Raw genomic sequence first — 56,579 nt, 5'->3', positions numbered from 1 at the left:
GGGCGAACGTGAATGCGAAAGCGAAACCGGATGCACGTTTCATTGAACAACCTCGAGCCGATGATCGCCGCTCGCCCATATGCGATGACGAGTCTGGGGACCCAGGATAATGCAGCCCTCGGACGCCGTACCTGGATGATTCCGGCTATCGCCATGAATGCGGAAAGCACTTCGTCCGAACGTATTGGTACCGGGCAGCGGCGACAGATTGAGCGTGCCGGGCCCGGTGTGGGGGGACGTGTGAGGCGAGCTTATCTGGTAATTGCCGCGCGGGATGGGGCCGATGTTGGAAATCGCCTGCATGGCGGGATTGTTTTTACCGGTTGCCGCGCCGGAGTAACCACGTTCGACGAGTTCTCCATTAAACGAGAGGTTTCCGGTGCTTTGCTGATAGGACCACGGCATTTTCTGTTTGTCTCCCAAGTGCCAAAAAGATAAGGCTAGTCGAATGGGGGGGCGGTGAATATGGGCCGTGGCCCAAATACGGATGAAAGCGAAAATGCTGCGCGGTGTACCGCTCCCGACTTCGGTGCTTGTAATCATCGGGGCTCTGAAGGAGCAGGGGCAGTACGATGCGCGGGTATTTTCGTCGCCGCGCGTTGATGGATTCCTGAGCGCGGCACGTTTTTTGATGGAACTGATTCGGTTGCAATCAGGTAAAGAGAGGCCCGCATAGCGGGCCTTTGGGCCACTCTTTAGTGTGCTGACTATTCAGTTCCTTCAAGCGTTCGCTATCCCATACGCCAAGCTCGATGGCATGTTGAAGCATGGCGACGGTGAGCGGCTCTCGCTTCGGTTCCTTCTTAATCCTGTGAAATAGAAAACGTACAATTGACGTAAACGGATCAAATACTCCTTCCCCTTCGAAATATCTATTGCAATCAAAATCGCCAGGACCAACATTGAACCGGTCGAAAAATGCTTCCATGAATTCGGGGGAGTCATCTCCGGTCACGCCGAGATGGTCTTCCACGCTGGTCTCTGGGTTTATAGGAAGTCTTTCAGGATATAGAATTTTTTTCCGGATAAATTCAGTAAGCTCAACTGAAGCGTCATGACTGTCCACATTTTTATCGCAGGGAGATATTTAACTGACACTTTTCATGGTTGCATCGCTATAGTGAAGCATCGCTAGAACGGCGATTTTTATCAAATATCACTAGATATCAAATTCGAAGCGTCAGCCGCCGATACGGTACAAGCGCCTCTCAGCGGCCCGTTTGCATACTCCGGATGGACACGCAAACCCGACGTCAATCCTTCACAAAGCCACGGCAATCCGACATCAGACAAAGATGAAAATAAGCCTGCCGGGCACGACCGCCATACCGCTCTACCGCCAACCCGCCCCACATCGCCGCGCACCGCTCGAACACGCCGCTTGCTTTACACTGCACCCCTTGCCGTTTTTCTTTCCCGCTTTCATCACGGATGCCGTCATGTTCGAAGTTTCCGCCACCTCGCATCTGCCCAAAGCCGCGCAATACGAAGAACTCGTCGCGCAGGCGCGCTCGCTGCTCGCCGGCGAAACCGACTGGATCGCCAATGCGGCGAATTTTTCCTCGTTCGTGTTTCATTCGCTGAGCGATCTGAACTGGGCCGGTTTCTACTTTCACGATGGCCGCGAGCTGGTTGTCGGTCCGTTCCAGGGCAAGCCCGCGTGCGTGCGCATTCCGCTCGGCAAGGGCGTCTGCGGCACGGCCGCGCAAACCCGGCAGACTCAGGTCGTGCGCGACGTGCACGAGTTTCCCGGCCATATCGCTTGCGATTCGGCGTCGCAATCGGAAATCGTCGTGCCGCTCGTCGCACCCGACGGCACGCTGATCGGCGTGTGGGACGTGGATAGCCCGCTCGTCGCGCGCTTCGACGAAGAGGACGCGAAGGGCATGGAAGCGCTGTGCGCGGCGTTCATCGAAGCGGCGCTGCCGCGCGGCGTGTAGTTTTTGCACGTTTTTTCCCGCCTGCAATTCGAGGTGCGCCGGCATTTGCCGCGAGGGTTCCCGCCGCAGGCGTTTCATTTATCCGCATGAATGTGTATGACAGGTGCGCCAATGCGGCGCAATACGGCCCGACACGGCGAAGCGCAACGGCCCGCACCGCGCCGACGTATCCGCCGGCATTCGCCCGGCTTCCGTTTTAAACCACGGTCATCGGCTACCCGACGCTACAGGTGTTTATTTCATTCCGGTCTTCGCCAGCGGTGTTTTTCGCCGCGCCGGTCCGCCGGATCGCATGCGAAAGCCGCTATCATGCGCATGGTTGCCGCGCGCGGCGTGGAGCAGGACGCGCCGGCATGACCGTTTGCGCCCCGCGCGTAACGCATACATTCAATCGTCTTGAGGACTCGGGACCATAAGGCCGGCGCAATGCACGACCCCATCAACGTCGAAGCGCGCACGCGCGACGCCGCCCTGGCGTGCGCGCCGTATGGCATGTTCATCTGCACAGCGGACGGCGTCTTCGAGACCGTCAACGCCGCCTTCGAGAAACTGACCGGCTACACGGCGCAGGAACTGATCGGCTGGCGCTCGCTCGAGTCGCTGCACGATCCGGCCGAACTGCTGAAGCGCCGCGCGGAATGGCCGCAGCTCGCGGCGCTCCGTTCGCGCTACGAAGGCGAGTGGACTTATCTGCGTCGCAATGGCTCGCGGGTTCGCGTCGCGTTCGCCCTCGCGCCCCTGAGCGCAGCTCAAGCCGATGCGTCGAATGGTGCGCCGGAGCGCTACGTCGGCATTGCGGTCGACATGACGCGCTATGCGCAATCCGAGGCGCGTCTCTGGTACGTCGCGCATCACGATGGCGTGACCCGTCTGCCGAATCAGACGCTGTTCATCGAACGGCTCGAACTGACGATCGCACGTTGCAAGCTCAACGGTCATGGTTTTACCGTGCTGATCGCCGAACTCGATCACCTGCGCAAGCTGCGCGATGCACTCGGTCTGCATGCGGCCGAACTCGTGCTGCAGATCGTCGGCGAGCGGCTGCGCGGCCTGTTTCCGCACGACGGCACGATCGCGTCGGTCGGCGGCACGCAGTTCGCGCTGCTCATCAACGAAAGCGGCGCGGCCGCCGATGCGTTCGCTGCCGAAGCGCTCGGCCGCCTCGCCGAACCGATCGATTACGCGGGGACCGCGCTGAACATCACCGCGAGCATCGGCATCGCCGCGTATCCGGCCGACGGCGCCGATGCGCCGACGCTGATGCGCCGCGCCGGCGTGGCGTTGTCGGCGGCATCGGCGGTGAGCCGCAATGCCGTGCGGCGTTTTTCGACCGCGCTCGAAGGGCAGGCCGCGCGTCGCTTCGAACTCGAGACGATGCTGCGCGACGCGCTCGAGCGTCAGCAACTGCACCTCGTGTACCAGCCGCAGGTGACGCTCGCGACGGGCCGCATCGCGCAGGTCGAGACGCTGCTGCGCTGGCATCATCCGCAGCGCGGCCTGATCAGCCCGGTCGAGTTCGTGCCGGTCGCGGAAGAGGCGGGGCTGATCGAGCGCATCGGCGAATGGGTGATTCGCACCGCGTGCCGCGACGCCGGTCTTCTGCTACGGCAGACCGGCACGTTGCCGCGTTTTGCGGTGAACGTGTCGCCGCAGCAGTTCCAGCGGCAGAATCTGTTCAACACGATTCGCGAGGCGCTCGAAGACGCGGCGCTCGATCCGTCCTGTCTCGAAGTCGAAATCACCGAAGGCGTGCTGCTCGGCGATACCGATCAGGCCTTGCAGACGCTGCATGCGCTGCGCGAACTGGGCGTCGAGGTCGCGGTGGACGACTTCGGCACCGGCTATTCGAGCCTCGCCTATCTGACGCGTTTTCCGCTCAACCGTATCAAGATCGACCGCTCGTTCGTGCTCGGCATGAGCACCGATCCGCAAAGCGCGGCGCTCGTCGGCGCGATCATCGCGATGGCACATGCGCTCAAGCTGCGCGTGACCGCCGAGGGCGTCGAAACGGCCGACCAGGCCGCGCAACTCGAAGCGCTCGGGTGCGATGAAGCACAGGGGTTCTGGTTCTCGCGTCCGCTGACCATCGCGATGCTGCGCAATGTGCTGAAGCCGTTGGGGACGGTTTGAGGGGCGCGGTGCCCGTTTGCGCATTCGTCAGTTTCGTCAGTCGATCGATGCAGTGCAAAAGCGATCCTTTCTTGCTTTTTCGTCTTCTCGCCTTCTCGCGTTGTCGTTGCCGATTTACCGGCACTCGTCGATCTCGAGCGCGCCATTTGTCGTTCCCACCGATTTCTCCAATTCTTCTGTACCGCCGTTGACGGCGTTCGGGGTGGGTTCGAACGGCCGTGTATCGTCGAACTGTGTGGCAATAAGCATGGCGATGTTCTTGTGCCGGATGTCTTGCAACTCCGTCAGCAAATTGAATCGTCATCCTTAAAGAGTTGCCGACGCCTGGCGGCCTGATGCAGCAACATGCCGCGACACCAGAACAACGCCGTGCCGTTTGCCGGTGCCGCCGAGCCCGGCGGATTCCGCGCCGCCTGCCCGATGAAGGGTTTGTCCTGGGTATCCGTGAAGGGTTTGTCCCGATCCATTGCGAAAAATATCGGTGGGACAATTTGTTCTCCAGACAAGCACATCGTTCTCTACAGTGAAACAACTCGCCTATCTGCTGAATGCGCTGGACGTATTGGAAGCGGTCGCGCGTCCGCGCTCCGGTTCTTCCTTGTCCGCTATTGCGCGCGATCTGGAGTTCTCCAAATCCGGCGTTTTCCGCATACTCGCAACCCTCGAAAGCCGTGGTTACGTTCTCAAGAACGAGAGCGGCAATTTCGAAATCGGCCCCCGTCTGTTCGAATTGGGGGCCAGCATGCCGCAGAAGCAATTGCTGACAATCGCTACACCACTCATGGAAAGGGTGACGGCCAGCACCAACGAAAGTACTTACCTCTCGGTGTTAACCGGTTTTTCGATGGTGACGATTCACACGGTCGAGCCGACGCAGACGATCCGGGTACATATGCCCGTCGGCGCGAGTGCCCCGGCGAATTGCACTGTTAGCGGTCTCGCCATGCTGGCGAATTTGCACGACCACGAGCTTCAGGCGATTCTTCCCGAACACCTGGAAGGAACCGCGCCGGACTCGATCGTCGACAAAGCGAAACTGCTCGCCGAACTCGGACGGATTCGGGCTCGCGGCTATGCCATTTCCGTGGGGAGCTGGAAGCCCGACACCGGCGGGGGCGCGGCACCGATCTTCAACAAGCAGGGACGCGTCATTGCAACCTTCGGCGCGGCGGCCCCGATTTCCCGTCTGTCGCCTGAACGGTTAGAGATGCTTGCGATTGAGTCGCAGAAGGCCGCCACCGAAATATCCGCTGCCATGGGTTTTGTTGCCCATGCTTTATCCGGCAGCCTCGCGGCGAGAGGAAACTCCGAGGAAGAGCCATGACCGCTAGCCAGAACCTGTTGGTATTCATCTCCGACGAACATAACCCGAAGATCATGGGCTGCAGCGGTTCGTCCATTGCCGTGACGCCGCATCTGGACGCATTGGCGGCGCGCGGCACCCGTTTCTCCGCCGCGTATTGCAATTCGCCGGCCTGCGTGCCGGCCCGTGCCGTCCTGGCCACCGGGCGATACGTGCAGGATCTCGGCAACTGGGACAATGCGCAGCCGTTCGACGGTTCGGCGATGAGTTGGCACAGGCGGATTCGCGATAGCGGGTCCGACGTGACCGCGATCGGGAAATTGCACTTCCGCTCCAGCGACGACGACAACGGCTTCACCGAGGAGATCGTCCCGATGCATGTCGTGGATGGCGTCGGCGATCTGGGCGATCTGATTCGCGACGAATTGCCCGTACGCGGGGGCGTCGCCCAGATGGCGATGAGCGCGGGACCGGGGGAGTCGTCCTATACCGCATACGACCGGGACATTGCGGCGCGGGCCCAAGCCTGGCTGAAGAACAAGTCGGCGGAAGTCTCGACGAAGCCGTGGGTGCTTTTCGTCTCGTTCGTCGCCCCGCATTTCCCGCTGACCGCGCCCCCCGAACACTTTTTCCGCTTCTACAACAACCCCGATCTGCCGTGGCCGAAGCTTTACGGCGAGTCCGAGCGCCCGAATCATCCTTATCTGCGGGATTACGCACACAGTCTTCCCTACGACGATTATTTCGACTCGCCAGAAAAGGTGAGGGCGGGGCTGGCCGGATATCTGGGACTCTGCTCGTTTCTGGACGAGCAGATCGGCCAGGTCATGTCATGCCTCGAGCGTTGCGGACTGGCCGACCAGACCCGCATCGTCTATACGAGCGATCATGGCGAAAACCTCGGCGCCCGAGGTTTGTGGGGTAAAACCACGATGTACGAAGAATCGGCGGGCGTGCCATTGATTATTGCCGGCGCAGGCTTTGGCGTCGGCCATGTCTGCACGACACCCGTTTCGCACGTCGATCTTTATCCTACGTTTCTCGAAGCAACGGGCGTGGAGCGTTTGCCGTCCGAAGCGGATCTGCCGGGGCAGTCGCTATTCGACGTGTGGAAGATGGAGAGCGGCAGAACCGCATTCGCCGAATTCCACGGCATGGGCTCTAAAACGGCTGCCTATATGCTGCGGGACGATCAATACAAATACATCTATTACGTCGGTTATCCGGCGCAGCTTTTCGATCTGACGTTCGACCCGGAAGAGAAGCACGACCTTGCCGCGCTACCTGAGCAGCGCGAACGCCTGATCGCGTTCGAAAAGAAGCTCAGAACGTACTGCGATCCCGAAGCCGTCGATGCAAAAGCAAAGGCGGCGCAGAAAGCATTGCTGATCCAGCATGGCGGACGGGAGAAGGTACTCGAGAAAGGCGACTTTTCGTTTTCTCCGGCACCGGGAACAGCAGCGGTTTTCGAAAAGGCCAGTTGATCTTACTGACGTATGAATTAATTAGTACGCTTAATAGAGACGATTTCCGATTGGAGGACTCCGTGTCAGTGAACGAACAGCAGGAAACGTTGATCATCAACGCAAACGTCCTTACGCTGGACGCCAACAATACGATCGCGGAGGCCGTTCTGGTCCGCAATGGGCTCATTGCCGCCGTCGGCACCAACGCCGACGTGGCGGCGCTAAAGCATGACGGCGCCGTGGTAATCGACGCCGGGGGGCAGACCGTTTTGCCGGGATTCGTCGACGCGCATTCCCATGTGATGTTCGGCGGGCTGGTCAGCGAAGCGGTGGATCTGCTGGGCGCCGAATCCATAGACGAGATTGTCGACAAGGTTGCCAAACGCGCGCTTGAAACACCCGAGGGCGAGTGGGTTCGCGCCTCGGGCTATGACCCCGACAAACTTCGCGAAAAGCGTCACCCGGGCATGGCCGATCTCGATCGTGCGTCGACGAGGCACAAGATCTGGATGTCTTCGGATTCGTTTCATTCGAGTACCGCAAACACGCTGGGGTTCGAGGCAATCGGCATCGGGAAGGGAACGCCGGGTCTCGAGGTCGACGCGGCCGGCAATCCGACCGGTGCGTATGCGGGCGACGTGGCCCATGTTCCGGCGCGGCAAAAGGTATTCGGCTTCATTTCGGACTCCGACGCCGAACGGATGATCCGTCTCATGGCCGATCGTGCCATCGAACGCGGCATTACCACCATTCATGCATTCGAAGGCAGCAAGATGGACGGTGACCGGGATATAGACATCATGATGCGAATCAAGGATTCGCTGCCCGTTCATATCGTGCCGTACTACGAGACTTTCGATATCCCGCGCGCGCAGGCGCTCGGGGTACACGGTGTCGGCGGCTGCGGACGGTCCTGTCTCGACGGCATGCCGAATACTTTCGGTGCCGCGCTGCACAGCGGTTATGCCGACTGCTGCTCGAATCATGGCGTTCTGCTGCATGCGCAGGACGACATTAATACCCTGGTGAGCGAAGCCTGCGCTGCGGGGTTGCAAGTGGGCGTACACGCGATGGGCGACGCCGCGATCGACCAGCTGCTCGATGCGTTCGAAAACGCGGAGGGAATCGCGCAGGGCCGCTCACGGCGCCATCGCATCGAGCATTTTCACGTTCCGACCACCGAGCAGATCGAGCGTGCGGCGAATCTCGGCGTCGTGCTCAGCATGCAGCCCGTTTTCACCTACCTGTGGGGCGGCACCGATGGCATCTTTTTCGAGCGCTACGGCGCGGAACGCTATAAACGGATCGACACGTACAAGGATATTCTGAACGCCGGTGTGGTCGTCGCGTGCGGAGCCGATCTGCCTGTCTATCCGGCCGATCCTTTCCTGTGGCTTCAATTGCTGGTCGAGAATCCCGTCGATTCGCGCCAAAGCGTTTCGATAGAGGATGCGCTCAGGATGTGCATCAGCAATGGAGCCTGGGCCGCCTTCGAAGAAGAAAAAAAAGGTTCTCTGGAAGCCGGGAAATTCGCGGACCTGATCGTCATCGATCGAAATCCTCTGACGTGTCCTCCGAAGGACTTGCGACAAATCAACGTCACGACAACGATGAAAAACGGTGAGGTGGTTTACTCGGTGCGGTGAACGCAATATTTGATAGGAGAAAAGCATGAAACGCCATTTCTTCAATCTAGCACTTCTTGCTGTAACGCTGATGGCCGGGACTTTTGCCGGCAGCGCGGTTGCCGCGCCGATTCGCCTCGCCACCGGAGCGGACGGAAGCTTCATGTCCCTGATCGTCGCCGTGGATCAGGGGTTTATGAAAAATCAGGGCCTCGATGCCACGATCAAGCAATTCCCCGCAGGGGGGCTGGCTCTGGAATCGGTCGTGGCGGGCGATTCGGATATCGCGCTCGTCGCCGAACTGCCGGCGATCATCGCGGCGGCAAAAGGCGCCAAAGTCAAGGCCGTCGCCCGCGGCGTCTACAGCAATCACCTGATTGGCCTCGCTGCGATAAACGGCATCAATAACGCGGGCGATCTCGTCGGTAAGAGCGTGGGCTACTCGAAGGGCACGGCCAGCGACTACTACCTGAATCGCTACCTCGACCATTACGGTATCGCCCGGGAGAAACTGAAGCTTGTGAATGTCGCTCCGCCTGAACTGGTCGCGACCATGGCGCGCGGCGACATTCAGGCCATGTTTTCGTGGGACCCGTGGTTCACCCGCCTGAAGGCGGTGATGCCGAACACGAAGGTGATCGGATGGTCGGGCGATAACGGCATCTATACGATGCAGTTCTTCCTGATGTTTTCGGACGAATTGCTGAATCAGCGTCCTGAGGATGCCAGAAAAGCCTTTACCGCCATCAGGAATGCGACGGCCTGGCTGAACGACAGGAAGAACCGTCCGGCTGCGGTGGCCTTGATGTCGAAAACCTTCCGGATTTCCACGGCGGATGCCGAACAGATGATGGATAGCGTGCAGTTCGTCGTCGACATGCCGCCTGCCTTTCCAAAGGACATGGTGAGCATCGCCGAATGGGTGAAACAGCAGGGAACGGTGCAGCCCTTCGATCCGAAGGCGCTGATCGACAAATTGATCACCCCTGTTCTCATCGACCGCTCGAATGCCGACGCGTCGTCAAAGGCGAATTCTCAACCGAAATCGTGACGGAGCAGGTGCAGCCATGAGCAATGCGAGCCTGGTATCGATTCGAGATGTGTCGTTCAAACATGCTTCCTTGCCGGCGGATAGCCCCGACATTCTGCGGGATTTATCGTTGTCGCTGGTGCGCGGCGAGTTCATGTGCATTCTCGGTCCGAGCGGTTGCGGAAAGACGACCGTACTGAATCTGATCGCCGGATTCGAGTCGCCCACGGCGGGCAGCATCCATATGGACGGCCGCCCGATCGACGGCCCGGGTGTGGAGCGCGGCGTCGTATTTCAGGGCGACGATTCTCTCTATCACTGGCTTACCGCGCAGGCCAATGTCGAATTCGGCCTGCGCGTGTCGGGAATGAAAAAAACCGAGCGCGCGGCCAAGGCGCGGCAATATCTGGCACTCGTCGGTCTGCGCGGACAGGAGCACAAATATCCGGCTGAACTGTCGGGCGGCATGAAGCAGCGCGTGAATGTCGCACGAGTACTGGCCTGCGAGTCGAAAGTCCTGCTGATGGACGAACCATTCGGCCAGCTCGATGCGCAGACCCGAATCGTGCTGCAAGACGAACTGGCGACCATCTGGCAAAAGACGCAGCGCACGGTGTTTTTCGTCACGCATGACATTGCCGAGGCGATCACGCTCGCCGACCGGATCGTTGTCTTGAAGCGCGGACCGCGTTCCAACGTCAAGGAGATCGTGAACTGTGATCTCGACCGCCCCCGGGACCGCAGCAACCCCAGGTTCGGCGAGCTTTATTCCCGCATTTCGAGCCTGATTGCCGACGAAGTGCTTGGTGTTCAAACCGATCGCGTGACATCATGAGCCCAGAGACCTCCGGTATTATGCAAACCCCCTTCGGATCACTGAAAAAGAAGCGGGCGTCGAAGCGTCGTTCCACGTTGGCTTCGACCATCATGTTGCTCGCCTCGTTGTCGGCCGGTGTGCTCATCTGGCATCTGGTGAGTACCTATATGTTCTCCTCGATCCTGTTTCCGGGGCCTTTGCAGGTCGGCACCGAGGCCATCGCGGAGATCCAGAGCGGCAGTATCTTCGTCGACATCGGCGCGAGCATGTTCCGTATTCTGGCCGGCTTTTTAATCGGCTCCGTGATCGGCATCGTTCTGGGCCTGCTGGTCGGTTTTTTCCCGATAGTCCGCTCGCTGTTCAATCCGTATCTGCAGTTCTTCCGTTTCATTCCGCCTATCGCCTGGGTCTCGCCCGCGATGATCTGGTTTGGCGTCGGCGAGGAATCGAAGATCTTCATCATCATCTACGGCACGGTTTTTACCGTATCGCTGAGTACCGCGCTTGGCGTAGCCGGTGTTCACACCAACAAGATTCGCGCGGCCCAGATGTTCGGCGCCACGGAATGGCAGATCTTCAGATGGGTGATCGTGCCGGCCGCCGTGACGCCGATTCTGCAGGGGATGCGCATTGCCATGGGCATCGCCTTCATGACGGTCATCGCCGCCGAGATGCTCGCGGCCAATGCGGGGATAGGTTATTCGATTCTCAATGCCCGGCTCTGGATGGCAACCGACAAAATCTTCGTGGGTATTTTCACTCTGGGCATCCTCGGCTATCTGACCGACAAAATTCTGGAAGTGGCGATCCACAGGTTTGGCCGGCGTTTCGATTCCAACGCGAAGAGATAGCAGGTACGAATCTGTTCTGACGGGAGCTGACCTCGATGAAGCTGACGGACGAAGAAATCGCCATGCTCAATGGAGAGCACGGCGAGGTAATGCGCGTAGCGCTGAAGATGCAGGTCGAAGTCGGCGAATACTTCGGCGCCGAAGATATGGTGAAGATCAGCTCGGTGCATGCTTCGGGCGACGTCGAGGAATTGGGTCTGGCCGGCGTCGAATATCTGGAGCAGGTCGCGCGCAGCGGCGCCCGCTGTGCCGTGAAAGCGGTCACCGACCCGCGAGGCTATGCGTTCGAGCCTCGATGCACGTTGAAGCAGTTGGAAACGACGAAGGAAATCGAAACGCGGACCGTCGCCGCATTCGAGAAGATCGGTCTTCTGAATTGCAGTAACTGCATCGTGTATCAAACCACGCTGCAACCGCATTTTGGCGAGCATGTAGCGTGGGGAGATACCGGGTCCGTGATCTATGCCAACTCCGTATTCGGCGCCCGATCGAATTACGAGTCGGGTCCTGCGGCATTGGCCGCGTCGCTGACAGGGCGCGTGCCCCGATACGGTTTTCATCTGGACGAATGCCGGAAAGCCAATGTCGTCGTGCATGTCGAAGATCAGCCGAAGGAATTGGCCGACTGGGGCGCGCTCGGCTGTTGTGTCGGCCGGCAACTGAACGGCTATTGGGATGTGCCGGTATTCGAGGGATTGACGTCGAAACCCGACAGCGACGCGCTCAAACACCTCGGCGCCGCACTCGCGAGCTATGGCTCGGCGGCGATGTTTCACATAGTCGGCGTGACGCCTGAGGCCCGGTCGCTGGAAGCGGCTATGTCGACCCAAAGAGAAATCCGTCATCTTCAGGTGCCCGAAGGCGCACTCGATAGTGTCTACCACGGTTGGAGCGGCGATTTCACGGAGGCCGATCTGGTGGTTTTCAGCGCGCCTCAACTCTCGCTCTTCGAGATCGTTTCCATTGCCGAGGCTCTGGAAGGCAAGAAGGTTCACCCGACAGTCAAGCTGATCGTCACGACGAATTCGCAGATCGCGGCTTCCACCGAGCAACTCGGTATTCGTGCGCGGCTCGAAGCGTCCGGCGCGGAACTGATCGCCGGCGTCTGCTTTTACCTCATGACGCCCCGGCAATTGTCCGAGTTGAATGGCTTCAGCCGGCTCGTCACGAACTCGGCGAAACTCGCGAACATCATGGCGGGGCAGGGCTATCAGGTGAAATTCCGGCGATTCGACGATTGCATCCGGGCGGCGACGCTGGGTACGCTGGCTTAATGAGGACACTATGCTTGAGCGCACTTTTTTCAATGCAAGCCAGAGCATGACAATGAGCCTCGAAGGCGAAGTCATCGTGTCGAATCATGGTTTGAGCGTTCGATACGATATCGACCCCGACCTTGGCGTTATCGCTCGACCCGACCATGATCTCTACGGCATGAGCGTGGTCAATAAGATCATCGTATTCAAATCGACGAAGGGCGGCGTATCGACAGGCTGGGCGCTGCTGAATCTCAGGAAGCGCGGCACCTGTCCCGCCGCCCTGGTTTGCGATATGACCAATCCCGTTTTCGTTCAAGGCGCGGTATTGGCAGGCATTCCGATCATGGACGGGTTTACCGACTCGCCGCGCAAGTACCTCAAATCGGGCGACCGCGTATTGTTCGACGGCGCGCGCCGCATTCTGTCGCTGAAGACACGCGCCTGAGCGGAAAAACAAGCGGAGTCGTTGCCGGCCGAAGGAGGACTGATTGACGTCGCGGTGTCTTGCCCGATGCCGCCGCGCGTGATCGTTGCCGCCATGAAACTTGACACTGCCATCCGGGAGACCGTTCTTCGCAAAGCGGAAGTCGTGGCCGGAAGCGAACAGCTTGGCCGGGACATCACCTGGGTCCATATGGTCGACCACCCGGACATCGTCCACTGGGTCAAGCCCGGCGAACTACTGCTGACTACCGGCTATAACTGGCCCGCGCGCGGCGAGGCATCGCGGCAGCTCGTCCGTGAACTGAGTCACGCGGGGCTTGCCGGCGTCGTGCTGGCCGTGCCGCATTTCCGCGATCACTTTCCGCCGGAGGCCATCGAGGAAGCCGGCGCGGTTGGCCTGCCGTTGCTCGAAATGCCGTGGGCGGTGCCGTTCAGCCAGATCACGCATGAAATCCTCGCGAAGATCATCAACTTCCAGTCCGAGATCATCGCGCGAGCAGACCAGTTGCATCGGGCACTGACGAATGCCGCCGTGTCCGCAAGCAGCCTTTCCGACATTGCCACCACGCTGCAAACGCTGGTGGGCCGCGCGGTCTCGTTCACGAATCCGTCCGGACATATCCTGGGAAGCTCCGCGCCGGCCTCGGACATCACCATGCTGGAGGCGCAGTTTACGCGTTCTCTTTCGGATGCCCCCGTCGATGCCAGTACTGTCCGGCGACCCGCGACAGTACGCTTCAAGCTCGCAAGCGATCGCGTATTGCATCGGATGCAACTGGCCGTTCGCCTGCACGACACGATTGTCGCAATACTTTGGCTCGATCTGGACAACCCGGACATCGACGAACTCGACAGGCGTGCAATGGAGCATGCCAGCGTCGTCGCCGCTTTGCATCTGACGCATCAACAGCAACTCGCGCAGCAGGAGGATCGCCTTGGGTATGCGCTCGTTACCGCGCTGCTCGATGGCGAATTCACCGCGACTGCGAGTGCGCTCGAGCGCGCGCGCGTATGCGGCTGGAGTCAGACCGCGTCGTATCGCATCTGTCTCGTGCTGCTCGGCGAACCCGTTCCTTTGACGACAGAAGCACTCGAACGCAGGGAGCGATGGGTCGAGCTTCTGAAATGCCAATTGAGAGCGCAGAGGCAGTCCGCGTTGATTGCGGTGTGGCTGAATCAGATCAAGTTCATCCTGCCTGCCGAGGCGTCCGTGGAGACCCTGTGGGCGGCAATCGGAGACCGGCACGCGGCGATGGCCGTCAGTCGCGCGCATACGGGCATCGACGGCATGGCGGTCGGCTCGAAAGACGTCGACGCACTGCTTCCGATGCTTCGTCCCGGAAGGCTGCACCGTTTCGAGGAAATTCTTTTTCCGCGGGCATTGCTCGGGGATGCCGATGCGCGCGAGATGCTGATCGAGCGGCTGGTCGTGCCGCTCGTCCATCGTCCGCGCGGCGAATCGCTGCTCGATACGCTCTACACGCTCGCCGACGAAGGTTTCCAGCTTGTACACGCCGCACGTGCCCTGGGTATTCATATCAGCACGCTGCGCTATCGGCTGGAGCGCATCGAGCAGATTCTCGGCGTCACGCTCGACGACCCGAACGTGCGCTTTCAGCTTCAGGTTGCCACAGCGCTCTATCGTCTCCGGGAAAATTAGTGGCCGGTTTTACTACTTTTGATAGGAAGACTGTGCACGAGTGTCGCGGTTTAATGGGTGCAAAGGGGTACAAATGGGTGCAGGCAGTTTCCCTGTTGCTTATCCGATAGAAGCGCTTATCAAGGAGCCCGAAAATGTCGCTCACCTCGCTTATCGAATCAGACCGTCAACATCTTATTCACCCCGTAGTCAGCTATCGCGCCCACGAAGCGCGCGGCGTCACCGTGCTGAAATCCGGTAAGGGCGCGTGGCTTTACGACGCCGACGGCAACGAGCTGCTGGATGCCTTCGCCGGCCTCTGGTGCGTGAACACAGGCTATGGGCACGAGAGCATTGTCAGGGCGGCAGCCGGGCAGATGTCGAAATTGCCTTATGCCACCGGGTACTTCCATTTCGGCTCCGAGCCGGCCATCGAGCTGGCTCAACGCCTCATCGATCTTGCCCCCGCGTCATTGCGCCATGTCTATTTCTCGCTGGGCGGTTCGGACGCAATAGATTCCGCGATCCGCTTTATCACGCACTACTACAACGCCATTGGCAAGCCATCGAAAAAGCAGTTCATCGCACTCGAACGCGGCTATCACGGTTCGTCGTCGATGGGGGCGGGCATGACGGCGATCGCCAGTTTTCATCGCAACTTCGACGTGCCGCTGGCGACGCAGCATCACATTCCCTCGTCATATCCTTACCGTAGCGAAACGCCTGACGATCCCGAGGCAATCATCGCGGCTTCCGTGCGCGCCTTGGAAGCGAAAGTCGAACAACTCGGCGCGGGGAATGTCGCGGCGTTTTTCTGCGAGCCGGTGCAAGGGTCCGGCGGTGTGATCGTTCCGCCGAAAGGCTGGCTGAAGGCGATGTGCGACGCGTGTCGTCGACTGGATATTCTGTTCGTCGCGGATGAAGTCATCACCGGTTTCGGTCGCACGGGCCCGCTGTTCGCCTGCGAGGCGGAACACGTCGAACCCGACCTCATGACGGTAGCCAAGGGACTAACGGCAGGCTATGCGCCGATGGGCGCGCTGCTCCTGTCCGACGAGGTCTATCAGGGAATCGCCGACGGCGCCAAAGCGGGCGAGGCAATCGGCCACGGGCAAACCTATTCGGCACATCCGGTCAGCGCCGCTGTCGCCCTCGAAGTCCTGCGTCTTTATCTCGAAGGCGGACTGCTTGCCAACGGTCAGAAGCAGGGCGCCCGTTTCGCGCGCGGACTCGACAGTCTGCTCGATCATCCGCTCGTCGGCGATTCGCGCCACCGCGGTCTGCTCGGCGCCGTCGAACTGGTTGCGGACAAGAAGACGAAAGCCCGTTTCGATCCGTCGTTGAAACTGCCGGAGCGTATCGCCGATGCCGCATATCGCAACCGGATTATCTTTCGCGCGTTTGGCGACAACATCCTCGGCTTCGCGCCGGCACTCTGCTATTCCGAAGGCGAGATCGACGAGCTGGTGACACGCGTGCGCAAGACGCTCGACGAAATGCTCGAGCACGTCGACGTGCGCAATGCACTGAAGGGCTGACAGAAACTCTGTATGGCCCGGCATGCGTCGATCCGGGCACACCCATTATCAGAGGCACGCATCATGGCTTTAAAGCTCAAGCGCGAAGAACTGGTCAGAACCCGGAACCTGATCGGCGGCGAGTGGAGCGAGGCGGTATCCCGCGCACGCTATCCGGTGACGAATCCGGCCACCGGCGAAATCATTGCGGAAGTGGCGAATAGCGGTCCCGCCGACGCGCGTGCCGCGACAAACGCGGCATACCAGGCCGCCGAAAGCTGGCGCAATCGCCTGCCACGCGAGCGCGCCGCGATACTCCGCCGCTGGCATGCACTTCTCGTGGAGAACAGCGAAGACCTGGCCACGCTGATGTCGATGGAGCAGGGCAAGCCAATGGCCGAAAGCCGGGGCGAAGTCGCCTATGGCGCGTCGTATGTCGCATGGTTCGCGGAAGAAGCCACGCGCACTTACGGCGACCTCATTCCGCAACAGCAGCGTGGCAAACAGATGCGGGCGATGAAAGAGCCCGTGGGTATCGTCGCGGCCATCACGCCATGGAATTTTCCGCTTGCGATGATCGCGCGGAAAATCGCCCCCGCTCTGGCCGCGGGCTGCACGGTAGTCGGCAAACCCGCGGAAGACACGCCGCTTACCGCGCTGGCATTGGCTGCACTCGCCGGGGAAGCCGGCGTGCCGGCCGGTGTGCTGAACATGCTGAGCGCGTCGCGGGAGCAGGGCATCGAAGCCGTGGCGGACTGGCTCGCGGATGACCGGGTACGCAAGGTCACGTTCACCGGATCGACGGCGGTCGGCAAGTATCTGGCGCGCGAATCGGCGGGCACGCTCAAGAAGCTCTCTCTCGAACTGGGCGGCAATGCGCCGTTTATCGTTTTCGACGACGCGGACCTCGACGCCGCAATCGCCGGGTTGATGGCCGCCAAATTCCGCAACGGCGGACAGACCTGTGTTTGTCCGAATCGGATCTATGTGCAGGCGGGCGTATTCGACCGATTCGCCGAACTGCTTGCCGCTCGCGTCGGCGCATTGAAAGTGGCCCCGGCCACCGACCCCGAGGCACAGATCGGCCCCATGATCAACGCGAAGGCGATCGACAAGATTGCCCGCCACGTCGAAGACGCCGTATCGAAAGGCGCGATCGTGCTGACGGGCGGCAAACGGCTGACCGAGTTAGGACCGAACTACTATGCCCCGACCGTTTTCACCCATGCCTCGAACGATATGCTCGTGACGTGCGAGGAGACGTTCGGGCCCGTCGCGCCGCTTTATCGGTTCGATCAGGAAGAAGAAGCAGTGCGCCTGGCCAATGACTCGCCATTCGGGCTCGCCGCCTATTTCTACACTCGCGACATGCGGCGGGCCGAGCGTGTGGCGCGGCGACTCGAAGCTGGCGTTGTCGGCCTGAACGAAGGGGCCGTGTCGAGTGAGGCCGCACCATTCGGCGGCGTCAAGGAGTCCGGTTACGGCCGCGAGGGCTCGAAATATGGTCTCGACGATTACCTGACCATCAAGTACGTCTGTCAGGGCAATCTCGACTGATGTGCGGTGACGGTTAGCTTGAGGAAAAAACAGAGGCAAAAAAACCGCCCGACAGAAAGTCGGACGGTTTTTCACGAGACTCGTACCGCGACGCGGCGGGCAGTGATGGCCCAGGAGTTACTGCCCAGGCGAGCCGATCGACGCCGCTTTAGCCGGCTCGGATTGGCCGCCGTTCACGCCCACCACGGCTTCGACATAGTTGGGCGCCGAGGTGGAAACGGTATCCCACACCGCAGACACCTTCGCATTGCCGCCGACGAAGACGGCACCCGCATGATTGCCGGCGGCAACGAGCGTGGCATCCGTACCCAGGGCCGACGGAATCGCTTTCAGCGTTCCATCGCCCTGCGTGGCCTCGATGGGCGTGCCGTAGTTCATCGCGGCCACGACATTGCCATTCGCGTCATAGACGATCACCGCATCGCCCTTGCCCAGGCCGATAGGATTCGCCGGATCGTTATTGACGTTCAGCATCGCCATGACCGGCACCGTGCCTGCCAGCCCCCAGGTCGTGCGGAACGTATTTTCGTCCGTGCCCGGCACACCCGGAACCACGACCAGATGCTCGCCCGGCGAAAGGATCGTACCGGCCGCAAAGGCCGCGCTATTGTTGGCATCGTTGACGTCGGCATGACTGTCGCCCCACTTCCAGCCGGTCAGATCGATTGCCGTGCTGCCGTAGTTATAGAGCTCGAAGAAGTCCTGGCCGCCGTCGGCATTCGAATTCACTTCCGAGATCAGCACGGTCGGCACGGGCGCACCGGCGGCCGCGGTCGTGAAGCTTTGTGTCAGACCGGCATAGGCGTTGCCATACAGGTCGGTGATCACGCCGCTAGCCAGTTTCACGCTGTAGCGCGAACTATCCTGCAAGGGTGTCGCGAGCGTGACGGTGACCCGGCCGCCGTTGAATTTGACTTGCGTCGTATCGTCGATCGAAACATTGCGCGTATCGGAGCCGTTGCTGATGACGAGGTTGCCCGTACCGGCCTGAACGACCTTGCTGAACGACAGCGTGAGGTGATTGCCGATAATGCCCGTCGCGCCATCGACCGGCGCACTGCTGCTCAAGGTCGGAGCGGTCTTGTCGACGGTGCCGATCGTCTTGAACGAGAATGTGGACGCATCGGACACGGCGGGGAGATTGCTGCCCGTCGCGGTCTTGACCGTACCTGCCGGATACGTGATGTTGTACGCGGTATTGGCGACCATGAAGAACTTCGGATGAATCTTCATCACGCCGCCGCTGAACGTCACCTGCGTGGGGTCGGTGACCGGAATCGTGCGCGTATCGTCGGCGCCGTTGCTGAGAACAATATTGCCGGCTCCGGCCTGCACCGCCTGATCGAACTTCAGGTACAGGTTGCTGCCGATGCCGACGTTGGTCTTGTCGGTGGTGGGCTTGAAGATGGTCAGGCCCGGCAGGCTCGGTCCCGCTGCCTGCTCGCCGACCGCATAAATGATGCCGTCCGAGCCCATGGTGACGCCTTCGTTCTGGGCGGTGGCGCTCATATACAGGCTGCTCAGCAACCGGCCGGTACGATCCATCTTGACGATCTTGCCATCCGGTGCGCCGATGATGATGACGTTGTCGTAGTCCGGCGCGGTGCCCGGGACGATGTTCGAGAGCGAGAACACGTCATTGAATGCGGAGAGGCCGGTCTTGTCCGCATCGAACAACACGGGCGGATTGTCCGTGCTCGGCAGGATGGGCGTACCGTCCGACGCCGTCGCCGAGCCGCCGGCAAAATTGATCGCAGCCTGAAAAATGCTGGTCGGCTGCGACTGGCGCACGGCGATATAACCGCCCGTTTTGGTATCGAAACTCACGCCCTCGATACCGACGTTGCCAACCGTCGTGCCCAGTTTGACGGACTGCACGTCGGCTCTTTTCAGCGTTCCGCCCGCGGTATAAGTGAACATATCGACCTGGCGAAGGCGCTCTTCCACCAGCACGAACTTGCCGCCGCCGACGTAGGTGATGCCTTCCGTGTCCTCGAAATCTCCGGCATTGAGCGTCATGGAATCGAGAACATGGCCGTCGCTCTTCGCGACCTGCACGACCGCGGTGCCGCCGTCGCCGATGACGAACAGCGAATCGGTATCCTTATCGTAGGCCACGCCCGATGCCTCGGCATTCAGCAGATTGGTGCCGCTCGTCGCGTATTGCAGAGGGAAACTATCTGTCTGCGTATAGTTGTTCAGATCGTAGGTGCTTTGCGGATCGGTGAACGTCAGCACGGGAATCTTGCTGTCAACCGTGCCGCCGCCGTTATTGCCGCCTGTGTTGCCGTTGCCACCATTGCTGCCGTTGTTGCCGCCCGCGGCGCCGATGTTGCTGTCACCACCGCCACATGCGCTGAGACTGGCTGCCAGAATTGCGGAAAGCAAGATTGAATAGGTGCGGGTCGAGTTTTTGGTCTTCACGATATTGTTGTAAGTTGGCTGATTGACAGAAACGTCGGGCAGTTGACAGGAACCGCGACACTATCGGTCTTGTATTTCAGCTTCGTGAAAGGATCTGTATTTTTCTTGCAAGCTCGCTTGTTTGAGAAGAGAAACTTATCGTGAACTTCCGCAGGATTCAGACTGGGCCGTGGGTCAATCGCGGGTCGATCGCAAGTCGGCCGATGAGTCCGGCCGTTGCAGGAAAAGCCGGGGCGCTGCGCCTCGCCTGCAACGGCCTGTGGCACGCCAGTCACGCGGACGTGGCATGTATGAACGGGCGCTCTATCGCGTGCCGCCTTGCGCGGCCGCTTTTGCGATGGCTACGACGGCTTGATGCAGCGCGTCGGCGGTATCGAGCGGCGCGTGGCCGATCGCGCCACCTGTTGCGCTCGTCGGCCGCGCGGCCTGATCGGGCGACGACGAGAGCTTCACGACCGTGAGCCGCTCGCGAGGATCGACGATGATCGCCTGGCCGAAGCGGCCGCTCGCCGCGAAGGAACCGTCGCCATCCTTCAACTGATACCAGTAGTCGCGATAGCCGTAGCCCGGCCGGCCCGGCGCGAGATTGCCCTTGGCGAAGGCCGCGCTGTTAGTGGCCGGTTGCAGCGCGAGATGCGTAACGTTCGAAGGAAAACGCGTGCCGTCGCCGGCCGCGCTCATGCGCACGAGTTCGCCGAAGCGTGCCGCGTCGCGCAGCGTGGTGTTGAGACCGCCGCTGGCCATCTCGGTGCCGGTGTGATCGACCACGATGTCGGCATCGTCGTCGGCGAGCTTGCTCCAGATTTCACGCGATGCCAGCTTGCTCCACGATTCGCCGGTTACGTTGCGGATCGCCCACGCCACCGCTTCGGGCGATCCGTTCTGGTAGTACCACAGCCCGTCCGCATGCGCATCCGGCGACGCCAGCGCGACCCGCAGGAAACGATGGATGCTGTCGGGCGCGCCGCTCGCTCGCGGCACGAAGCCGACCGCCGCGAACAGCCCGAGGTCGGGTGGCAGCGCGGCCGGATAGCGCACGGCAACCTCCATGTCGAGGTTCTGCTGGAGCGTCGCGTCGCCAAACGGCGTGCCCGAGAGTTCCGGCACATACCTCGAAAGCGGCGCGTCGGGCGAGAGCTTGCCGGCGACGATCAACTGCGCGGCGAGAAGGCCCGTCACCGATTTCGTCATCGATGCCCACATATGCGTCTGATGCGGACCGAAGCCGTCGAAGTAGCGCTCGAGCACCACGCGTCCATCGCGCACGACAATGAAGCCGTCGGTCTGCGTGCGGCGCAGATAGTCGCTCAGCGTGAGCGTCGTGCCGTCGACCGTGAACGTGATCGCATCGGGATCGAGCGGGCGGCCATCGGGCAGCGCGAGGGGCTCGCGCGAGCGCTCGACGTTCGCGGTCGGGATCATCATGCGCGTATTGCGCAGCTTCCAGCTCAACGTGGTTGCGGTTTGCGAGGCGGCGGGCGTCATGCTGCCGGCCTGGGCGTCGGCGGCGTGTGGGGTGTCTGCGCGCGTGGTGGGTGCAAATGCGCACGCCGCGCCCAGCAGAAACGCGAGCAGCGCGCGTGACGCGCCCTTTGAACGAGGCACGAGGCAATTCATGTCGATGCAGTCTCCGATGTGATTGATTGTTCCGGCGCGCATTGGCAATGTCGACTACGCTGTCGGCGTGCATAACAGGCGTAAAGCGGGGCGTAAAGCAGCGCGTTCCTGACGGAGATTGAAAGACGCGGGCAGTGGCGTCAAGGCTGCGTCAGGCATAAGGTGATAACCGCCTGGCATGCCTGAGCTTGGGAAGGGAGCCAGCAAGGCGAGGCTTGCCTTGCTGGCTGTACGTAGGGCTATGTATGCTCCCCGACGCTTGCATTGCAGCCGTCGTGCAGCACGACGACGGCCCTGATCGAGCTGCGGCACATGTCATGCATCACATCAACACGATATCGTACTGCTCCTGGCTCAAATTCGACTCCACCTGCAGCGACACCGGCTTGCCGATGAAATCGATCAGCATCGCCAGATGCTGCGACTCTTCTTCGAGAAACAGATCGATCACCTGCTGCGACGCCACCACGCGAAACTCGCGCGGATTGAACTGCCGCGACTCGCGCAGAATCTCGCGCAGCACGTCGTAGCAAACGGTGCGCGCCGTTTTCACCTGCCCCTTGCCCTGGCACACCGGACACGGTTCGCACAGCACATGCGCGAGCGATTCACGCGTGCGCTTGCGGGTCATCTCCACGAGCCCGAGTTGCGAGAAGCCATTCACGGTCACGCGCGTGCGATCGCGCGACAACGCCTTCTTCAGTTCCCCCAGCACCTGGTCGCGATGCTCTGCGTTTTCCATATCGATGAAATCGATGATGATCACGCCGCCCAGGTTGCGCAGCCGCAATTGCCGCGCGATCGTATGCGCGGCTTCGAGGTTGGTCTTGAAGATCGTATCGTCGAAATTGCGCGCGCCGACATATCCGCCGGTGTTGACGTCGATCGTCGTCATCGCCTCGGTCTGATCGATCACGAGGTAGCCGCCCGACTTCAGATCCACGCGGCGCGACAGCGCGCGCTGAATTTCGGCCTCGATGTTGTAGAGATCGAAGAGCGGCCGCTCGCCGGTGTAGTGATGCAGTTTCGACGACACCGCCGGCGTAAACTCCGCGGCGAAATCGGCCAGCATCTGATGCGTCTCGCGCGAGTCGACCTGGATGCGCGAGGTCTCGTCGTTGACGAAATCGCGCAGCACGCGCTGCGCGAGGTTCAGGTCCTGGTAGAGCAGGCTCGTGGGTGGCATGCGCTGCGCCTGCGACAGGATCGTCGCCCACGTCTTGCGCAGATAGGCGACGTCGGCAGCAAGCTCCTCGCTCGTCGCATCCTCGGCGATCGTGCGCACGATGTAGCCGCCTTTCTCGTCGGCGGGCAGCACGGCGGTCAGGCGCGCACGCACGGCCTCGCGCTCGGCTTCGCTTTCGATCTTCTGCGAGATGCCGATATGCGGCTCCTGCGGCAGATACACGAGCGTGCGCCCGGCAATGCTTACTTGCGTGGACAGCCGCGCGCCTTTCGTGCCGATCGGGTCCTTGACGACCTGCACCATCAGCGTTTGACCTTCGAAGACGATCTTTTCGATCGGCTGATGCGGTGCTTGATGTTGCGCTTCGCCGGCCATGCGCGGATGCCAGATGTCGGCGACATGAAGAAACGCGGCGCGTTCGAGGCCGATGTCGATGAACGCCGATTGCATGCCCGGCAGCACGCGCACGACCTTGCCGAGATAGACATTGCCGACGCGCCCGCGCGACAGCGTTCGTTCGACATGAAGTTCCTGGACGGCGCCTTGTTGAACGAGCGCGACGCGCGTTTCCTGCGGCGTGACATTGATCAGGATTTCTTCATTCATAGTGTTGTTCTAGAAGTCGATGCGCGCTGCGCGCAGGAGGGCAGCAGTTTCAAAAAGCGGCAAACCCATGATACCCGAATAGGACCCGTCGATATGCTCGATAAACTCCGCCGCGCGTCCCTGCACGCCATAAGCGCCGGCCTTGCCGAGCGGCTCGCCGCTGGCCGCGTAGCGGCGGATCGCGTCGGCGTGCGGCGCAGCAAAGCGCACCTTCGACACCGACAGCGCCGCGGGCAGCAAGGCACCGTCGGCGTCGATCACCGCGACGGCGGTCAGCACGTCGTGCGTGCGGCCCGCGAGGCGCGTGAGCATCGCGACCGCGTCGTCGGCATCGGCGGGCTTGCCGAGAATCGAGTCGTCGATCGTGACGGTCGTGTCCGCCACGAGGATCGGCCGCCTCGCATGACCGCCGGCCACGAGCCGGGCACGCGCGGCATGCGCTTTCGCGACGCACACGCGCTGCACGTAGTCGCGCGCGTGCTCGCCGGGCAACTCGGCTTCGAGCGCTTCGGCATCTTCGTCGGGCCGCGGCAGCAGCAGTTCGAAACGCACGCCGAGCTGTTGCAGCAGCTCCTGGCGGCGTGGACTTTGCGAGGCGAGGTAGACGAACGGATGCAGCGAAGCGGCGGGCGTGGGCATGAACGGGTCTCGAAGGAGGGGATTCGGATGGCGTGGAGGCGGTGGGCGCGGTGACGGTAGCAGAGGGAGATGAGCGGGCAGGGTGAGCGGGTAGACTGAGCGTTGCATCGGCGCGCCGCAACGAGCCGCGCAGCGATCATTACATCAAGCGGGGCGCGGAGCAAATGTCTGGACACGCTACGTCGAAACGCATCGTTCGGCGCATCGACGAGTATCGGTGGCCGGTGCCCCGTGAGTCGTCGCCCGGCAATGCCTGATCTGCAATACGCAGGGACACGGGCACGGACATCGCGCATCGCCGCGCATCAGCACGCGGCACACGCCTTATGCGCTCACACGCTCACGCGCGATGATACGGGTGATTCTGCGTGATGGTCCACGCGCGGTAAAGCTGTTCGGCAAGCAGCACGCGCACCATCGCATGCGGCAAGGTGAGGCTCGATACGCGCAGCATCATGTCGGCGCGCGCCTTCAGTTCGGGATCGAGCCCGTCCGCGCCGCCGATCAGAAAGGCCACGTCGCGCCCGTCCTGCTGCCAGCCGGGCAGTGCGCCCGCCAGCTGCATCGTGGTCCAGTCCTTGCCGCGCTCGTCGAGCGCGACGATGCGCGCGTTCTTCGGCAACGCGGCTTCGATCTTCTGCCGCTCGGCGGCCATCACGCTCTCGGCCGAACGTCCCGACGAACGCTGCTCGGGCTTGATCTCGCGCAGCTCGATGCGTAGCTCGGGCGGCATGCGTTTCGCGTATTCGTCAAAGCCGGTGGCGATCCAGTCCGGCATCTTGTGGCCGACGGCGAGGATATGCAGTTTCATCGCGAGGAAGGTAGCGGTGTTTCCGGTGTGCCGGATCAGGCCGGCTTACTTGCGACGCGCCGCCGTCTTGCGCGCGGGTTTCGCGGCCGGCGCTTCCTCGTCTTCGTCCTCCTCGTCGGACTCGCTCGCGCGCGCGCCGCCGAACGGATTCGGCGTCGACAGCTTGATGCGCACCGGCTTGTCGCCCCAGATCTCTTCGAGGTTGTAGTACTGGCGCAGCGCCGGTTGCAGGATGTGGACGATCGCGTCGCCGCAATCGACCAGCACCCATTCGCCGATATCCTCGCCCTCGGTGCTGACGATCTCGCCGCCGGCTTCCTTCACGCCTTCGCGCACGCTCGAGGCGAGCGCCTTGGTTTGCCGGTTCGAGGTGCCGCTCGCGACGATCACGCGATCGAACAGCGAGGTCAGGTGGGTGGTGTTGAACACCCTGATGTCTTGCGCCTTGACGTCTTCGAGAGCGTCGACGATCACGCGTTGCAGTTTGCGAATATCCATGGAGTTACCGGTGGTACAGATGATGTTGAAGAATATAGTCCCACACCGCGGCCGGGACATGACTCGCGGCCTTGTCGTGGGTTGCGCCGTGGGCCTCGTTTTGCGCCTGGTGACCCGCTTTCCTGTCCGCGTTGCCGCCCGTCGGGTCGTCCGCCAGCGCGAGTTCGCGGCTCACCTGGTCGCGCAGATGCGCGCGAATGTCGGTGGCCGAGACGTCGAACGCGAGCGTCGTGTCGATCAGCAGATGCCCGCACGGCGTCGCCTGCAGCACGTCGGCGCCGGCTTCGCGTGCGGCGATTTCCTGTGCGACCGCGGGCGGTATCGACGCGAGGTCGAAGCCGGGCCGCGTGGCCGCGCAGATGTGCGCGAAGTCGAACAACTGCCGCCAGCCGTGCCACGTATCGAGATGCACGAGCTGGTCGGCGCCCATCAGCAGCGTGATCGACGCATCCTCGCCTTCGCGCTCGCGCCAGCGGCGCAGCGTGTCGACCGTGTAGGTCGGGCCGTCGTGATCGATCTCGTCGGTCGCGACGCGCACGCTCGCGCCGGGCAGCGCGAGCGAGGCGGCCGCCGCGCGCGTCATCGCGAGCCGGTGCACGGCCGGCGAGACGTCCGCCTTCTGCCACGGCTGGCCGGCCGGCAGCAGCACCAGCTCGGTGAGCCGCAGCACGTCGGCGAACCGTCGCGCGAGCGCGAGGTGGCCGTCGTGGATCGGATCGAAAGTGCCGCCCAGCAGACCGATCCGGCGGGGCAGGGCGACAGGGTGAGCGTTCGGCTTCAGGTGAAAATCCTTATCGTGACCGGGAGCGTGTCGAGTGTGATCGTGCGCAGCGCGGACGCCGCCTCACACCCACTCGCGCGGCACGAGAAAATCGCTGTAAAGACGCGCTTCCGGCGTGCCCGGCTCGGGCTGCCAGTCGTAGCGCCAGTTCACCACGGGCGGCATCGACATCAGGATCGATTCGGTGCGTCCGCCGCTCTGCAGTCCAAACAGTGTGCCACGGTCGAAGACCAGATTGAACTCGACGTAGCGGCCGCGCCGGTACGCCTGGAAGTCGCGCTCGGCCGCGCCGTACGGCGTGTCGCGGCGCTTCTCGACGATCGGCAGGTAGGCCTGGAGAAAACCCTCGCCGACGCTTTTGAGCATCGCGAACGACGGGTCGAAGCCCGGCTCCGAGAAATCGTCGAAGAAAATCCCGCCGATGCCGCGTGCTTCGTTGCGGTGCTTGAGGAAAAAATATTCGTCGCACCCGCGCTTGAAGCGCGGGTAGAGGTCCGCGCCGTAGGGCGCGAGCGCGTCGCGGCAGACGCGGTGAAAATGCCGCGCGTCCTCTTCGTAGCCGTAGTACGGCGTCAGGTCCATGCCGCCGCCGAACCAGAACACTGGCGCTTCGCCTGCCTTCGTCGCGATGAGCAGGCGCACGTTCATGTGCACGGTCGGGCAGTGCGGATTGCGCGGGTGCAGCACGAGCGACACGCCCATCGCCTCGAAGCCGCGCCCGGCCAGTTGCGGACGCGCGGCGCTTGCCGAGCCCGGCAACGCGTCGCCCGCGACGTCCGAGAAGCCGATGCCCGCGCGCTCGAAGAACTGGCCACCTTCGAGAATCCGCGTGATGCCGCCGCCGCGCAGCTTCTCGCCGGGCGCGCGTTGCCATGCGTCGGTTGCGAACGGCGTGCCGTCGAAGGCGCCGAGCGTGTCCGCGATATGCGATTGCAGGCCTTGCAGCCAGCTGCGCACGGCCTGTGCGTCGTAGCTCGAATCGGTCATGAATGCAGATTGCTGAGGGCGGCACGCTCGTCGTGCCGCGGGTTCTTCGAAGAGGGCGCCGGCCGCGCCGGTTTCTGGACTACGCTTGCGCGGGCGGGCCGTGGGTTCGGTCCGCTCCGCGGGGCGGGTGAAACGGCGGCTTGCCGCATCGGTCGAACCGCGGACTCCGTGCCCGTTTGCCGCGACGAGCGCGGCAAACCCAGTGTAGCGTGCGGCGTGCCCGTGCCGGGCTGCCCGAGGCGCGGCAGTTCGCCGCCCGCGCCCCCGGCGGCGCGCGCTGTCGCCGCTCGCGCGGCGCCCGGCGCCCGGTGCAAACGCCGCTTAGCGGCTTTCGGGCTTGCCGTCGGCGCGCGCGTCGTGCTTGCGGTTCACCGCGCGATAGCCGATGTCGCGGCGATACTGCATGCCGTCGAAGGCGATCTGGTTGATCGTTTCGTAGGCGGCCGCCTGCGCGGTGCGCACCGAATCCGCGAGACCGACGACGCACAGCACGCGGCCGCCCGAGGTGGTCAGCTTGCCGTCGGCGAGCGTGGTGCCGGCGTGGAACGTGACCGAATCCGCGGTTTCGGCGGGAATGCCGTTGATGCGGTCGCCCTTTCTCGGCGTATCCGGATAGTTGTGCGCGGCGAGCACGACGCCGAGCGCGGTGCGGCGGTCCCATTCGAGCTCGACCGTATCGAGCGTGCCGGCGATCGCCTGTTCGACCACCTTCGAGTAGTCGCCCTTCAGACGCGCCATGATCGGCTGCGTTTCGGGGTCGCCCATGCGGCAGTTGAATTCGAGCGTCTTCGGGTTGCCTTGCGCGTCGATCATCAGGCCCGCGTACAGGAAACCGGTGTAGCGGATGCCTTCCTTCTCCATGCCGCGCACGGTCGGCAGAATGATTTCGCGCATCACGCGCGCATGCAGTTGCGGCGTGACGATCGGCGCGGGCGAGTAGGCGCCCATGCCGCCCGTGTTCGGGCCCTGGTCGCCGTCGAGCAGACGCTTGTGGTCCTGGCTCGACGCGAGCGGCAGCACATGCTTGCCGTCGACCATCACGATGAAGCTCGCTTCCTCGCCGGCGAGGAATTCCTCGATCACGACGCGCGCGCCGGCATCGCCGAGCTTGTTGTCCGACAGCATCATGTCGACCGCGGTATGCGCCTCTTCGAGCGTCATCGCGACCACCACGCCCTTGCCGGCGGCGAGGCCGTCGGCCTTGATGACGATCGGCGCGCCCTTCGCATCGAGGTAGGCATGCGCGGCGGCGACGTCGGCGAAGGTTTCGTATTCGGCGGTCGGAATGCCGTGGCGCTTCATGAACGCCTTCGCGAAGTCCTTCGAGCTTTCGAGCTGCGCGGCTTCCTTGGTCGGCCCGAAAATCTTCAGGCCGCGCGCACGGAACAGGTTGACGATGCCGGCCGCGAGCGGTGCTTCCGGCCCGACCAGCGTGAAGGCGATCTGCTCCTGCTCGACGAAATCCGCGAGCGCGGCCGGCTCGGTGATGTCGAGGTTGCGCAGCCGCTCGTCCTGAGCGGTGCCGCCGTTGCCCGGCGCGACGTAGACGAGCTGGACCCGCGGCGATTGCGCGAGCTTCCATGCGAGCGCATGTTCGCGACCGCCGGAACCGACGACGAGTAACTTCATGTGAATCCCCGAGACTTGAAAACCATAAACGGCCGGGCGACAGGCCCAGCCGTGCAATGAACCCTCGACAGCGGGCTGCGTGCCGGCTGTCCGTTTAGCCTTCGCGCGCCCGAAGGCGCTGCGCGCGGCGAAACGTGTGACGCAACAAAACGTGCGGCGAAGCGCGTGGGCGACGTGTGCCCCGACTCAAGGATCGTTCGACGAATGGTGCGACGAAACGGCCGGCGCGCGGCGGCCGGTAACGGGCCGCCTGTGCACGATGCTGCGCGCGACGCGTGGCCGGCACGCGCTTATTCGTCGGCGATCGATGCGTTTGTATAGACTTCCTGCACGTCGTCCAGATTTTCCAGCGCGTCGAGCAGCTTCTGCATTTTCACGGCGTCGTCGCCGGTGAATTCGACTTCCGTTTGCGGCTTCATGGTGACTTCGGCCAGTTCGGCCTTGAAGCCCGCCGCCTCGAGCGCCGTCTTCACCTTCGAAAAATCGTTCGGTGGGCACAGCACTTCGATGCTGCCGTCCTCGTTTGTGACGACGTCGTCGGCGCCGGCTTCGAGCGCGGCTTCCATCAGCGTGTCCTCGGCCGTGCCGGGGGCGAACAGGAACTGGCCGACGTGATCGAACATGAACGACACCGAGCCGTCGGTGCCCATGTTGCCGCCGTTCTTCGAGAACGCGTGACGCACTTCCGCGACCGTGCGCGTGCGGTTGTCGGTCATCGTGTCGACGATCACCGCCGCGCCGCCGATGCCGTAGCCTTCGTAGCGGATTTCCTCGTAGTTCGCGCCGTCTGCGCCGCCGACACCGCGCTGGATCGCGCGGTTGATGTTGTCCTTCGGCATGTTGGCGTCGTACGCCTTGTCGACTGCGAGCCGCAGACGCGGGTTCGAGTCGATCTCGCCACCGCCGAGGCGCGCTGCTACCTGGATTTCCTTGATGAGCCGCGTCCAGACCTTGCCGCGCTTGGCATCGGCCGCTGCTTTCTTATGCTTGATGTTGGCCCATTTCGAATGACCCGCCATACTTTTCTCCGTCGCACGCGCCAGCAGGGCGCACGCATAGTGCAATTGTCGTTGCGATGTCGGGCGCTTCGCTGATCGCGCCTCGATGTCAAACCGTCCGCCAGCCACGCTGCCGGCGTTAAAGCGGATAACCGGGTTGCCGGGCCGGGCGCCTGACCGGCCGATCACCCGATCACCGCGGCTCGGCCGTGGCTTTAATGCCCGCGCCGCGACTGAAGCCCGCGTGAGGCGTCTTCAGTCTGCTTGCCCGTGTATCTCCGCTCGTGGCCGCCTGCGCCCCGGCTTGCCGCTTTACCCTCGTGCTGTTGCCTTTGCGCGCGCTGGTTCGCCGTGACCTTGAATCCGGGCCTGGCTGGCCCATACAAGCGGGGCGCAGTCCGGCGGCGCGGTTGGGGCGGGCGGATGACGTGCGGCCAATGCGGTGTAACCCGATACGGCACAACCCGAAGCCGCGCGACCCGGACAGACGCCGCGTGACTCCACAAGGCGGCGCGATGCGCCAGTCGGTGCGACAGGCCGAAGCAGCCGTGGCGAAGTTACAGCGGCGCAGTGACAGCCGTTGTGCCGGCGAGGTTGCAGGTCAAGCCGTGCGTCGAGCGGATTCGAATTTTATCACGCCGCGACGGTGCGGCAGAGGGAGCCGTAGCGCGAAACCGCGTGGCAATGCAATGAAAATGAAGCGCAAACGCAATGCAGCTGAAATGAACGCACAGTCCGAAGGGCCGCCGCATGCGTTGCGCCGATGAGGCGGGCACGGCCCGAGCCGGCCCGCCCCGCGCGTCAGTTCTTGGTGCCGAACAGCCGGTCGCCCGCGTCGCCGAGACCCGGCACGATGTACGCGTGCTCGTTCAGATGCGAGTCGAGCGACGCGACGAACAGCTTCACGTCCGGATGCGCGTCCTGGAACACCTGCACGCCTTCGGGCGCGGCGACGAGCGCGAGGAACAGGATGTTCTCGCCGGACACGTTGCGGCGCTTGAGCACGTCGACTGCGTGCACGGCCGAGTAGCCGGTCGCGACCATCGGGTCGCACAGGATGAACACGCGGTCCTCGAGGTCCGGCAGCCGCACGAGGTATTCGACCGGGCGATGGTCGTCGGCGCGGTACACGCCGATGTGGCCCACGCGCGCCGACGGCACCAGTTCGAGCAGGCCGTCCGACATGCCGACGCCGGCGCGCAGCACCGGCACGATCGCGAGCTTCTTGCCGGCGATCACCGGCGCGTCGATTTCCATCAGCGGCGTGTTGATGCGGCGCGTGGTCATCGGCAGATTGCGGGTGATCTCGTAGCCCATCAGCAGCGTGATCTCGCGCAGCAGTTCGCGGAACGTGCGCGTCGAGGTGTCCCGGTCGCGCATGTGCGACAGCTTGTGCTGGATCAGCGGGTGATCGAGGATGAAAAGATTGGGAAAACGGCTGTCCTGGGTCATGGGGGGGCACACGCGGCGGCAAGAGGGATCGGTTCGGCGCGCGCTTTCGTCTGTTTAGTCCGTTTCGTCCGCACGCTCGGCAAGCGGAATAGGGACGGGCGGATGGGGGACGGGCGCGCCACGCCGCAAGTTTACCGAAAGAGTGCCGCCCGACGATACCGGAGATTGCAGCGAGCCGGCACAGTCGGGCACCGATTCTTCTAGAATCGGGGAAACTTCGCCATGCCCGCGCGTTTCGCGCCGGCTTCACGCCACGAGGACACACAGATGGATATGGGAATCGCAGGACGTACCGCGCTCGTTTGCGCGGCCAGCAAGGGGTTGGGGCGCGGCTGCGCCGAAGCGCTCGCCGCCGAGGGCGTCAATCTGACGATCGTCGCGCGCACGGCCGAAACGCTCGAAGCGACCGCGGCCGAAATCCGCAAGCAGAGCGGCGTCGAGGTCAGGACGGTCGCGTGCGATATCACCACGCCGGAAGGCCGCGCCGCCGCGCTCGCCGCCTGTCCGCAGCCGGACATCCTCGTCAACAACGCGGGCGGGCCGCCGCCGGGCGACTTCCGCAATTTCACGCACGACGACTGGATTCGCGCGCTCGAAGCCAACATGCTCACGCCGATCGAGCTGATCCGTCAGACCGTCGACACGATGAGCGCGCGCGGCTTCGGGCGCATCGTCAATATCACGAGCTCGGCGGTGAAGGCGCCGATCGACGTGCTGGGCCTGTCGAACGGCGCGCGCTCGGGGCTGACCGGCTTCGTCGCGGGACTCGCGCGCAAGGTCGCGCCGACCGGCGTGACGATCAACAATCTGCTGCCGGGCATCTTCGACACGGACCGCATCGCGGTCACGTTCGATGCGCAGGCGAAGGCGCAGAACATTTCCGTCGACGAGGCGCGCAAGCAGCGCATGAAGACGATTCCGGCCGGGCGCTTCGGCAACCGCGACGAGTTCGGCCGCGCGTGCGCGTTCCTGTGCAGCGTGCACGGCGGGTTCATCACCGGGCAGAACTGGCTGATCGACGGCGGCGCTTATCCGGGGACTTATTGAGCGGGTACGTAGCCGGTACATAGCAGGTACGTACTGGGCGGCCTGCACCTGGCGGGTATTCGCCGAACAGGTGCATATCGGGCCAGTGCCGGCCAGGCCAGGCGCGGCGCGTACGCCATACTGGCGTGCCGTCGTACCGGGCAGGCACGCACCACGGCAGGTTCACGCGGAGCCGGGCATCGTCGCCGGGCCCGTGCGGCATCATCGGCAACATCGGCGGCAACGATACATAACGACAGTGACCCCTAACGGTTTGAGGAGCTTTACGTCATGACCACCCGCATTGCGCTGATCGCGCACGATCACAAGAAGGACGACATCGTCAAACTGGCCGGCGAATACGTCGATACGCTCGCGCACTGCGAGATCGTCGCGACCGGCACGACCGGCGGGCGCATCAGCGACGCGCACGGCCTCAAGGTCGAGCGCATGCTGTCCGGCCCGCACGGCGGCGACCTGCAGATCGGCGCGCAACTGGCCGAAGGACGCGTGGACATGGTGATCTTCCTGCGCGATCCGATGACGCCGCAGCCGCACGAGCCCGACATCAACGCGCTCGTGCGCGCTTGCGACGTGCACAACATTCCGTGCGCGACGAACATCTCGACCGCGCGCATGGTGCTCGACGTACTGGCGTTGCGGATGAAGGGCCAGGCCTGACGGCGCGGGCGCGGCGGGCGCCTGGCGCTCGCGGAACAAGCGCTGCGCGCCACGCGCAAGCCGCACGCGCGACGCGACAATCCAGAATCCAGATCAAGGAGACATGATGGCCAAGGCAATCCGATTCGATAAAACCGGCGGCCCCGAAGTGATGAAATGGGTCGACGTGGAAGTGGGTGAGCCCGGCGCGGGCGAGATCCGCATCCGTCAGACGGCGGTCGGTCTCAACTATATCGACGTGTATTTCCGCACCGGCCTGTATCCGCTGCCGCTGCCGGGCGGCCTCGGTATGGAGGCGGCCGGCGAGATCAGCGCGGTAGGCGCGGGCGTCGGCGGCCTGAAGGTGGGCGATCGCGTCGCCTACGTCGCGCGGCCGCCCGGCGCGTATGCGCAGGAGCGCGTGCTGCCGGCCGCGCAGGTCGTCAGGCTGCCCGATGCGGTGAGCGACGAGCAGGCCGCCTCGGTGATGCTGCAAGGGCTAACCGCGCAGTATCTGCTGCGCCGCACGTATCGGGTCAAGGCCGGCGACACGATCCTGATCCAGGCCGCGGCCGGCGGCGTTGGCCTGCTCGTGTGCCAGTGGGCGAAGGCGCTCGGCGCGACCGTGATCGGCACGGTCGGCTCCGACGAGAAAGCCGAGATTGCCAAGGCGCACGGCTGCGATCACGCGATCGTCTACACGCGCGAGAACTTCACGAAGCGCGTGCGCGAGATCACCAACGGCGCGGGCGTGCCCGTCGTGTACGACTCGATCGGCGAGGACACCTTCGAGAAGTCGCTCGACTGCCTCGCGCCGCTCGGATTTTTCGTGAGCTTCGGCAATGCGTCGGGTCCGCTGCCGCCGATCGATTCCTCGGAATTCGCCGGACGCGGCTCGCTGTTCTTTACGCGTCCGACGCTCTTTACCCATATCGCCAAACGCGCCGATTACGAGGCGATGTCGGCGGAACTGTTCGACGTGCTCGTGTCGGGCAAAGTCAAGACCAGCATCAATCAGCGCTATGCGTTGCCGGACGTCGGCCAGGCGCATGCCGATCTCGAAGGCCGCCGCACGACGGGGTCGACGATTCTGCTGCCGTAAGGGCGAAAGGCGAACGCGGAAGTAAAGGGCGAAACAAGCGCTGAAACAAGCGCCAAACCCAACCCAAAGACGAAGGCGGCGAATCGCGCCGCCCACACACTGCCTCGTTTCACCTCGCCTGACTGAGGGCCGCTCCGTCGCAAGACCGGGCGGCCCTTTTGCGTTTACACGATTTTTACGCGCATCCCCGCATCTTTGACTAGGCCTTTAGACGGATCGGCATACCGTTGCATCCATCCGGAATCCGTCAATGGAGAACAAAAATGGATGTGCTGTATGTCGGGGGGCTCGTGCTGTTCGCCGTGCTGACCTTCGGATTGATCGACGGCTGCGAGAAGCTCGCGCAGTTCCGCCGCGGACAGGGAGCGCGCTCATGACCTGGATGCTCTGGCTGGCCGGCGCGTCGACCGCGCTGCTGTTCGCGTATCTCGTGTATGCGCTGCTGCGCGCGGAGGACATCGAATGAACGCGAACAATGTCCTGCAGGCGAGCCTTTTTATCGTCGTGCTGCTGGCTGCCGCGGTGCCGGTGGCGAGCTATATCGGCGCGGTGATGGACGGCAGTTCGCGCGTGGTGCGCCTCGGCGCGCCGCTCGAACGGCTGCTTTACCGTATCGCGGGTGTCGATGCGTCACGGGAGATGGGCTGGAAGCATTACGCGATCGCGACGATCGCGTTCAACGTGCTCGGCGCACTGTTCCTGTACGTGCTGCTGCGCGTGCAGGGCGGGTTGCCTGGCAATCCGCAGCAATTCGGCGCGATGTCGGTCGACAGCGCCTTCAACACGGCCGTCAGCTTCGTGACCAACACGAACTGGCAGGACTACACGCCCGAGCAGAGCGTCGGCTATCTGACGCAGATGCTCGGCTTGACCGTGCAGAACTTCCTGTCGGCGGCGACCGCCATCGTCGTCGTGATGGCGCTGATTCGCGGTTTCGCGCGCCATACCGCGCAGACCATCGGCAACTTCTGGGTCGACGTCACGCGCGTGACGCTGTACGTGCTGCTGCCGATGGCGGCTCTCGTCGCGGCCTTGCTGATGAGCCAGGGCGTGATCCAGAACTTCAAGGCGTATCAGGACGTGCCGACGCTGCAAACCACCACCTACGCCGCGCCGAAGCTCGACGCGCAAGGCAACCCGGTGAAGGACGCGAAGGGCAATCCGGTCACGGTCGACACGCCCGTGAAGACGCAGACCCTCGCGATGGGCCCGGTCGCCTCGCAGGAAGCGATCAAGATGCTCGGCACCAACGGCGGCGGTTTCTTCAACGCCAATTCGGCGCACCCGTACGAAAACCCGACGCCGTTCTCGAACTTCGTGCAGATCTTCTCGATCCTCATCATCCCGGCCGCGCTCACGCTCGTGTTCGGCCGTGCGATCGGCGACCGCAGGCAGGGCGTGGCCGTGCTCGCGGCAATGACGATCGCGTTCGGCGTTTGCGTGTTCGGCGAAATGAGCGCGGAGCAGCGCGGCAATCCGGCCTTTGCGGCGCTGCATGTCGATCAGTCGGCCAGCGCGCTGCAAGCGGGCGGTAACGCCGAGGGCAAGGAAACGCGCTTCGGCATCGCGCAGTCGGGCATCTTCACGGTCGCGACCACGGCGGCGTCGTGCGGCGCGGTCGTCAATACGCACGACTCGCTGACGCCGATCGGCGGCCTCTACCCGATGCTGCTGATGCAGCTCGGCGAGGTGATCTTCGGCGGCGTCGGCTCCGGCATGTACGGCATGCTCGTGTTCGCGCTGCTCGCGGTGTTCGTCGCGGGTCTGATGATCGGCCGTACTCCTGAATACGTCGGCAAGAAGATCGAGGCGTACGAGATGAAGATGGTGTCGATCGTCGTGCTGCTCACGCCGCTGCTCGTGCTGGTGGGCACCTCGATCGCGGTGCTCAGCGACGCGGGCCGCGCCGGCATCGCGAACCCGGGCGCGCACGGCTTCTCCGAAATCCTCTACGCGTTCAGCTCGGCCGCGAACAACAACGGCAGCGCGTTCGCGGGCTTGTCGGTGAATACGCCGTTCTACAACTGGCTCACCGCGATTGCGATGTGGTTCGGCCGCTTCGGCACGATCGTGCCGGTGCTCGCGATTGCCGGCTCGCTCGCCGCGAAGAAGCGCATCGGCGTGACGGGCGGCACGCTGCCGACGCATGGGCCGCTCTTCGTCGTGCTGCTGCTCGGCACCGTGCTGCTGGTCGGCGCGCTGACCTACGTGCCGGCGCTCGCGCTCGGCCCCGGTGTCGAGCATCTGATGATGATGGGCGCGCAGTGAGGCGGCGCAGGCAAACCCGCAACTGAACAGCTCAAAAGCGCGCGCCGGCGGCAGCGGGTTGCAAGACCCAGGCAAGACCCGGGCGAGCCCCGGCCCGCGCAACGCGATATTCGAGGATTCAATGACTGAACATAACGCTACGAAGTCCATGTTCGATCCGGTGCTGTTGCGCCCGGCGATCGTGGACTCCTTCAAGAAGCTCACGCCGCGCACGCAGTTCCGCAACCCGGTGATGTTCTGCGTGTACGTCGGCAGCATGCTGACCACGATACTGTGGATCGCCGCGCTCGGCGGCCAGGCCGAGGCACCCGCGGGCTTCATTCTCGCGGTCTCGTTATGGCTGTGGTTCACGGTGCTGTTCGCGAACTTCGCGGAAGCGCTCGCCGAGGGCCGCTCGAAGGCCCAGGCCGCGTCGCTGCGCAGCGCGAAGAAAGACGTGGTGGCCAAGAAGCTCAACGAGCCGCATCCGAAGTCGCCGATCCGCATCATGACCGCGTCCGATCTGCGGCGCGGCGACGTCGTGCTGGTCGAGACCGGCGACGTGATTCCGGCCGACGGCGAAGTGATCGAGGGCGTCGCGTCGGTCGACGAGTCGGCGATCACGGGCGAATCGGCGCCGGTGATCCGCGAGTCGGGCGGCGACTTTTCCTCGGTGACGGGCGGCACGCGCGTGCTGTCCGACTGGATCGTCGTGCGCGTCACGGCGAATCCGGGCGAGGCGTTTCTCGACCGCATGATCGCGATGGTCGAAGGGGCGAAGCGGCAGAAAACGCCGAACGAAATCGCGCTGACGATTCTGCTCGTCGCGCTGACGATCGTGATGCTGCTCGCCACCGCGACGCTGCTGCCGTTCTCGATCTTTTCCGTCGAGGTGGCGAAAGCGGGCCACGTCGTCACGATCACCGCGCTCGTCGCGCTGCTCGTGTGCCTGATTCCGACCACGATCGGCGGGCTGTTGTCGGCGATCGGCGTGGCCGGCATGAGCCGCATGATGCAGGCGAACGTGATCGCGACCTCGGGCCGCGCCGTCGAAGCGGCCGGCGACGTCGACGTGCTGCTGCTCGACAAGACCGGCACGATCACGCTCGGCAATCGCCAGGCCTCGCAGTTTCTGCCTGCGCCGGGTCTGACCGAGGAAGCGCTCGCCGACGCAGCGCAACTGGCCTCGCTCGCGGACGAAACGCCGGAAGGCCGCAGCATCGTCGTGCTCGCGAAGCAGCGCTTCAATATCCGGCAGCGCGATATGGGCTCGCTGCATGCGGTGTTTCTCGCGTTCAGCGCGCAGACGCGCATGAGCGGCGTCGATCTTTCCCCCGAGGGGACGCCGCCGGGGGCGCATGGCCGCGAAATCCGCAAGGGCGCGGCCGATGCGCTCAAGCACTACGTCGAAGCGAACGGCGGGCGTTTCCCGAACGAAGTCGACCATGCGGTCGCGGACGTGGCGCGCCGCGGCAGCACGCCGCTCGTGGTCGCCGAGAAGGGCGAGCAGGGCGCGCGCGTGCTCGGCGTGATCGAGCTGAAGGACGTCGTGAAGGGCGGCATCAAGGAGCGCTTCGCCGAGCTGCGCAAGATGGGCATCAAGACCGTGATGGTGACGGGCGACAACCGCCTGACCGCCGCCGCGATCGCGGCCGAAGCCGGGGTCGACGACTTCCTTGCCGAAGCGACGCCCGAAACGAAGCTCGCGACGATCCGCGCGCACCAGGCCGAAGGGCGGCTCGTCGCGATGACCGGCGACGGCACCAACGACGCGCCCGCGCTCGCCCAGGCCGACGTCGCGGTGGCGATGAACAGCGGCACGCAGGCCGCGAAAGAGGCCGGCAACATGGTCGATCTCGATTCGAACCCGACCAAGCTGATCGAGATCGTCGAGATCGGCAAGCAGATGCTGATGACGCGCGGCTCGCTGACCACGTTCTCGATCGCCAACGACGTCGCCAAGTACTTCGCGATCATTCCAGCCGCGTTCGCCTCGACGTATCCGGCGCTGAACGCGCTGAACGTGATGCATCTGGCGACGCCGGCCTCGGCCATCATGTCGGCGGTGATCTTCAACGCGCTCATCATCGTGCTGCTGATTCCGCTCGCGCTCAAGGGTGTGCGCTATCGCGCGCTAGGCGCGGCGATCCTGTTGCGCCGCAATCTGCTGGTCTATGGCCTCGGCGGAATCATCGTGCCGTTCATCGGCATCAAGCTGATCGACATGGTGCTCGCCGCGCTCGGCTGGGTTTGAACATGCGGCGCGCCGGCTACGAAGCGCCGCTGTGCCGGCGTACTGAAGTGACGAAAAGGGAAAGAGACCCATCATGAAAAATCTGTTCCGTCCGTTGATCGTGATCTTCGCGGTATTGACCGTGATTACCGGACTCGCTTATCCCGCCGTGATGACCGCGATCGGTCAGGCGGCGTTTCACGACCAGGCCAACGGCAGCCTGATCGAGCGCAACGGCAAGCTGGTCGGCTCGCAACTGATCGGCCAGCAGTTCGATGCGCCGCAGTACTTCTGGGGCCGCCTGTCGGCGACCACGCCGATGCCGTACAACGCGCAGAATTCGGGCGGCTCGAACCTCGGGCCGAACAATCCGGCGCTGCTCGACGAGATCAAGGGCCGGCTCGATGCCTTGAAGGCAGCGGGCACCGATCTGTCGAAGCCGGTGCCGGTCGATCTGGTGACTTCGTCGGGCAGCGGGCTCGATCCCGAGATCAGCCCGGCCGCGGCCGCGTATCAGGTCGCGCGGGTGGCGCAGGCGCGGCACCTCGCGGTGAGTGACGTGCAGGCGCTCGTCGCGCGCTATACGACGGGCCGCCAGTTCGGCGTGCTCGGTGAGCCGCGCGTGAATGTGCTGAAGCTCAATCTCGCGCTCGACGAGATGCAGCACGGTTGAGCGCGGGCCATTGCGTAACGGGCAGAAGTGGGAAGAAGCTGGCAGAGGCCGGCAAAGCCGACGGAAGCGGCGGTAAGATGCGGCCGCAAAGTCGGGCCACAAAGTCATGCCGCAGGGCAAACCGTGCCTCGTCGCGCGACGAGGCACGTTGCCGTTGCGGTTCAACCGAAAGGGCGGCGCTCGCGTGGCGCCGCGCTGTTATTTGCGGGCCGGCGCGGGCCGTGCCACCATGCAGAAAGCGCCGCTCGCGCGACCCTGAAAACCACTGAGCATGAACCGCCCCGATCCTGACGAATTGCTCGACAAGCTGCAGCGCGACGAAGAAAAACGCCAGCGCGGCCGGCTGAAAATTTTCTTTGGCGCGTCGGCCGGCGTCGGCAAGACCTATGCGATGTTGCAGGCCGCGCGCCGCCGCCAGGAAGAGGGCGTCGAGGTGCTGGTCGGCATCGCCGAAACGCATGGGCGCGGCGAAACCGCCGCGCTGCTCGCGGGCCTCGACGTGCTGCCGCTCGCGCATATCGAATACCGCGGCCGCAAGCTCGGCGAGTTCGATCTCGACGCCGCGCTCGCGCGCAAGCCGCAACTGATTCTCGTCGACGAACTCGCGCATTCGAACGTGCCGGGCGCGCGTCATCTGAAGCGCTGGCAGGACGTCTACGAACTGCTCGACGCGGGCCTCGACGTCTATACGACCGTCAACGTGCAGCACCTCGAAAGTCTCAACGACGTGGTCGGCCAGATCACCGGCATCCGCGTGTGGGAGACCGTGCCCGATCGCGTGTTCGATCACGCCGACGAAGTCACGCTCGTCGATCTGCCCGCCGAGGAACTGCTCGACCGCCTGCGCGACGGCAAGGTCTATATGGCGCAGCAGGCCGAGCGCGCGGTGCGCAATTTCTTTCGCAAGGGCAACCTGATCGCGCTGCGCGAGCTGGCGCTGCGCCGCACCGCCGATCGCGTCGACGCGCAGATGCGCGAGTACCGCGCCGACCGTTCGATCCAGCGCATCTGGCAGGCGCGCGAGCGCCTGCTCGTGTGCGTCGGGCCCGGGCCGGAAGCGCCGGCGCTGGTGCGCGCGGCGGCGCGTCTTGCCGCGAGCCTGCGGGCCGACTGGCTCGCCGTGTATGTCGAAACGCCCGCGTTGCAGCGTCTGCCCGATGCGCGCCGCGAACGCACCTTGAACGCGCTGAAGCTCGCCGCCGAACTGGGCGCCGAGACCGCCACGCTCGCCGCCGCCGACGCGCTCGATGCATTGATCGGCTACGCCCAGGCGCGCAACGTGTCGAAGCTCGTGGCGGGCGCCTCGGTGCGCACGGGGCTGAAGCGCTGGCTGCGCAGGCCGCTCGGCGAGCGCATCGCCGAGAAGGGCGGCGACCTCGATCTCACGCTGATTCGCGTATCGTCGGAGCGCGAGGGCGCCGAGCAGCGGCGTCTCCTGAATACGACCGCGAATGCATGGCGCGAGGCCATGAGCGCGGCGCGCGAGCGCCGCTCGCCGGCGCGCGCGTATGCGTTCGCGCTGGCGATCGGCACGGCCATCACGCTGCTGTCGAGCCAGCTGATCGATCGCATCGACCTGACCAATCTCGTGATGCTGTACCTGCTCGGCGTGATCTTCACGGCGGTGAAGATCGGACGCGGGCCCGGTGTCGTGCTGTCGTTCGCGAGCGTCGCCGCGTTCGATTTCTTTTTCGTGCCGCCGCGCATGTCGCTGTCGGTTTCCGATACGCAGTACCTGCTGACGTTCTTCGGCATGCTGCTGACCTCGCTCGTCATCAGCCATCTGACGTCGAGCCTGCGCCGCGAGGCGAGCGTCGCGCGGCGCCGCGAGCAGCGCACCGGCGCGATGTACGAGATGGCGCGCGAACTGGCCGCGGCGCTGACCACCGAGCAGATCGTCGGAACCGGCAGCCGGCACGTGAGCGAGGTGTTCGGCGCGCGCGTCGCGATCCTGCTGCCGGACAGCGCCAATCAGGTCAGGCAGAAGATCGAGGACCCGGATGCTGCGATCACGCTCGACGGCGGCGCGCTCGATCTCGACGTCGGCCAGTGGGTCTACGATCAGCAGAAGCCGGCCGGCCACGGCACCGACACGCTGCCCGCGGCGGCCGCGCTGTATCTGCCGCTGAAGGCACCGATGCGCACGCGCGGCGTGCTCGCGGCCGTGCTGCGCGACGAGCGCGAACTCGACGTGCCCGAGCAGCGGCGCATGCTCGACGCGTTCGCCGCGCAGATCGCGCTCGCGCTCGAACGCGTGCATTACGTCGATATCGCGCGCGACGCGCTCGTCAACATGGAGTCGGAGCGGCTGCGCAATTCGTTGCTGTCGGCGATTTCGCACGATCTGCGCACGCCGCTTACGACGATCGTGGGGTTTTCGTCGATGCTCGCGCAGGGGCGGCAGGGGGCGGCGGAAGTTGGGCGTGCGGATGCGCAGGCCGCCACGCGCGCGCAAGCGTTGGGGAATGCGCGACCTGAGGCGCGGGCCGAGGAGCAACGCGAGGCACAGGCGGAAGCACAGGCGCACGCACAGCCAGGCGCACCGGTGGAAATAGCGGCACAGGCGCACAGCGCAACGCAAACCGAAGCACAAGCCGCCGCGCGGCGCAGCGACGAACTCGTCGAGGCGATTCACGAAGAGGCGCTGCGCATGACCGGCATCGTCACGAATCTGCTCGACATGGCGCGTTTGCAGGCCGGCAGCCTGCAACTGAACCAGCAATGGACGCTGCTCGAGGAGACTGTCGGCGCCGCGCTGCGCGCCTGCCGGCGCGTGCTCGCCGGGCACCCGGCGCGGGTCGTGCTGCCCGCCGATCTGCCGCTGCTGCACCTCGACGCGGTGCTGATGGAGCGGCTCTTCTCGAACCTGTTCGAGAATGCCGCCAAGTACACCGCGCCCGGTACGCCGCTGACGATCGGCGCAGAGCGGATCGAGGCGGACGGCGCGCCGTTCGTGCGCGTGAGCGTCGACGACGACGGCCCTGGCCTGCCGGCCGGCATGGAAGCGCGCGTGTTCGAGAAGTTCACGCGCGGCGAGAAGGAGTCGGCGAAACCGGGTATCGGCCTCGGGCTCGCGATCTGCCGCGCGATCGTCGAGGCGCACGGCGGCACGATCGGCGCGCTCAACCGGATCGGCGCGGACGGCCGCGTCGCAGGCGCGCGCTTCTGGTTCACGCTGCCGGTCCAGACGCCGCCCGCCGTACCCGATATGCTCGACGACGAAGACGCCGCCCTCAACCCGCAGGACAAACCCGCCCATGAGTGACCCGAGCATCACCGTCGTTCTGATCGAAGACGAAAAGCAGATTCGCCGCTTCGTGCGCACCGCGCTCGAAGGCGAGGGCATCGCCGTGTACGACGCCGAGACCGGCAAGCAGGGGCTCGTCGAAGCGGCCACGCGCCAGCCCGATCTGGTGATCGTCGATCTCGGCCTGCCCGATACCGACGGCCTCGACGTGATCCGCGAGCTGCGCGGCTGGAGCGAGCTGCCGGTGATCGTGCTGTCGGCGCGCACCCAGGAAAGCGAGAAGGTCGCCGCGCTCGATGCTGGCGCCGACGACTACCTGACCAAGCCGTTCGGCGTGTCCGAGCTGCTGGCGCGGATTCGCGCGCATCTGCGGCGGCGCAACCAGGGCGGCGCGAACGAATCGCCGCAAGTGCGCTTCGGCGCGGTCAGCGTCGATCTCGCCTTGCGCCAGGTGACGCGCGACGGCGCCGCGATCCATCTGACGCCGATCGAATACCGCCTGCTCGCGACGCTCGTGCGCCACGCGGGCCGCGTGCTCACGCACCGGCAACTGCTGCGCGACGTGTGGGGGCCGTCGCATGTCGAGAGCCATCACTATCTGCGCATCTACATGGCGCATCTGCGCGGCAAGCTCGAACGCGACCCGGCGCAGCCCGAGCATATCGTCACCGAGACCGGCGTCGGCTACCGGCTGGTCGGGGCGGGGTGAAGCCCGCCCGGTTATAATCTCCCGACGTAAGGACGACCTTGCGCTTGCATCGATCATCGGGGACGGCCCCATTTTTATGGAGCTGTCTCTGATGTCCTGGTTTCTTCTTCTGATCGCCGGTTTGCTCGAAGTCGCGTGGGCGGCCGGTCTCAAAACTTCCGAAGGCTTCACCCGTTTCTGGCCGTCCGTGTTCACGATCGTGACCGCGCTCGGCAGCTTCGCGCTGCTCACGCTCGCGATGCGCCAGCTGCCGCTCGGCACCGCCTATGCGGTGTGGACCGGTATCGGCGCGGTCGGCGCGTTCATCTTCGGCGTCGTGATGATGGGCGAGGCGCTGACGCTCGCGCGTGTCGCCAGTGCGTCGCTGATCGTGATCGGGCTCATCGGGCTGAAGCTGTCGTCGGGCCACTGAGGTTGGGCGACCGAGGTTCGGCCACTGAAGTTAGGGCACCGAGCCAGCAGCATTGATTCAACACGCATCGCCCCCCGCCACGGCCGGTTCGCCACCCTGCGTTCTGCGAATTAACGTGGCTATAATGAGACAGAACCTATCCTGAAATTGCCCGCGGCCTGTTCGGCCCGGCTGGCCAGGCGAGCCTGACGACTTCGGCGCGAAGCCTGCGCTTCATTCCGCCGCGGCGCCCGGCACGTCCCAAGCGCGTGGAGGCGGCCATGCTTGAATCACTTTCGCTTGCTGCTGGCCTCTCATGGGGCAGCGGTCTGCGCCTCTATCTGACGGTCCTGCTGGCCGGCGTGTTCGAGCGTCTCGGCCTCATTCATCTGCCCGCCACGCTGTCCGCGCTGTCCTCGCCCTGGGTGATCGGCGCGGCCGCCGTGCTGACGCTCGCCGAATTCCTCGCCGACAAAATCCCCGCGTTCGACTCGCTGTGGGACGCGATCCACACCTTCATCCGCATTCCGGCCGGCGCGGTGCTCGCCGCCGGCGCGCTCGGCCATGCCGATCCGGCTTTGCTGGCGGTCGCGGCGCTCGCGGGCGGCACGCTCGCCGGCACCGCGCATCTCGCGAAGGCCGGTACGCGCGCGCTTATCAATCTGTCGCCGGAACCGTTGTCGAACGTCGTGACCTCGACCGCCGAGGACGGTCTCGTCTTCGGCGGCGTGCTGCTCGCGCTGTTCGTGCCGCTCGCGTTTCTGGTCCTGATGGTAGGCTTTCTGCTGCTCGCGGCGTGGGCATTGCCGCGGTTGTGGCGTGGCGTGCAGGGCGGGTTTCGCGGCATGGCCACGCATATGGTGTCGCGATTTGCGAGGAGCAGGCACGATTGAGCGAAGCACTACCCGGGTCCAAGGCAGGTTCGACGGAGCGCGTCGACGTAAGCGACGTTAAAGCGGCGCGCCGTTTCGGCGGCGCGGATCTGCTGCGCCAGGCGATCCGCATGACGGCGCGCGACTGGCGCGCGGGCGAACTGACGATGCTGCTGCTCGCGCTCGTGCTGGCCGTCGCCGCGCTTTCTAGCGTCGGCTTTCTCGCCGATCGGCTGCACCAGGGGCTCGAACGCGACGCGCGGCGCATGATCGCCGCCGATTTCATCGTGCGCGCCGACCATCCGGTTGATCCGCAATTTGCCGCCGAGGCGCGCTCGCTTGGCCTGCGCACCGCCACCACGGCGATTTTCCCGAGCATGATCAATGCGACCGGCGCAAAGCCGGTGTCGCGGCTCGCCGCCGTCAAGGCGGTGTCGCCGGGCTATCCGCTGCGCGGCGCATTGCAGATCGCGCCGGCGCCCGGCGCGGCCGATCATCGGGCGACGTCGATTCCCGCGCCCGGCACCGTGTGGGTCGATCAGGAACTGCTCGACGCCTTGAAGCTGAAGGTCGGCGATGCGGTGAAAGTCGGCAATCGCAGCTTCACGATCGGCGCGCTGATTACGCGCGAACTCGACCGCGGCTTTTCATTCGTCAATTTCTCGCCGCGTCTGATGCTGCGCGCCGACGAACTGCAATCGACCGGTCTCGTTACGTTCGGCAGCCGCGTCACGTATCGGCTGCTGGTGGCCGGTGCCGCCGATGCGGTCGCGCGTTTCACGCAGTTCGCGCATGACCGCGTGGACGGCGGCAAGCTGCGCGGCGTCGCGCTCGAATCGCTGCACGACGGCCAGCCGCAGGTGCGTCAGACGCTCGATCGGGCGGGCCATTTCCTCACGCTCGTCTCGCTGCTGACCGCGCTGCTCGCGGCGGTGGCGATTGCGATGGCGGCGCACCGCTATATGCGCCGGCATCTCGACGGCTGCGCTGCGATGCGCTGTCTCGGCGTGAGCCAGGCCGCGCTGCGCGCGCTTTTCACGCTCGAATTCGCCGGGCTCGGCGTGATCGGCGGGGTGCTGGGCGTCGCGCTCGGCTATCTCGGCCACCTCGCGCTGCTGACGTGGCTCGGTAGCCTGATCGACGTCGTGCTGCCGCAGCCGACGCTGTGGCCCGCGCTCGAAGGCATCGCGGCCGGCCTCGTGCTGCTGCTCGGCTTCGCGTTGCCGCCGCTGTTGCCGCTCACGCGCGTGCCGCCGGTGCGCGTGCTGCGCCGCGAATGGGGCGAGGCGGGGCGCACCGCGTGGGCCGCCTACGCGCTCGGCATCGTGCTGTTCGCGGGGCTGCTGATTGTCGCGGCCGGTGAGTTGAAGCTCGGCGGTATCGTCGCGGGCGGCTTCGCGGGCGGGCTGCTCGTGTTCGCCTGCATCGCGCGGCTCGCGCTATGGGGCGCGGCGCGCATCGTGCGCAGCGAGCGCGTCAACGCGGGGATCGGCTGGCGCTATGCGCTCGCGTCGCTCGAACGCCGCAGCAGCACGAGCGCGCTGCAGATCACCGCGCTCGGCATCGGCCTCATGTGCCTGCTGCTGATCGCGATGACGCGCAACGACCTCGTGCAAGGCTGGCGCAAATCGACGCCGCCCGATGCGCCGAACCTGTTCATCATCGATATCCAGCCCGACCAGCGCGACGCGGTCACGCAATATCTCGCCGCGCACGGCGTACCCGGCGCGCAGCTTTCGCCGATGGTGCGCGGGCGGCTCGTCGCGATCAACGGCAAGCCGGTCGATCCGGACTCGTTCAAGGGCCAGGACGCGCGGCGTCTGGTGGACCGCGAGTTCAACCTGTCGTACACGACCGAGCTGCCCGACGACAACCGTATCGCCGCGGGCAAGTGGTACGGCGACACGACGACGCCGCAGATTTCGATCGAGCAGGGGCTCGCGAAACTGATCAACGTGAAGCCTGGCGACGTGCTGCGTTTCGACGTGACGGGCCTGCAAATCGACGCGCCGGTTACGAGCCTGCGCAAGCTCGACTGGGGTTCGTTCAAGGTCAATTTCTTCGTGCTGATGCCGCCCGCCGCGCTGCGCGATTTTCCGGCGACGTTCATCACGAGCTTCCATCTGCCGCCGGACCGGCAGGCGACGATCGACGGCCTGATCGCCGCCTATCCGAACCTCACCGCGATCGACACGGGCCCGATTCTCGCGCAGGTGCAGCGCGTGCTGCAGCAGGTGATCGGTGCGGTGCAGTTCCTGTTCGCGTTCACGCTCGCGGCCGGCGTGCTGGTGCTGTACGCGGCGCTCGCCGGCACGCGCGACGAGCGTATGCGAGAATCCGCGCTGCTGCGCGCGCTCGGCGCGTCGCATCGGCAGGTGCGCGCGGTGCAGGTCGCCGAATTCGTCGCGGTCGGGGCGCTGGCCGGCTTGATGGCGGCGGCGGGGGCGCAGATCGTCGGCGCGCTGCTCGCGACGCACGTGTTCGAGTTCTATCTGGACTTCGATCCGTGGCTGCTGCCGGCGGGCATCGCCGCCGGGGTTGCCTGCGCGGGCGTGGGTGGCTGGCTGAGTCTGCGGCATGTGCTGGCACGGCCCGCGCTGCAATCGCTGCGTGATGCATGATGCGCGACGCGTGATTTTTTCCCGATGGTTTTTTCTGGCGGTTGAGCAGGGTATGAGCGATTTGAACGACGAAGTGTCCGCGGACAAACCGACGGCCTTCGAGCTGGTGGGCGGCGAGGCGCGCGTGCGCGAACTGGTCGACCGGTTTTACGACCTGATGGACCTCGAAGCGGATTTCGCCGGGATTCGCGCGCTGCATCCGGCATCGCTCGACGGGTCGCGCGACAAGCTGTTCTGGTTCCTGTGCGGCTGGCTCGGCGGCCCCGATCACTACATCAGCCGCTTCGGCCATCCGCGTCTGCGCGCGCGGCATCTGCCGTTCGCGATTGCCTCGGGCGAACGCGACCAGTGGCTGCGCTGCATGGCGTGGGCGATGCAGGACATCGGCCTCGCCGAGCCGCTGCGCGAGCGTCTGCTCGGCTCGTTCTTCGAAACCGCGGACTGGATGCGCAACCGCAATGGCTGAGCCGCGGCAACCGACCCCATCGGCGGCTGTCTCTGCGATTGACGCCGACTACGCGGCGCTCCCCATGCGGGCACGCGACGTGCTCGACTGCTGGTTCGGCGCGCCGGGTTCGCCGGAATACGGCACGGAGCGCAAGCTCTGGTTCACGCGCGACGACGCTTTCGATACGATGCTGCGCGAACGTTTCGGCGACCTGATCGATGCGGCGCTCGCCGGCGAACTCGACGCGTGGCAGGCCACGTCGCTCGGCACGCTCGCGCTCGTCATCGTGCTCGATCAGTTCTCGCGCAACTGCCATCGCAACACGCCGCGCGCATTCGCCGCCGACAGCAAGGCGCTGCAGATCGCGCAACGGATGATCGCAAGCGGTGCCGATCGGCTGCTGCCCGGCGCGCAGCATCGCGTGTTCGCGTATCTGCCGTTCGAACACGACGAAACGCTCGCGAGCCAGCATGAGTCGCTGCGGCTCTTCGGTCAGCTGGCGGCGGAGCCGGGCGGCGCGAGCTACTACCGCCATGCAGTGCGGCACGCGGAGATCGTCGAGCGGTTCGGCCGCTTCCCGCATCGCAATGCCGTGCTCGGGCGCGCCTCGAGCGACGAAGAAAGCGCGTTTCTGCGCGAGCCCGGGTCGTCGTTCTAGCCGCTTCCCGCGGCTTTCAGCAGCTTCCATCCGAGCGCGCGTTGGCGTGCCCGGCGCGCGCGTTGCCTTCTAGTCGTCGCCGCGCACCGTGCCTGCAACCGGCGTGCGCACGAAGACGCGCAGCAGTTCATCCGAATCGCCGGGCCGCGCGCCGGACCAGAATAGTTGCCATTCACCGGGCGGTTGGGGCGCATGGTCGCGGCGGCTTTCCTCGATGAGCCAGGTGCAGGCGGTCGTACGCGGGTTCTCGTTCGGCTGATGGACGATGCCGGTGTAGTAGTAGAGCATCGGCGCCTCGGACTCGCCGAGGCTCGCGCTTGCCATGCAATCGCCGTCGTTCCATTCGATGTTTATCTTCGCGCCGAGGTCCAGGAACACCGAGCGGTAGCTCTTCGCGTCATCGAGCCACGGCAGCAGCAGCGTGCTGACGAGCCCCCACGCGAGCATCGCGCCCGCGCACCAGCTGAGCGCGCCACGCCATTTGCCCGCGTATTTGAAGGACGGCAGCAGCCATAGCCAGCCGATCGTCAGCAGCAAGGCGGCGGCGATCATCGCGGGCTTGATCGGCAGCACCCAGTCGAGCGGCAGCCAGCGTCCGAGCCAATGCAGCGAGGCATGCGTGCTCACCGGGCTCGTCATGATCGACCAGATGATCCACGCGAGCACAGCCGTGCCGCCGAACAGCACGCGGCTCATCATGTCCCAGACGACGTGCAGCCGCGCCGGCAGCCGCTCGACGCCTTGCATCGCAAGCAGCGCAAGCGGGGCGATGAACGGCAGGATGTACAGCTCGCGCACGGTCGCCGAACTTTGCAGCACGGCGAAACCGATGCCCGCGAAAAGCGCCGGCAAGGCGATGCGCGGGTCGCGCCAGCGTCGCCACGCGCCGCTGGCGAGCGCAGCCAGCGCAAGCGGTACGACCGGAAAGCCGACGCTCAGCACGGTGCGCAGCACGAACAGACGGCTCTCGTTCTCGGAGCCCAGTTCGGGCACCGAAAAGCCGAAGAAGCGCCCGATGTTGTTGTCCCACAACCAGACCTTGAACAGCGCTTCGGAGCGCAGGTAGAAGCAGATCGGCCAGATCAGCGCGAACGGCGCGCAAACGAGCGCGGCGATGCCGAGCGCGCTCGCGAAGCTGCGGCTGCGGCACGCGGGATAGAGGACGAGCACCGCGCAGGTGGTCGCGCCGAAGACGAGCGGCACGAACAGGCCCTTGGCGAGCAGCGACACGCCGACGCCCGCGCCAAACATCGCCGCGCCGCTCAGGATCGCGTGGCGGCGCCCTGGGGCGTCGAGCGGCCGGGTGTGCGGCTGCGCCGGTGTCGGCGACGGCGCGTTCCGTGCGGCGTCGCGCAGATGCACGAGCACGAGTTCGAACAGCCCGCAGAAGCCGAGTGCGGCGCCGGCCATCAGCGCGACGTCGGTCATCATGTCGTGCGCGTGCTTGACGACGGCGAGCGTGCCGCCGAACAGCGCGAGCGTGCCGATCACACGCAGATCGAACCAACTCGATGCATCGGTCGCGCGGCGCGCCACGCGGGCCGTGTAGTAGATGGTCAGGCCCGCGAACAGCGCGCTCGCGAGACGCGCGGCGTCATGCAGCGGCAGGTAGCGGCCCAGCATCCACGCGAGGCCGGCGGCGACCCAGTCGTAGATCGGCGGTTTTTCGACGAAGGGCTGGCCCGCGTTGGTCGGCACGACGAGATCGCCGCTCTCGAGCATGTGCTGGACGATGCCGAACGTGTAGGTTTCGTCCTGTTTCCACGGCTCGTGGCCGAGGATGCCCGGCAGCAGCCATGCGCAAAGGATCGCCAGCGCGACGATCCACAGCAGCGGACGGGTTGCCGCGAGCGCGCGCCAGCGTTGCAAGGCGCGTGCGGCGCGATCGGCGGGGCGTCGGGTAGGGCGCGCGTCGGCTGCGTCAGTCGCCCGGGACGCCTGGCTGGTGGCGGCCGCGCGCGCGTTGCCGGCGGCCGCAGCCGTGGCGTTCTCCGCGCGCCACGTCGCTGACTGCTTGTCTTGCATGGAAATCTCAGGTCGATGTACGCGGCGGCGTGGGCCTCGTACTTATGTTCTGGCTTGCAGCGTGCGTCGTCGAAACGGCGCACGTTCCGGCCGATTCTAACGCCATATTATTACGGGGGATTACAGGGAAAGGGCCGAGCGTGGCGTTTTATCCACGCGAGTGTGCGTTTGCCGCCAGATCGGCGGGAATGCGCCGTGGAGCAGGGAAGAAAAAAGCGCGGCCACGATGGGCCGCGCTTGGGGTGCGAGGGACTGCGGCCTGGCGATCCGGCGTGTCAGCGTCCGCCGGCCACGTCGAAAAGCGCGCCCGTCACATACGATGCCGCGTCGCTCAGCAGCCACACGACGGCTTCGGCCACTTCGTCGGCGCTGCCGGGGCGGCCGAGCGGCGTGGTCGCGCCAAGTTGCGCGGCCCGCTCGGGCTTGCCGCCGCTCGCGTGAATCTCGGTGTCGATGAGGCCCGGGCGCACCGCGTTCACGCGCACGCCGCGCGGGCCGAGTTCTTTCGCGAGCCCGAGCGTCATCGTGTCGATCGCGCCTTTCGAGCCTGCGTAATCGACGTATTCGTTCGGCGAACCGAGCCGCGCCGCTGCCGACGAAATATTGACGATCGCGCCGCCCGCGCCGCCGCGATCGCTCGACATGCGCCGCGCGGCTTCGCGCGCACACAGGTAGGCGCCGAGCACGTTGACGTCGAACATGCGCTTCAGGCGCGCGAGGTCCATGTCGGCGAGCGGGCTCGACGGCGCGACGATGCCCGCGTTGTTGACGAGCGCGTCGATGCGGCCGAAGGTCTGCTGCAGCGTATCGAACATTGCGATTACGTCGGCTTCGTCGGCGACGTCGCCGGCGATCGGCACCGCGCGGCCGCCCGCGCGCTCCACTTCGCCGACCGTCTGCTGCGCAGCCGCCAGGTCGCGCACGTAATTGACGCCGACGAACCAGCCGCGCGCGCCGAGCAGACGTGCGGTTGCGCGGCCGATGCCGCGGCTGCCGCCGGTAATCAGAACAGCTTTCGTCATGGCAACCTCGTCGTTCGGATGGATCGCGCGGGGCTCGCAAAAAGCCTGCAAGCCGTATTCAGGCCATGTTCGGGCTGCGCCTGGATTGCGCTCAATGCGCTCAAGGCAGGGTGAAGCCGGCGGTCGAACCAGTGCGAAACCGGCGCGAAACCAGCGTCGAGTCGAAGCAAGGCAAAGCCACCACGGAGCCCGCATGCCAGCATGGAAGCGGCCTCAAACTGCCGCATCAACCGCCGCCTCCAGCCTCGGCCTCAAACCGTATTGCCCTGCACCGCCCACTTGTCGCGCACGGGCGGCCGATAGCCGCGCAGCTTGCCGATCAGCGCGGCGGGATCGGCGTCGATCTGCAGCATGTCGAGATAGGTGCGGCGCATGAAGCCTTCGTCGACCGTATGGCGCAGCAGCTGGATCAGCGGGTCGTAGAAGTGGCCGGTATTGAGCAGCGCGACGGGTTTGCCGTGATAGCCGAGCTGGGCCCACGTGAAGACCTCGAACAGCTCTTCGAGCGTGCCCGCGCCGCCCGGCATCGCGACGAACGCGTCGGACAGCTCGGCCATCATCTTCTTGCGATGATGCATGTCGGGCACCACGTGCAGTTCGGTCAGCCCGTTATGGCCGACTTCCTTGTCGACGAGCAGTTCGGGAATCACGCCGATCGCGCGGCCGCCTTCGGCCATCACCGTATCGGCGATCACGCCCATCAGCCCGACCTTGCCGCCGCCGTAGACGAGCGTGAGGCCGCTTTGCACGAGCGCGCGGCCGAAGGCGCGCGCGGCCTGTTCGTACAGCGGTTTGACTCCCATCGAGGAGCCGCAATATACGCACACCGACTTCATGCTCAGCTGTCCTTCGATTCGTTGCGAGGCGCGGCGCCTTCGCGCGGCGGCAGGTAGTCGTAAAACTCGCGCTTGGGCAGCTTGCCGGAGACGAGGTCGTCGAAAATCTGCCGCGAGCGGCCGCGCAGGTAGGGCGCCATCAGCGAGACGATCTGCACGCTGACCTGGTGCAGTTCCGCGCGGATCGCTTCCTGTTCGTTGTATTTGCGCGGATTCATGACGAACTGGTACGACAGCCAGTACGTGCCGATCACGCCGACGTTGGTCGCGATCACCTGCAGTTCCTGCGGCGTCGCGACCATTTCGCCGTCGGCGACGAGTTGCTCGCAGAACTGGCTCGCGAAGCGCACCTTGTGGCTGATGATCTGCTTGAAGTGGGTTTCGAGCGTGCGGTTGCGCGCGAGCAGATCGTTCAGGTCGCGGTACAGGAAGCGGTAGCGCCAGGTGAAATCGACCATATATTGCAGATACGACCACATTTCGTCGATCGTCGCGCGATGGTCGTCGGGGAACCGCAGACGCTTTTCGATCTCCTGCTCGAACTGGCTGAAGATGCTGTTGATGATGTCGTCTTTGTTGCGGAAGTGGTAGTACAGGTTGCCTGGACTGATTTCCATTTCCTCGGCGATCGTCGTCGTCGTGACGTTCGGCTCGCCGATTTCGTTGAAGAGTTTCAACGAGAGTTCGAGAATCCGTTCGCGCGTGCGGCGGGGAGGTTTGGCTTCCATGTCGTCCGGCCCTGGTTATGCCGGGCTGGGCGCGCGGCGGCGTGCCGCTGCTGCGTGTTCCACCCGGATGCGGTTGGTATATTGAGCGCTCCCCAGCCCGCCGCTCGGCAGGCCCCCCGAGGGGGCGGCAAAGCCTTGGGCGCTGCCTTGCCCGGGGCTTTTCCGTGGGACTGTCTAACGATTATAAACCGAGCGTTCTCGTACCTAGCCGCCCTACAGGATTTTCCTTGCCGGGGACGCGGCGGCGCGTGCGGGCCGCCATCCGGTTTGCATCACAACCACATGCGCAACCAGCGCACTACGAGCGGTCCGACGATCACTCCCCACGTCATCACGCACATGCCGAGCGCGACCATCACGGCCGCGCTGCCGAGATCCTTCGCGCGCCGCGACAGCTCGTGGCGTTCGAGCGAAATGCGGTCGATCGCGGCTTCGACGCTCGAATTGAGCAGCTCGACGATCAGCACGAGCAGCACCGAGCCGAGCAGCAGCACGTGCGATACGGGATCGACCGGCACAAGGATGCCGCACGGAATCAGGATCGCGGCGAGCGTCAGTTCCTGGCGAAACGCGCTTTCCTCGCGAATTGCCACGCGAAAGCCGGCCAGCGAATTTTTCATCGCGTGCCAGGCGCGCGTGAGACCGCGATTGCCCTTGTACGGATTGAACGGCAGCGGCGCGAGCGGGTCGTCGGGGCTCAGCGGTTCGTGCGTGGTGTCGTCGTCGAACGGCTCGACGCTCTCGGGCTCGCGCGTGGATTCGACGGCGCGCAATGCGCTGCCCGACTTGCGCTCCGCATTGGATCGGCTTCGCATGGGCGGTTCGGCGCGCCGCGTCATGCGGCGGCGCTTTCCTCGCGATACGCTTCGCGCCGCAGCGGCTTCAGATGCGCGGCGAATTGCGCGGACGCGGCGGCCCACGAGAAGCGCTCAGCCCATGCGCGCGCGTCGTGGCGATCGATCTTCATCGCTTCGAGGCAGGCCTCGCGCAGGTCCTCGTGCATCGCGCCGGCGTTGCCGTCGCCGAGCACGTCGATCGGACCCGTGACCGGGTAGGCGGCCACCGGCGTGCCGCAGGCGAGCGCTTCGAGCAGCACGAGGCCGAACGTGTCGGTGCGGCTCGGGAACACGAAGACGTCGGCGGCCGCGTAGACCTTCGCGAGTTCGGCCTGCGACAGCACGCCGAGGTAGTTCGCCTGCGGATAGCGCGACTTCAGCTCGGCGAGCGCCGGGCCTTCGCCCGCGACCCACTTCGAGCCGGGCAGATCGAGCTGCAGAAACGCCTCGACGTTCTTCTCGACCGCCACGCGCCCGACGTACAGGAAGATCGGCCGCGCGGTGTTGAGCACCTTCGAGTCCATCGGATGGAAGATGTCGAGGTCGACACCGCGCGTCCACAGCACGACGTTCGTGAAGCCGAACTTTTCCAGATCCTGCTTGACGACGGGCGTCGGCGCCATCACCGCGAGCGAGGGCTTGTGGAACCAGTGCAGGAACTTGTAGGTCGCGGTAAGCGGAATGCCGAAACGCGCCTGCACGTATTCGGGAAAGCGCGTGTGATAGGCGGTCGTGAACGGCAGCTTGTGCTGCAGCGCATAGGACCGCGCGGCCATGCCGAGCGGTCCTTCGGTCGCGATGTGCAGCGCGTCGGGCGCGAAGCGGTCGATGCGCTCGCGCAGCTTGCGGCGCGGCAGCAGCGACAGGCGGATTTCCGGATACGTCGGGCAGGGGATCGTTTTGAATTCGAGCGGTGTCAGCAGATCGACTTCATGGCCGAGCGCCATGAGTTCGCGCGTGGTGTTTTTCAGCGTGCGCACGACGCCGTTGACCTGCGGTTCCCATGCGTCGGTGACGATCATGATCTTCATCGATTGATTCCTCGATTGACTCATCGATTGGTTCCCGATTCGGGGCCGATTGAAGCGGCGGGCGCTAGGCGGTGGCCCGGGCCTTCTGCGCGCCGGCTTGCGGGGCTTGCAGCGTGGTCCAGAAGATCACCTTGAGCTCGCCCTCGTACGTCTCGACGAGTGCCGACAGACTCTCGACCCAGTCGCCGTCGTTGCAATACAGCACGCCGTCGATCTCGCGCATCTCGGCCTTGTGGATGTGCCCGCAAACGACGCCGTCGCAGCCGCGGCGGCGCGCTTCGTCGGTCATCACGGTCTCGAACGAGGAGATGAAGTTGACCGCGTTCTTGACCTGATGCTTGAGGTACTGCGAGAGCGACCAGTACGGGAAGCCGAGCTTGCTGCGGATGCGGTTGAACCAGCGGTTCAGCACGAGGATCATCGTGTAGAGCGTGTCGCCGAGATAGGCGAGCCACTTCGCGTGCTGGATCACGCCGTCGAACAGATCGCCGTGCACGATCCACATGCGCTTGCCGGCGAGCGTGGTGTGGAACGCTTCGCCGCGCACGTGGATGTCGCCGAACGCGAGGTCGCAGAACTGGCGCGCGGCTTCGTCGTGATTGCCGGGCACGTAGATCACCTGGGTGCCTTTGCGCGCCTTGCGCAGCACTTTCTGCACGACGTCGTTGTGCGCCTGCGGCCAGTACCAGCCTTTCTTCAACTGCCAGCCGTCGATGATGTCGCCGACGAGGTAGAGGTACTCCGATTCGTTGTGGCGCAGGAAGTCGAGCAGATAGCTGGCCTGGCAGCCGCTCGAGCCGAGATGGATGTCGGAGAGCCAGATCGTGCGATAGCGATGCGGATCGGCGTGGCTGTCATCGGGATGATCGGCGTGGGCATCGAGGGGCGGCGTCGCCGGCGGCGGCAGACCGTGCTGGGCGGAACCCGGGGCCGGACGGAAAGCGACGGTGTCGACGCTCGGGCCGATCTGGCGAAACAGGGAAGTCGCGGACGTCTTGGGGTCCATGGCTTACACGTCGAGTGGCGGTGCCCGTATTGGGCCGGGCGCGCGTGACTCTGACGTGACAGTCATGAGAAGTTCTTATTACGAGGGGGCCTGCGGCGCAGAGAACAAAGACAAAGAAGCACCGCTCCGCCCAAGGGGCCACTAACCCTGCACTATTCTCGTCCCCGCCAACCGGTCATGCAGAAACTGCCGCTGCGAATCAAAACGCCCACTCGCGGCCCACACCACGAACCAGACACCCGCAACGACAAGCGTCTGCGGTACCCGCAATCCCAGCAGCGGATGCACCGCAAGCGGCGGTAAAAACCACAGCCATGCAAGCACATAACGCGCAACCGCCCGTGCGACGGAAAGCGGCCCGCCATCGGCGGAAACGACCCGCAGGCGCCAGGTCTTCATCGGCAGCGTCTGTCCGCCGTGAGTCCAGAACCACACGAAGTACACGCCGACCACGAGCCCGATCCAGCCGGCCAGCAGATTGTGATGCGTGAGGCCGTTGCGCTGCTGCGTCAGCGTGCTGAACAGATAACCGGCGATAAACACGACGCCGAACAGGATCACCGCTTCGTAGAGCAACGCCGCAAGCCGGCGCCGCACGGTCGGCACCATGCCGGGCGCGGGGGTGGTGGGCAGGGGCGAGGTCGCGAGGGGCTGGGGCACGGGAGGGGCGAGGGAGGGACGAGGTGGCGGATCAGGAGCCGTTGAAGATCGACGGCGCTTCGGCCGGCGATACCGGCACCGGCGTCGCCGGCACGAAACTGCCCGCCGCCGGAATCGCGGGCGGCGACGGCAGCGCGCTCGTTCCCGGCGACGATGCGGCCGCCGCGGCGCTCGCCGCTGCCGCCTCGCTCGCGCCGCCATGTTCGCGCGCGTTGACGAGGCGGTCGATACCCTTGAGCTCGTTACGCGCCGACGGCGGCGCGCTGACGACGCTCGGCCGGCGTTTGTGCTCGCTGGCGGCCAGCCGTTCCTTCAGGTCCTCGGGCAGTTGCTGATACGCCT

Annotated in this window: 53 protein-coding genes (2 of these 53 running past the window's edge); 28 read left to right on the top strand and 25 right to left on the bottom strand. The window is 64.7% G+C overall.

The window, feature by feature from the left end; all coding sequences use genetic code 11:
* From F3J19_RS25535 to F3J19_RS25525, 3 genes are all read right to left on the bottom strand, one after another.
* Positions 1-43, bottom strand: partial view of a hypothetical protein gene (locus F3J19_RS25535; protein WP_167047920.1) — the start only. The gene continues 632 nt to the left of window position 1, outside the view; the window shows 43 of its 675 coding nt (coding positions 1-43); it begins with the start codon at positions 41-43; the stop codon falls past the left edge of the window.
* Positions 40-405 carry a tlde1 domain-containing protein gene (locus F3J19_RS25530; protein ID WP_167047917.1) on the bottom strand — a complete coding sequence of 122 codons (366 nt, stop codon included), beginning with the start codon at positions 403-405 and terminating at the stop codon, positions 40-42. The genes F3J19_RS25535 and F3J19_RS25530 overlap by 4 nt, the downstream gene beginning before the upstream one ends.
* 247 nt (positions 406-652) lie before the next feature.
* Positions 653-1,066 (bottom strand): DUF1493 family protein, encoded by a 414-nt coding sequence (locus F3J19_RS25525; protein ID WP_345891065.1) that lies wholly within the window; start codon positions 1,064-1,066, stop codon positions 653-655.
* Between the two features lie 373 nt (positions 1,067-1,439).
* On the opposite strand from F3J19_RS25525, the gene F3J19_RS25520 reads away from it, so the two are divergent.
* Positions 1,440-1,940 carry a GAF domain-containing protein gene (locus F3J19_RS25520; RefSeq protein WP_167047914.1) on the top strand — a complete coding sequence of 167 codons (501 nt, stop codon included), beginning with the start codon at positions 1,440-1,442 and terminating at the stop codon, positions 1,938-1,940.
* Positions 1,941-2,366: 426 nt separating this feature from the next.
* Positions 2,367-4,070: a GGDEF domain-containing phosphodiesterase gene (locus tag F3J19_RS25515; RefSeq protein WP_167047911.1), complete on the top strand. Its 1,704-nt coding sequence runs from the start codon at positions 2,367-2,369 to the stop codon at positions 4,068-4,070.
* A gap of 114 nt (positions 4,071-4,184) precedes the next feature.
* Here F3J19_RS25515 and F3J19_RS25510 read toward each other — a convergent pair whose 3' ends face one another.
* On the bottom strand, positions 4,185-4,361 hold the full coding sequence (locus F3J19_RS25510; RefSeq protein ID WP_167047908.1) for a hypothetical protein: 177 nt from the start codon (positions 4,359-4,361) through the stop codon (positions 4,185-4,187).
* Positions 4,355-4,537, bottom strand: coding sequence for a hypothetical protein (locus tag F3J19_RS25505; protein WP_167047905.1), 183 nt, complete (start codon positions 4,535-4,537; stop codon positions 4,355-4,357). Before F3J19_RS25505 ends, F3J19_RS25510 begins: the two co-directional genes overlap by 7 nt.
* A 56-nt stretch (positions 4,538-4,593) precedes the next feature.
* Between F3J19_RS25505 and F3J19_RS25500 the strand changes: the two genes are divergently transcribed.
* The 11 genes from F3J19_RS25500 (at position 4,594) to F3J19_RS25450 (ending at position 17,578) form a co-directional block, all read left to right on the top strand.
* Complete coding sequence (locus F3J19_RS25500; protein WP_167047902.1) at positions 4,594-5,394, top strand: IclR family transcriptional regulator; 801 nt, start codon at positions 4,594-4,596, stop codon at positions 5,392-5,394.
* Positions 5,391-6,857 (top strand): sulfatase-like hydrolase/transferase, encoded by a 1,467-nt coding sequence (locus tag F3J19_RS25495; protein ID WP_167047899.1) that lies wholly within the window; start codon positions 5,391-5,393, stop codon positions 6,855-6,857. The genes F3J19_RS25500 and F3J19_RS25495 overlap by 4 nt, the downstream gene beginning before the upstream one ends.
* 68 nt (positions 6,858-6,925) lie before the next feature.
* Complete coding sequence (locus F3J19_RS25490; protein ID WP_345891064.1) at positions 6,926-8,485, top strand: amidohydrolase; 1,560 nt, start codon at positions 6,926-6,928, stop codon at positions 8,483-8,485.
* A gap of 25 nt (positions 8,486-8,510) precedes the next feature.
* Positions 8,511-9,515 carry an ABC transporter substrate-binding protein gene (locus F3J19_RS25485; protein ID WP_167047893.1) on the top strand — a complete coding sequence of 335 codons (1,005 nt, stop codon included), beginning with the start codon at positions 8,511-8,513 and terminating at the stop codon, positions 9,513-9,515.
* Complete coding sequence (locus tag F3J19_RS25480; protein WP_240159221.1) at positions 9,472-10,329, top strand: ABC transporter ATP-binding protein; 858 nt, start codon at positions 9,472-9,474, stop codon at positions 10,327-10,329. The genes F3J19_RS25485 and F3J19_RS25480 overlap by 44 nt, the downstream gene beginning before the upstream one ends.
* Positions 10,326-11,162 carry an ABC transporter permease gene (locus F3J19_RS25475; protein ID WP_240159220.1) on the top strand — a complete coding sequence of 279 codons (837 nt, stop codon included), beginning with the start codon at positions 10,326-10,328 and terminating at the stop codon, positions 11,160-11,162. The genes F3J19_RS25480 and F3J19_RS25475 overlap by 4 nt, the downstream gene beginning before the upstream one ends.
* Before the next feature lie 35 nt (positions 11,163-11,197).
* Positions 11,198-12,436 (top strand): aconitase X catalytic domain-containing protein, encoded by a 1,239-nt coding sequence (locus F3J19_RS25470; RefSeq protein ID WP_167047890.1) that lies wholly within the window; start codon positions 11,198-11,200, stop codon positions 12,434-12,436.
* Positions 12,437-12,488: 52 nt separating this feature from the next.
* Positions 12,489-12,866, top strand: a complete 378-nt coding sequence (locus F3J19_RS25465; RefSeq protein WP_240159219.1) for a DUF126 domain-containing protein — start codon at positions 12,489-12,491, stop codon at positions 12,864-12,866.
* Positions 12,867-12,959: 93 nt separating this feature from the next.
* The gene (locus F3J19_RS25460; RefSeq protein ID WP_167047884.1) at positions 12,960-14,525 is read left to right on the top strand and encodes a PucR family transcriptional regulator; all 1,566 of its coding nucleotides are present in this window, start codon (positions 12,960-12,962) and stop codon (positions 14,523-14,525) included.
* Between the two features lie 134 nt (positions 14,526-14,659).
* Positions 14,660-16,042 carry an aspartate aminotransferase family protein gene (locus F3J19_RS25455; RefSeq protein WP_167047881.1) on the top strand — a complete coding sequence of 461 codons (1,383 nt, stop codon included), beginning with the start codon at positions 14,660-14,662 and terminating at the stop codon, positions 16,040-16,042.
* A 63-nt stretch (positions 16,043-16,105) separates the two neighbouring features.
* A complete protein-coding gene (locus F3J19_RS25450) occupies positions 16,106-17,578 on the top strand; it encodes an NAD-dependent succinate-semialdehyde dehydrogenase (RefSeq protein WP_167047878.1) in 1,473 nt (490 codons plus the stop codon).
* Between the two features lie 117 nt (positions 17,579-17,695).
* Here F3J19_RS25450 and F3J19_RS25445 read toward each other — a convergent pair whose 3' ends face one another.
* The 11 genes from F3J19_RS25445 to upp all read right to left on the bottom strand — a co-directional run bounded on the left by F3J19_RS25445 (position 17,696) and on the right by upp (position 31,206).
* Positions 17,696-20,002, bottom strand: coding sequence for an SdiA-regulated domain-containing protein (locus tag F3J19_RS25445; RefSeq protein WP_345891063.1), 2,307 nt, complete (start codon positions 20,000-20,002; stop codon positions 17,696-17,698).
* 303 nt (positions 20,003-20,305) lie between these two features.
* Entirely contained in the window at positions 20,306-21,607 is a 1,302-nt protein-coding gene (locus F3J19_RS25440) for a serine hydrolase (RefSeq protein ID WP_345889862.1), read from the bottom strand.
* Between the two features lie 334 nt (positions 21,608-21,941).
* Positions 21,942-23,411, bottom strand: coding sequence for a ribonuclease G (gene rng, locus F3J19_RS25435; protein WP_167047872.1), 1,470 nt, complete (start codon positions 23,409-23,411; stop codon positions 21,942-21,944).
* 9 nt (positions 23,412-23,420) lie between these two features.
* Positions 23,421-24,050 carry a Maf family protein gene (locus F3J19_RS25430; RefSeq protein ID WP_167047869.1) on the bottom strand — a complete coding sequence of 210 codons (630 nt, stop codon included), beginning with the start codon at positions 24,048-24,050 and terminating at the stop codon, positions 23,421-23,423.
* A 340-nt stretch (positions 24,051-24,390) separates the two neighbouring features.
* Positions 24,391-24,861 carry a 23S rRNA (pseudouridine(1915)-N(3))-methyltransferase RlmH gene (gene rlmH / locus F3J19_RS25425; protein ID WP_008919684.1) on the bottom strand — a complete coding sequence of 157 codons (471 nt, stop codon included), beginning with the start codon at positions 24,859-24,861 and terminating at the stop codon, positions 24,391-24,393.
* Between the two features lie 45 nt (positions 24,862-24,906).
* Positions 24,907-25,359 carry a ribosome silencing factor gene (rsfS, locus tag F3J19_RS25420; protein WP_167047866.1) on the bottom strand — a complete coding sequence of 151 codons (453 nt, stop codon included), beginning with the start codon at positions 25,357-25,359 and terminating at the stop codon, positions 24,907-24,909.
* 4 nt (positions 25,360-25,363) lie between these two features.
* Complete coding sequence (locus tag F3J19_RS25415; RefSeq protein WP_167048004.1) at positions 25,364-26,140, bottom strand: nicotinate-nucleotide adenylyltransferase; 777 nt, start codon at positions 26,138-26,140, stop codon at positions 25,364-25,366.
* Positions 26,141-26,203: 63 nt separating this feature from the next.
* Complete coding sequence (gene hemF, locus F3J19_RS25410) at positions 26,204-27,127, bottom strand: oxygen-dependent coproporphyrinogen oxidase (protein ID WP_167047863.1); 924 nt, start codon at positions 27,125-27,127, stop codon at positions 26,204-26,206.
* 321 nt (positions 27,128-27,448) lie between these two features.
* Positions 27,449-28,756 carry a phosphoribosylamine--glycine ligase gene (gene purD, locus F3J19_RS25405; RefSeq protein ID WP_167047859.1) on the bottom strand — a complete coding sequence of 436 codons (1,308 nt, stop codon included), beginning with the start codon at positions 28,754-28,756 and terminating at the stop codon, positions 27,449-27,451.
* 290 nt (positions 28,757-29,046) lie between these two features.
* Positions 29,047-29,775 carry a YebC/PmpR family DNA-binding transcriptional regulator gene (locus F3J19_RS25400; RefSeq protein ID WP_167047855.1) on the bottom strand — a complete coding sequence of 243 codons (729 nt, stop codon included), beginning with the start codon at positions 29,773-29,775 and terminating at the stop codon, positions 29,047-29,049.
* A gap of 780 nt (positions 29,776-30,555) precedes the next feature.
* The gene (gene upp, locus F3J19_RS25395; protein WP_167047853.1) at positions 30,556-31,206 is read right to left on the bottom strand and encodes a uracil phosphoribosyltransferase; all 651 of its coding nucleotides are present in this window, start codon (positions 31,204-31,206) and stop codon (positions 30,556-30,558) included.
* A gap of 267 nt (positions 31,207-31,473) precedes the next feature.
* Between upp and F3J19_RS25390 the strand changes: the two genes are divergently transcribed.
* The 15 genes from F3J19_RS25390 to F3J19_RS25320 all read left to right on the top strand — a co-directional run bounded on the left by F3J19_RS25390 (position 31,474) and on the right by F3J19_RS25320 (position 48,093).
* Positions 31,474-32,253, top strand: a complete 780-nt coding sequence (locus F3J19_RS25390) for an SDR family oxidoreductase (RefSeq protein WP_167047850.1) — start codon at positions 31,474-31,476, stop codon at positions 32,251-32,253.
* 270 nt (positions 32,254-32,523) lie between these two features.
* Positions 32,524-32,913 carry a methylglyoxal synthase gene (locus F3J19_RS25385; protein ID WP_167047847.1) on the top strand — a complete coding sequence of 130 codons (390 nt, stop codon included), beginning with the start codon at positions 32,524-32,526 and terminating at the stop codon, positions 32,911-32,913.
* Positions 32,914-33,019: 106 nt separating this feature from the next.
* The gene (locus F3J19_RS25380; RefSeq protein ID WP_167048001.1) at positions 33,020-33,994 is read left to right on the top strand and encodes a quinone oxidoreductase; all 975 of its coding nucleotides are present in this window, start codon (positions 33,020-33,022) and stop codon (positions 33,992-33,994) included.
* Positions 33,995-34,257: 263 nt separating this feature from the next.
* Positions 34,258-34,371 (top strand): potassium ABC transporter ATPase, encoded by a 114-nt coding sequence (locus F3J19_RS25375; RefSeq protein WP_167047844.1) that lies wholly within the window; start codon positions 34,258-34,260, stop codon positions 34,369-34,371.
* Entirely contained in the window at positions 34,368-34,460 is a 93-nt protein-coding gene (kdpF, locus tag F3J19_RS25370; protein ID WP_017331558.1) for a K(+)-transporting ATPase subunit F, read from the top strand. Before F3J19_RS25375 ends, kdpF begins: the two co-directional genes overlap by 4 nt.
* Complete coding sequence (gene kdpA, locus F3J19_RS25365) at positions 34,457-36,262, top strand: potassium-transporting ATPase subunit KdpA (RefSeq protein ID WP_167047841.1); 1,806 nt, start codon at positions 34,457-34,459, stop codon at positions 36,260-36,262. The genes kdpF and kdpA overlap by 4 nt, the downstream gene beginning before the upstream one ends.
* Before the next feature lie 121 nt (positions 36,263-36,383).
* Complete coding sequence (gene kdpB / locus F3J19_RS25360; protein ID WP_167047838.1) at positions 36,384-38,495, top strand: potassium-transporting ATPase subunit KdpB; 2,112 nt, start codon at positions 36,384-36,386, stop codon at positions 38,493-38,495.
* A 73-nt stretch (positions 38,496-38,568) separates the two neighbouring features.
* The gene (gene kdpC, locus F3J19_RS25355) at positions 38,569-39,147 is read left to right on the top strand and encodes a potassium-transporting ATPase subunit KdpC (RefSeq protein ID WP_167047835.1); all 579 of its coding nucleotides are present in this window, start codon (positions 38,569-38,571) and stop codon (positions 39,145-39,147) included.
* A gap of 271 nt (positions 39,148-39,418) precedes the next feature.
* Positions 39,419-42,412 carry a DUF4118 domain-containing protein gene (locus tag F3J19_RS25350; RefSeq protein ID WP_167047832.1) on the top strand — a complete coding sequence of 998 codons (2,994 nt, stop codon included), beginning with the start codon at positions 39,419-39,421 and terminating at the stop codon, positions 42,410-42,412.
* Positions 42,405-43,103 (top strand): two-component system response regulator KdpE, encoded by a 699-nt coding sequence (kdpE, locus tag F3J19_RS25345; protein ID WP_167047829.1) that lies wholly within the window; start codon positions 42,405-42,407, stop codon positions 43,101-43,103. The genes F3J19_RS25350 and kdpE overlap by 8 nt, the downstream gene beginning before the upstream one ends.
* Positions 43,104-43,194: 91 nt before the next feature.
* Positions 43,195-43,515, top strand: coding sequence for a quaternary ammonium compound efflux SMR transporter SugE (gene sugE / locus F3J19_RS25340; RefSeq protein ID WP_167047826.1), 321 nt, complete (start codon positions 43,195-43,197; stop codon positions 43,513-43,515).
* Between the two features lie 260 nt (positions 43,516-43,775).
* Entirely contained in the window at positions 43,776-44,387 is a 612-nt protein-coding gene (locus F3J19_RS25335; protein WP_167047823.1) for a DUF4126 domain-containing protein, read from the top strand.
* Positions 44,388-44,497: 110 nt separating this feature from the next.
* On the top strand, positions 44,498-46,987 hold the full coding sequence (locus tag F3J19_RS25330; RefSeq protein ID WP_167047998.1) for an FtsX-like permease family protein: 2,490 nt from the start codon (positions 44,498-44,500) through the stop codon (positions 46,985-46,987).
* A gap of 52 nt (positions 46,988-47,039) precedes the next feature.
* The gene (locus tag F3J19_RS25325; protein ID WP_167047820.1) at positions 47,040-47,453 is read left to right on the top strand and encodes a group II truncated hemoglobin; all 414 of its coding nucleotides are present in this window, start codon (positions 47,040-47,042) and stop codon (positions 47,451-47,453) included.
* Positions 47,446-48,093: a DUF924 family protein gene (locus tag F3J19_RS25320; RefSeq protein ID WP_167047817.1), complete on the top strand. Its 648-nt coding sequence runs from the start codon at positions 47,446-47,448 to the stop codon at positions 48,091-48,093. The genes F3J19_RS25325 and F3J19_RS25320 overlap by 8 nt, the downstream gene beginning before the upstream one ends.
* A gap of 69 nt (positions 48,094-48,162) precedes the next feature.
* Here F3J19_RS25320 and F3J19_RS25315 read toward each other — a convergent pair whose 3' ends face one another.
* The 9 genes from F3J19_RS25315 to F3J19_RS25275 form a co-directional block, all read right to left on the bottom strand.
* Positions 48,163-50,118, bottom strand: a complete 1,956-nt coding sequence (locus tag F3J19_RS25315; protein ID WP_167047814.1) for a glycosyl transferase — start codon at positions 50,116-50,118, stop codon at positions 48,163-48,165.
* A 275-nt stretch (positions 50,119-50,393) separates the two neighbouring features.
* Positions 50,394-51,140, bottom strand: a complete 747-nt coding sequence (locus tag F3J19_RS25310; protein ID WP_167047811.1) for an SDR family oxidoreductase — start codon at positions 51,138-51,140, stop codon at positions 50,394-50,396.
* A 251-nt stretch (positions 51,141-51,391) separates the two neighbouring features.
* Positions 51,392-51,976, bottom strand: a complete 585-nt coding sequence (locus F3J19_RS25305; protein WP_167047809.1) for a TIGR00730 family Rossman fold protein — start codon at positions 51,974-51,976, stop codon at positions 51,392-51,394.
* A 2-nt stretch (positions 51,977-51,978) separates the two neighbouring features.
* Complete coding sequence (locus F3J19_RS25300; protein ID WP_167047806.1) at positions 51,979-52,704, bottom strand: TetR/AcrR family transcriptional regulator; 726 nt, start codon at positions 52,702-52,704, stop codon at positions 51,979-51,981.
* A gap of 272 nt (positions 52,705-52,976) precedes the next feature.
* A complete protein-coding gene (locus tag F3J19_RS25295) occupies positions 52,977-53,519 on the bottom strand; it encodes a diacylglycerol kinase (RefSeq protein ID WP_167047803.1) in 543 nt (180 codons plus the stop codon).
* A gap of 20 nt (positions 53,520-53,539) precedes the next feature.
* Positions 53,540-54,571, bottom strand: a complete 1,032-nt coding sequence (locus tag F3J19_RS25290) for a glycosyltransferase family 1 protein (RefSeq protein WP_167047800.1) — start codon at positions 54,569-54,571, stop codon at positions 53,540-53,542.
* Between the two features lie 64 nt (positions 54,572-54,635).
* A complete protein-coding gene (locus F3J19_RS25285; RefSeq protein ID WP_167047798.1) occupies positions 54,636-55,577 on the bottom strand; it encodes a UDP-2,3-diacylglucosamine diphosphatase in 942 nt (313 codons plus the stop codon).
* Positions 55,578-55,718: 141 nt separating this feature from the next.
* Positions 55,719-56,186, bottom strand: coding sequence for an RDD family protein (locus F3J19_RS25280; protein ID WP_167047995.1), 468 nt, complete (start codon positions 56,184-56,186; stop codon positions 55,719-55,721).
* Positions 56,187-56,268: 82 nt separating this feature from the next.
* Positions 56,269-56,579: the final stretch of a DUF3106 domain-containing protein gene (locus tag F3J19_RS25275; protein WP_167047795.1), read on the bottom strand. It continues 460 nt past the right edge of the window; 311 of the gene's 771 nt are visible here — the last part of the coding sequence; its start codon lies beyond the right edge, outside the window; the stop codon is at positions 56,269-56,271.

The sequence above is a fragment of the Burkholderia sp. Ax-1724 genome (assembly GCF_011752995.1).
GTDB lineage: Bacteria > Pseudomonadota > Gammaproteobacteria > Burkholderiales > Burkholderiaceae > Paraburkholderia.
The sequence above is the reverse complement of the archived record's forward strand: the minus strand, read 5'-3'. Positions and strand labels throughout refer to the sequence as shown.

What these genes read in the sequence shown, in the direction of transcription:
- F3J19_RS25485 (WP_167047893.1), top strand. Translation starts at nt 8,511, where the DNA reads ATGAAACGCCATTTCTTCAATCTAGCACTTCTTGCTGTAACGCTGATG.
- F3J19_RS25400 (WP_167047855.1), bottom strand. Translation starts at nt 29,775, where the DNA reads ATGGCGGGTCATTCGAAATGGGCCAACATCAAGCATAAGAAAGCAGCG.
- F3J19_RS25380 (WP_167048001.1), top strand. Translation starts at nt 33,020, where the DNA reads ATGGCCAAGGCAATCCGATTCGATAAAACCGGCGGCCCCGAAGTGATG.
- F3J19_RS25280 (WP_167047995.1), bottom strand. Translation starts at nt 56,186, where the DNA reads ATGGTGCCGACCGTGCGGCGCCGGCTTGCGGCGTTGCTCTACGAAGCG.
- F3J19_RS25315 (WP_167047814.1), bottom strand. Translation starts at nt 50,118, where the DNA reads ATGCAAGACAAGCAGTCAGCGACGTGGCGCGCGGAGAACGCCACGGCT.
- F3J19_RS25430 (WP_167047869.1), bottom strand. Translation starts at nt 24,050, where the DNA reads ATGCCCACGCCCGCCGCTTCGCTGCATCCGTTCGTCTACCTCGCCTCG.
- F3J19_RS25515 (WP_167047911.1), top strand. Translation starts at nt 2,367, where the DNA reads ATGCACGACCCCATCAACGTCGAAGCGCGCACGCGCGACGCCGCCCTG.
- kdpB (WP_167047838.1), top strand. Translation starts at nt 36,384, where the DNA reads ATGACTGAACATAACGCTACGAAGTCCATGTTCGATCCGGTGCTGTTG.
- F3J19_RS25310 (WP_167047811.1), bottom strand. Translation starts at nt 51,140, where the DNA reads ATGACGAAAGCTGTTCTGATTACCGGCGGCAGCCGCGGCATCGGCCGC.
- F3J19_RS25530 (WP_167047917.1), bottom strand. Translation starts at nt 405, where the DNA reads ATGCCGTGGTCCTATCAGCAAAGCACCGGAAACCTCTCGTTTAATGGA.
- F3J19_RS25375 (WP_167047844.1), top strand. Translation starts at nt 34,258, where the DNA reads ATGGATGTGCTGTATGTCGGGGGGCTCGTGCTGTTCGCCGTGCTGACC.
- F3J19_RS25470 (WP_167047890.1), top strand. Translation starts at nt 11,198, where the DNA reads ATGAAGCTGACGGACGAAGAAATCGCCATGCTCAATGGAGAGCACGGC.
- F3J19_RS25465 (WP_240159219.1), top strand. Translation starts at nt 12,489, where the DNA reads ATGAGCCTCGAAGGCGAAGTCATCGTGTCGAATCATGGTTTGAGCGTT.
- F3J19_RS25305 (WP_167047809.1), bottom strand. Translation starts at nt 51,976, where the DNA reads ATGAAGTCGGTGTGCGTATATTGCGGCTCCTCGATGGGAGTCAAACCG.
- F3J19_RS25300 (WP_167047806.1), bottom strand. Translation starts at nt 52,704, where the DNA reads ATGGAAGCCAAACCTCCCCGCCGCACGCGCGAACGGATTCTCGAACTC.
- F3J19_RS25385 (WP_167047847.1), top strand. Translation starts at nt 32,524, where the DNA reads ATGACCACCCGCATTGCGCTGATCGCGCACGATCACAAGAAGGACGAC.
- kdpF (WP_017331558.1), top strand. Translation starts at nt 34,368, where the DNA reads ATGACCTGGATGCTCTGGCTGGCCGGCGCGTCGACCGCGCTGCTGTTC.
- F3J19_RS25325 (WP_167047820.1), top strand. Translation starts at nt 47,040, where the DNA reads ATGAGCGATTTGAACGACGAAGTGTCCGCGGACAAACCGACGGCCTTC.
- F3J19_RS25390 (WP_167047850.1), top strand. Translation starts at nt 31,474, where the DNA reads ATGGATATGGGAATCGCAGGACGTACCGCGCTCGTTTGCGCGGCCAGC.
- F3J19_RS25320 (WP_167047817.1), top strand. Translation starts at nt 47,446, where the DNA reads ATGGCTGAGCCGCGGCAACCGACCCCATCGGCGGCTGTCTCTGCGATT.
- kdpE (WP_167047829.1), top strand. Translation starts at nt 42,405, where the DNA reads ATGAGTGACCCGAGCATCACCGTCGTTCTGATCGAAGACGAAAAGCAG.
- F3J19_RS25285 (WP_167047798.1), bottom strand. Translation starts at nt 55,577, where the DNA reads ATGGACCCCAAGACGTCCGCGACTTCCCTGTTTCGCCAGATCGGCCCG.
- F3J19_RS25520 (WP_167047914.1), top strand. Translation starts at nt 1,440, where the DNA reads ATGTTCGAAGTTTCCGCCACCTCGCATCTGCCCAAAGCCGCGCAATAC.
- kdpC (WP_167047835.1), top strand. Translation starts at nt 38,569, where the DNA reads ATGAAAAATCTGTTCCGTCCGTTGATCGTGATCTTCGCGGTATTGACC.
- rlmH (WP_008919684.1), bottom strand. Translation starts at nt 24,861, where the DNA reads ATGAAACTGCATATCCTCGCCGTCGGCCACAAGATGCCGGACTGGATC.
- F3J19_RS25330 (WP_167047998.1), top strand. Translation starts at nt 44,498, where the DNA reads ATGACGGCGCGCGACTGGCGCGCGGGCGAACTGACGATGCTGCTGCTC.
- F3J19_RS25290 (WP_167047800.1), bottom strand. Translation starts at nt 54,571, where the DNA reads ATGAAGATCATGATCGTCACCGACGCATGGGAACCGCAGGTCAACGGC.
- F3J19_RS25495 (WP_167047899.1), top strand. Translation starts at nt 5,391, where the DNA reads ATGACCGCTAGCCAGAACCTGTTGGTATTCATCTCCGACGAACATAAC.
- F3J19_RS25450 (WP_167047878.1), top strand. Translation starts at nt 16,106, where the DNA reads ATGGCTTTAAAGCTCAAGCGCGAAGAACTGGTCAGAACCCGGAACCTG.
- rng (WP_167047872.1), bottom strand. Translation starts at nt 23,411, where the DNA reads ATGAATGAAGAAATCCTGATCAATGTCACGCCGCAGGAAACGCGCGTC.
- F3J19_RS25350 (WP_167047832.1), top strand. Translation starts at nt 39,419, where the DNA reads ATGAACCGCCCCGATCCTGACGAATTGCTCGACAAGCTGCAGCGCGAC.
- F3J19_RS25455 (WP_167047881.1), top strand. Translation starts at nt 14,660, where the DNA reads ATGTCGCTCACCTCGCTTATCGAATCAGACCGTCAACATCTTATTCAC.
- F3J19_RS25475 (WP_240159220.1), top strand. Translation starts at nt 10,326, where the DNA reads ATGAGCCCAGAGACCTCCGGTATTATGCAAACCCCCTTCGGATCACTG.
- F3J19_RS25480 (WP_240159221.1), top strand. Translation starts at nt 9,472, where the DNA reads ATGCCGACGCGTCGTCAAAGGCGAATTCTCAACCGAAATCGTGACGGA.
- F3J19_RS25295 (WP_167047803.1), bottom strand. Translation starts at nt 53,519, where the DNA reads ATGCGAAGCCGATCCAATGCGGAGCGCAAGTCGGGCAGCGCATTGCGC.
- hemF (WP_167047863.1), bottom strand. Translation starts at nt 27,127, where the DNA reads ATGACCGATTCGAGCTACGACGCACAGGCCGTGCGCAGCTGGCTGCAA.
- kdpA (WP_167047841.1), top strand. Translation starts at nt 34,457, where the DNA reads ATGAACGCGAACAATGTCCTGCAGGCGAGCCTTTTTATCGTCGTGCTG.
- upp (WP_167047853.1), bottom strand. Translation starts at nt 31,206, where the DNA reads ATGACCCAGGACAGCCGTTTTCCCAATCTTTTCATCCTCGATCACCCG.
- sugE (WP_167047826.1), top strand. Translation starts at nt 43,195, where the DNA reads ATGTCCTGGTTTCTTCTTCTGATCGCCGGTTTGCTCGAAGTCGCGTGG.
- F3J19_RS25335 (WP_167047823.1), top strand. Translation starts at nt 43,776, where the DNA reads ATGCTTGAATCACTTTCGCTTGCTGCTGGCCTCTCATGGGGCAGCGGT.
- rsfS (WP_167047866.1), bottom strand. Translation starts at nt 25,359, where the DNA reads ATGGATATTCGCAAACTGCAACGCGTGATCGTCGACGCTCTCGAAGAC.
- purD (WP_167047859.1), bottom strand. Translation starts at nt 28,756, where the DNA reads ATGAAGTTACTCGTCGTCGGTTCCGGCGGTCGCGAACATGCGCTCGCA.
- F3J19_RS25460 (WP_167047884.1), top strand. Translation starts at nt 12,960, where the DNA reads ATGAAACTTGACACTGCCATCCGGGAGACCGTTCTTCGCAAAGCGGAA.
- F3J19_RS25505 (WP_167047905.1), bottom strand. Translation starts at nt 4,537, where the DNA reads ATGGATCGGGACAAACCCTTCACGGATACCCAGGACAAACCCTTCATC.